This window comes from Streptomyces sp. NPDC043853 (genome assembly GCF_056436025.1).
Map to the genome: position 1 here is coordinate 856212 of NZ_JBWKDJ010000001.1, position 57671 is coordinate 913882.

38 protein-coding genes and 1 tRNA gene (2 of these 39 cut by a window edge) are annotated in these 57671 nt (G+C 74.6%); 22 read left to right on the plus strand and 17 right to left on the minus strand.

The window, feature by feature from the left end; all coding sequences use genetic code 11:
* On the plus strand, window positions 1-72 hold the 3' portion of the coding sequence (locus tag AC067U_RS03665; protein ID WP_478827942.1) for a M48 family metallopeptidase. Its footprint begins 1104 nt before the window's first position; the window shows 72 of its 1176 coding nt (coding positions 1105-1176); its start codon lies beyond the left edge, outside the window; it ends in the stop codon at window positions 70-72.
* Between the two features lie 80 nt (window positions 73-152).
* On the opposite strand, the gene AC067U_RS03670 is transcribed toward AC067U_RS03665, so the two are convergent.
* A complete protein-coding gene (locus AC067U_RS03670) occupies window positions 153-716 on the minus strand; it encodes an FHA domain-containing protein (RefSeq protein ID WP_478827943.1) in 564 nt (187 codons plus the stop codon).
* 113 nt (window positions 717-829) lie between these two features.
* Between AC067U_RS03670 and treZ the strand changes: the two genes are divergently transcribed.
* On the plus strand, window positions 830-2644 hold the full coding sequence (treZ, locus tag AC067U_RS03675; protein ID WP_478828280.1) for a malto-oligosyltrehalose trehalohydrolase: 1815 nt from the start codon (window positions 830-832) through the stop codon (window positions 2642-2644).
* Window positions 2645-3200: 556 nt separating this feature from the next.
* Here treZ and AC067U_RS03680 read toward each other — a convergent pair.
* Complete coding sequence (locus tag AC067U_RS03680) at window positions 3201-3935, minus strand: DUF998 domain-containing protein (RefSeq protein WP_478827944.1); 735 nt, start codon at window positions 3933-3935, stop codon at window positions 3201-3203.
* Between the two features lie 114 nt (window positions 3936-4049).
* Between AC067U_RS03680 and AC067U_RS03685 the strand changes: the two genes are divergently transcribed.
* The 4 genes from AC067U_RS03685 (at window position 4050) to AC067U_RS03700 (ending at window position 7199) form a co-directional block, all read left to right on the plus strand.
* Window positions 4050-4916 (plus strand): LysR family transcriptional regulator, encoded by an 867-nt coding sequence (locus AC067U_RS03685; protein WP_478827945.1) that lies wholly within the window; start codon window positions 4050-4052, stop codon window positions 4914-4916.
* A gap of 68 nt (window positions 4917-4984) precedes the next feature.
* Window positions 4985-5770, plus strand: a complete 786-nt coding sequence (locus AC067U_RS03690) for a CTP synthase C-terminal region-related (seleno)protein (protein WP_478827946.1) — start codon at window positions 4985-4987, stop codon at window positions 5768-5770.
* Between the two features lie 85 nt (window positions 5771-5855).
* Window positions 5856-5928, plus strand: a tRNA-His gene (locus tag AC067U_RS03695).
* A gap of 155 nt (window positions 5929-6083) precedes the next feature.
* Window positions 6084-7199, plus strand: coding sequence for an alpha/beta hydrolase (locus AC067U_RS03700; protein WP_478827947.1), 1116 nt, complete (start codon window positions 6084-6086; stop codon window positions 7197-7199).
* A 44-nt stretch (window positions 7200-7243) separates the two neighbouring features.
* Here the strand turns inward: AC067U_RS03700 and AC067U_RS03705 are convergent, their stop codons facing one another.
* The 8 genes from AC067U_RS03705 to AC067U_RS03740 all read right to left on the minus strand — a co-directional run bounded on the left by AC067U_RS03705 (window position 7244) and on the right by AC067U_RS03740 (window position 15401).
* On the minus strand, window positions 7244-8200 hold the full coding sequence (locus AC067U_RS03705; RefSeq protein ID WP_478827948.1) for a class I SAM-dependent methyltransferase: 957 nt from the start codon (window positions 8198-8200) through the stop codon (window positions 7244-7246).
* A gap of 169 nt (window positions 8201-8369) precedes the next feature.
* A complete protein-coding gene (locus tag AC067U_RS03710) occupies window positions 8370-9125 on the minus strand; it encodes an alpha/beta fold hydrolase (RefSeq protein ID WP_478827949.1) in 756 nt (251 codons plus the stop codon).
* A 200-nt stretch (window positions 9126-9325) separates the two neighbouring features.
* Window positions 9326-11386 (minus strand): phosphocholine-specific phospholipase C, encoded by a 2061-nt coding sequence (locus AC067U_RS03715; RefSeq protein ID WP_478827950.1) that lies wholly within the window; start codon window positions 11384-11386, stop codon window positions 9326-9328.
* Between the two features lie 359 nt (window positions 11387-11745).
* Complete coding sequence (locus tag AC067U_RS03720) at window positions 11746-12543, minus strand: hypothetical protein (RefSeq protein WP_478827951.1); 798 nt, start codon at window positions 12541-12543, stop codon at window positions 11746-11748.
* On the minus strand, window positions 12543-13817 hold the full coding sequence (locus AC067U_RS03725) for a VWA domain-containing protein (protein ID WP_478827952.1): 1275 nt from the start codon (window positions 13815-13817) through the stop codon (window positions 12543-12545). Before AC067U_RS03725 ends, AC067U_RS03720 begins: the two co-directional genes overlap by 1 nt.
* A 115-nt stretch (window positions 13818-13932) precedes the next feature.
* Window positions 13933-14286 (minus strand): hypothetical protein, encoded by a 354-nt coding sequence (locus AC067U_RS03730; protein ID WP_478827953.1) that lies wholly within the window; start codon window positions 14284-14286, stop codon window positions 13933-13935.
* On the minus strand, window positions 14283-14915 hold the full coding sequence (locus AC067U_RS03735) for an RNA polymerase sigma factor (protein ID WP_478828281.1): 633 nt from the start codon (window positions 14913-14915) through the stop codon (window positions 14283-14285). Before AC067U_RS03735 ends, AC067U_RS03730 begins: the two co-directional genes overlap by 4 nt.
* 270 nt (window positions 14916-15185) lie before the next feature.
* Window positions 15186-15401, minus strand: coding sequence for an MbtH family protein (locus AC067U_RS03740; RefSeq protein WP_478827954.1), 216 nt, complete (start codon window positions 15399-15401; stop codon window positions 15186-15188).
* A gap of 178 nt (window positions 15402-15579) precedes the next feature.
* Here AC067U_RS03740 and AC067U_RS03745 point away from each other — a divergent pair, with 178 nt between their 5' ends.
* From AC067U_RS03745 to AC067U_RS03790, 10 genes are all read left to right on the plus strand, one after another.
* A complete protein-coding gene (locus tag AC067U_RS03745; RefSeq protein ID WP_478827955.1) occupies window positions 15580-18024 on the plus strand; it encodes a lantibiotic dehydratase in 2445 nt (814 codons plus the stop codon).
* Window positions 18024-19532: an amino acid adenylation domain-containing protein gene (locus tag AC067U_RS03750; protein ID WP_478827956.1), complete on the plus strand. Its 1509-nt coding sequence runs from the start codon at window positions 18024-18026 to the stop codon at window positions 19530-19532. Before AC067U_RS03745 ends, AC067U_RS03750 begins: the two co-directional genes overlap by 1 nt.
* A gap of 263 nt (window positions 19533-19795) precedes the next feature.
* Window positions 19796-20929: a threonine ammonia-lyase gene (locus tag AC067U_RS03755; protein WP_478827957.1), complete on the plus strand. Its 1134-nt coding sequence runs from the start codon at window positions 19796-19798 to the stop codon at window positions 20927-20929.
* Window positions 20926-21168 (plus strand): acyl carrier protein, encoded by a 243-nt coding sequence (locus AC067U_RS03760; RefSeq protein ID WP_478827958.1) that lies wholly within the window; start codon window positions 20926-20928, stop codon window positions 21166-21168. Before AC067U_RS03755 ends, AC067U_RS03760 begins: the two co-directional genes overlap by 4 nt.
* A gap of 14 nt (window positions 21169-21182) precedes the next feature.
* On the plus strand, window positions 21183-23555 hold the full coding sequence (locus AC067U_RS03765; RefSeq protein WP_478827959.1) for a lantibiotic dehydratase: 2373 nt from the start codon (window positions 21183-21185) through the stop codon (window positions 23553-23555).
* 200 nt (window positions 23556-23755) lie between these two features.
* A complete protein-coding gene (locus tag AC067U_RS03770) occupies window positions 23756-30160 on the plus strand; it encodes an amino acid adenylation domain-containing protein (RefSeq protein WP_478827960.1) in 6405 nt (2134 codons plus the stop codon).
* Between the two features lie 629 nt (window positions 30161-30789).
* Window positions 30790-38361, plus strand: a complete 7572-nt coding sequence (locus AC067U_RS03775; protein ID WP_478827961.1) for an amino acid adenylation domain-containing protein — start codon at window positions 30790-30792, stop codon at window positions 38359-38361.
* Window positions 38358-39683 carry a cytochrome P450 gene (locus AC067U_RS03780; RefSeq protein WP_478827962.1) on the plus strand — a complete coding sequence of 442 codons (1326 nt, stop codon included), beginning with the start codon at window positions 38358-38360 and terminating at the stop codon, window positions 39681-39683. The genes AC067U_RS03775 and AC067U_RS03780 overlap by 4 nt, the downstream gene beginning before the upstream one ends.
* Before the next feature lie 15 nt (window positions 39684-39698).
* On the plus strand, window positions 39699-40955 hold the full coding sequence (locus tag AC067U_RS03785; protein ID WP_478827963.1) for an MFS transporter: 1257 nt from the start codon (window positions 39699-39701) through the stop codon (window positions 40953-40955).
* Between the two features lie 384 nt (window positions 40956-41339).
* The gene (locus AC067U_RS03790; RefSeq protein ID WP_478827964.1) at window positions 41340-42515 is read left to right on the plus strand and encodes a UDP-N-acetylglucosamine--N-acetylmuramyl-(pentapeptide) pyrophosphoryl-undecaprenol N-acetylglucosamine transferase; all 1176 of its coding nucleotides are present in this window, start codon (window positions 41340-41342) and stop codon (window positions 42513-42515) included.
* A gap of 55 nt (window positions 42516-42570) precedes the next feature.
* Here AC067U_RS03790 and AC067U_RS03795 read toward each other — a convergent pair whose 3' ends face one another.
* The 3 genes from AC067U_RS03795 to AC067U_RS03805 all read right to left on the minus strand — a co-directional run bounded on the left by AC067U_RS03795 (window position 42571) and on the right by AC067U_RS03805 (window position 49390).
* Window positions 42571-45474 (minus strand): helix-turn-helix transcriptional regulator, encoded by a 2904-nt coding sequence (locus AC067U_RS03795; RefSeq protein WP_478827965.1) that lies wholly within the window; start codon window positions 45472-45474, stop codon window positions 42571-42573.
* 73 nt (window positions 45475-45547) lie between these two features.
* Window positions 45548-45802, minus strand: a complete 255-nt coding sequence (locus AC067U_RS03800) for a hypothetical protein (RefSeq protein ID WP_478827966.1) — start codon at window positions 45800-45802, stop codon at window positions 45548-45550.
* 165 nt (window positions 45803-45967) lie between these two features.
* Window positions 45968-49390: a type 2 lanthipeptide synthetase LanM family protein gene (locus tag AC067U_RS03805; protein ID WP_478827967.1), complete on the minus strand. Its 3423-nt coding sequence runs from the start codon at window positions 49388-49390 to the stop codon at window positions 45968-45970.
* A 342-nt stretch (window positions 49391-49732) separates the two neighbouring features.
* Here AC067U_RS03805 and AC067U_RS03810 point away from each other — a divergent pair, with 342 nt between their 5' ends.
* Complete coding sequence (locus AC067U_RS03810) at window positions 49733-50365, plus strand: helix-turn-helix transcriptional regulator (protein ID WP_478827968.1); 633 nt, start codon at window positions 49733-49735, stop codon at window positions 50363-50365.
* On the plus strand, window positions 50362-51099 hold the full coding sequence (locus AC067U_RS03815; protein WP_478827969.1) for a helix-turn-helix transcriptional regulator: 738 nt from the start codon (window positions 50362-50364) through the stop codon (window positions 51097-51099). The genes AC067U_RS03810 and AC067U_RS03815 overlap by 4 nt, the downstream gene beginning before the upstream one ends.
* Before the next feature lie 55 nt (window positions 51100-51154).
* Here AC067U_RS03815 and AC067U_RS03820 read toward each other — a convergent pair whose 3' ends face one another.
* Genes AC067U_RS03820 through AC067U_RS03835 form a run of 4 tightly spaced genes read right to left on the minus strand, consistent with a single transcriptional unit; the run spans window position 51155 to window position 55110 of the window.
* On the minus strand, window positions 51155-51775 hold the full coding sequence (locus AC067U_RS03820; protein WP_478827970.1) for a GTP-binding protein: 621 nt from the start codon (window positions 51773-51775) through the stop codon (window positions 51155-51157).
* Window positions 51762-52247 carry a DUF742 domain-containing protein gene (locus AC067U_RS03825; protein WP_478827971.1) on the minus strand — a complete coding sequence of 162 codons (486 nt, stop codon included), beginning with the start codon at window positions 52245-52247 and terminating at the stop codon, window positions 51762-51764. Before AC067U_RS03825 ends, AC067U_RS03820 begins: the two co-directional genes overlap by 14 nt.
* Window positions 52247-52663, minus strand: coding sequence for a roadblock/LC7 domain-containing protein (locus AC067U_RS03830; RefSeq protein WP_478827972.1), 417 nt, complete (start codon window positions 52661-52663; stop codon window positions 52247-52249). Before AC067U_RS03830 ends, AC067U_RS03825 begins: the two co-directional genes overlap by 1 nt.
* The gene (locus tag AC067U_RS03835; protein WP_478827973.1) at window positions 52660-55110 is read right to left on the minus strand and encodes a sensor histidine kinase; all 2451 of its coding nucleotides are present in this window, start codon (window positions 55108-55110) and stop codon (window positions 52660-52662) included. Before AC067U_RS03835 ends, AC067U_RS03830 begins: the two co-directional genes overlap by 4 nt.
* Window positions 55111-55550: 440 nt before the next feature.
* Between AC067U_RS03835 and AC067U_RS03840 the strand changes: the two genes are divergently transcribed.
* The 4 genes from AC067U_RS03840 to AC067U_RS03855 form a co-directional block, all read left to right on the plus strand.
* Complete coding sequence (locus AC067U_RS03840) at window positions 55551-55847, plus strand: hypothetical protein (RefSeq protein WP_478827974.1); 297 nt, start codon at window positions 55551-55553, stop codon at window positions 55845-55847.
* Window positions 55848-55941: 94 nt separating this feature from the next.
* A complete protein-coding gene (locus AC067U_RS03845; protein WP_478827975.1) occupies window positions 55942-56538 on the plus strand; it encodes a hypothetical protein in 597 nt (198 codons plus the stop codon).
* A gap of 7 nt (window positions 56539-56545) precedes the next feature.
* Window positions 56546-57118 carry a TetR/AcrR family transcriptional regulator gene (locus AC067U_RS03850; RefSeq protein WP_478827976.1) on the plus strand — a complete coding sequence of 191 codons (573 nt, stop codon included), beginning with the start codon at window positions 56546-56548 and terminating at the stop codon, window positions 57116-57118.
* 127 nt (window positions 57119-57245) lie between these two features.
* Window positions 57246-57671: the beginning of an alpha/beta fold hydrolase gene (locus AC067U_RS03855; protein WP_478827977.1), read on the plus strand. 1167 nt of this gene lie beyond the right edge of the window; 426 of the gene's 1593 nt are visible here — the first part of the coding sequence; the start codon lies at window positions 57246-57248; its stop codon lies off the right edge, out of view.

Here is a 57671-nt window from a genome sequence, read left to right on the forward strand (position 1 = left end):
GAGGAGGAACTCCGTCCGTCCGCCGATGCGCTGGCGCGCCGCGTGATGCGTGATGGGCTCCCCCTGGCGTAGGAGCCCGCCTCCACCGTCCGGCCCTCGACCGCTCACACCGTTCGGCGTTCGGTGTTCGGCGCGGGCCGGCCGGGAGGCCGTCAGCGTGCGGAGAGGCGGAAGGCCATGCGGCCGAAGCTCACCTGGTCGCCTTCTCGGACGATCGCGGACCCGGTGAGTCGTTGGCCGTTGACCGTGGTGCCGTTGGTGGAGCCGAGGTCCCGCAGGACCCACAGCCCCTCCCTCAGGCTCAGTTCTGCGTGACTCCGCGACACCGTCTCGTGGGTGAGCCGCAGCCCGTTTCCCGGGTCCCGGCCGATCCGCAGGGGCGCCCCGCCCGTCATCGGCAGCAGCAGCTTCGGCAGCCGTTCCGCGTGCCAGGCGCGGCGGATGCCGACGGAGACGGCGGAGACCCGGCCGACCCAGCCGAACAGCCTGCGCGTCCAGGGACTTTCGGCGCCCTCCCGGGTCTGGAGGTCGGCCGTCAGCACCGCCAGGTCCTCAGAACGCCGTGCCACCAGCGCGAGTTCCATCCGGCGCAGGAAGGTGTCGTGCGAGAGCTTCCCCTCGGCTGCGCCCTCCCGCAACAGGCCCAGCGCCCGGTCGCGCTCGGCGTCGGACAGCCGCGGCGCGGGGTAGGCGGGCAATTCGAAACTGGACGTCACAGGGTGATTGTCGGCCCGTCGGGGGCGGAGTGTCCAGAACTCCCCCCTCGGGCCCGGAATGATGGGCCTGAATGCCGGTCATCACCGGCCCCGACACCACGAGGGGACCCTCCGTGCAGTTCGAGGTGTGGGCGCCGTACGCGGCGCGCGTGGACATGCGGCTCGGCGAGGCCACGTACCCGATGGAGCGCGACCCCGGCCGGGACGGCTGGTGGCTGGTCGAGGCCGAGGCCGCCGAGGGGGCCCGGTACGGGTTCCTGCTCGACGGCGGCCCGCAGGTGCTTCCCGACCCGAGGGGGCGGCGGCTCCCGGACGGGCCGGACGGGCTCTCCGCGGTGACGTCACTGCCCGCCACCGCCGGCGGACCCGGGGGCGGCGAGCCCGGTGCCGGGGCGCCCGCGGCCGGCCCTGCGGGCCTGCCGCCCGGCGCGCCCGCGCCGCGGCGGCGCCTGCCGCTGCAGGACGCCGTCCTGTACGAACTGCACATCGGCACCTTCACCCCCGAGGGCACCTTCGACGCGGCCGCCGCCCGCCTCGGGCACCTGGTCTCGCTCGGTGTCACGCACGTCGAGCTGATGCCGGTGTGCCCGTTCCCCGGCCGGCACGGCTGGGGGTACGACGGGGTGGCTCCCTGGGCGGTGCACGAGCCGTACGGGGGGCCTGCCGGGCTCGCCCGCTTCACGGCGGCCGCGCACGGGCACGGGCTGGGGGTCGTCCTGGACGTGGTGCACAACCACCTCGGCCCGTCCGGCAACCATCTCCCGGCCTTCGGGCCGTACTTCACCGACAGCCACCACACCCCGTGGGGTGCCGCGGTCAACCTGGACGCGGCCGGCTCGGACGAGGTCCGGGCGTACTTCATCGGGTCCGCCCTCGCCTGGCTGCGGGACCACGGGATCGACGGGCTCCGGCTGGACGCGGTGCACGCGCTGGCCGACGGGCGGGCGCGGACCTTCCTGGAGGAGCTGGCGGAGGCGGTGGACGCGCTGGCCGCCGAGACGGGCCGGCCGCTGTTCCTGATCGCCGAGTCGGACCGGTGCGATCCGCGCACCACCACGCCGCGGGAGGGCGGCGGGCTCGGTCTGCACGCGCAGTGGAACGACGACTTCCACCATGCGCTGCACTGCGCACTGACGGGCGAGGGCCAGGGCTACTACGCCGATTTCGCGACGGCGCCGCTCGCCGCCCTGGCCAAGACCATGACCAGGGTGTTCTTCCACGACGGCAGCTGGTCCTCGTTCCGGGGCCGCACCCACGGCCGGCCGGTGGACCGGCGGCGGACGCCCGCGCACCGGTTCCTGGGCTACGCCCAGACGCACGACCAGGTCGGCAACCGGGCGCTGGGCGACCGGCTGTCGGCGAGCCTGCCGCCGGGGCTGCTGGCCTGCGCGGCGGCGCTGACGCTGACCGGGCCGTTCGTGCCGATGCTGTTCATGGGCGAGGAGTGGGGGGCGCGGACGCCCTGGCAGTACTTCACCGACCACCCCGATCCGGTGCTGGGCGAGGCGGTACGGGCGGGCCGGAGGCGGGAGTTCGCGGCGCACGGCTGGGCGGAGTCGGACATCCCGGATCCGCAGGACCCCGCGACCCGGGAGCGGTCCTGCCTGGACTGGACGGAGCCGGACCGCGAGCCGCACGAGCGGCTGCTGGCGTGGTACCGGACGCTGGTCGCGCTCCGGCGTACGCAGTCGGACCTGCGGGATCCGGACCTGGGGGCGGTGCGGGTCGCGTACGACGAGGAGCGGCGCTGGCTGACGTTCCGGCGGGGTGACATCCGGATCGCGGTCAACCTTTCGGCGGAGCCGGTGACGATCGCGCTGGGGCGGAACGGGGTGCGGGTGCTGGCCGCGTGGGAGCCGGTGGACCATCCGGGGGCGGACGGGCGTGTCCACGTGCCCGCCGAGTCGGCGGTGATCCTGGGGCCTTGAGCGGGCCGGCCCTCCCGGGCCGGTTCTCCCGGGCCGGTCCTCGGGCCGGAGGAGGCGGCGGCGGGCGGCCCGGGAGTCCCCTGTGCTCCCGGGGCGTCCGCCGCTGCGCCCTCGCATCTCTTTGACCACCGAAGGTGCGTATACGGTTGCCCTGCGGATCGGCGTTATTCGGCCATTTGTTGGCCTGTTCCGCTGTGTGGGCGGGGGCGGGCCGCCGCTGCGCGGGGTTGTTCCCCCACCCCGCCCCTTCCCGAAACCGTGGCTCCGCCCCGGACCCCGCTCTCGGGGCTCCGCCCCTGACCCCTTCGGGGCTCCGCCCCCAACCCGATCTCGGGGCCGCGCCCCAACCCGCGGGCTCCGCCCCGAACCCCCTCCAGACTGCGACCCGGACCCGACCTCGGAGCTCCGCCCCAAACCCCTCCGGAGCTGCGCCCCGAACACCCTCCGGGCCCCAACCCCGCCCCCCTCGGAGCTCGCCCCAGCCCCTCCGGGGTCCGACCCGGACCCCGGCCCCGGGGCCTCGCCCCAAACCCCTCCCGGGCCCCGCTGGGCCGGGCTAATCCCGGGTCGGAGGGTGACCAGGCAGCGGCGGTGTCCCGGTGTGCGACGCCGTCACGGCGTGGGCGGGGGACCTTACGTTCCCGTGGTGGATGGCCGGCCCGGCTTGCTGCACGTGCCGGCCGAGCAGGCCGAGCAGGGCCACCTCGCAGGCGAGCAGCAGGCGTTCCGCCAAGCCGATCAGCTCCCGGTCGCCCGGGCCCGCCGAGTAGGCCATCACCACGCCGCCGGCCAGCGCGGCCCACGACAGTGCGCGCAGCCATCGGGCCGTCCGCCCGGCGTGGTGGTCGGCGTGGTGGTCGGCGTCGAGCCGCCGGGCCAGGAGGAGTCCGGCGGTCGGCAGCGCGACGAACGCGGCGACGGAGGCGTAGCGGTGCACGTACGCCGACCCGCTCAGCTCCGTGACGAGCGGGTCGGTCGGTACCACGGCAGCGACCACGAGCCCGACGGCCCACACCGCCAGCAGGGCGGACGGCAGGCCGCGCACGATGGCCAGCCGGGCACGCGCCACCACCAGCAACGCCAGCGAGACCGCACCCAGTAGGGCCATCGTCGTCTCGATCGGGCCTCCTCGGTCCAGCGCTGCGAAGTCGCTGACGGTCAGGGAGAAGGGGCTGAGGTCGGGGTCGGTGTCCGAGGGAGCCCACAGGCCCGCGCCCATCGCCAGAGCGACAGCGGTCCACACCGCGGGGGCGAGTAAGCGGCCGGAGTTGGGGAATCTCGAAGTCTTCACTGCTTAAGGCTCGGCTCCCGGAGGACGCCGGCGCACCCGGACCGACCCCGAGGCTCCCCTGATCCCGGCCCTGACCGGGATCAGGGGACGACCGGGGGCCGCGAGACTGGGGCCATGGATCCGCACCTGCTTCGTACGTTCGTCGCCGTGGCCCGGCTGGGGTCGTTTTCCGCGGCCGCCCGGGAGCTCGGCTATACGCAGTCCGCCGTGTCGCAGCACATCGCCGCGCTGGAGGGCGACCTGCGGGCCGAGTTGCTGACCCGGCGGCCGGTCGGGCCGACCGCGGCCGGGGCGCGGCTGCTGGAGCACGCCGGGCCGCTGCTGCTCCGGCTGGACGCGGCGCGGGCCGATGTGCTGAGGCTGGCAGGGGCGCCGCCGCAGCGGGTCACCGTCGCCGCCTCTCCGCTCGCCGTGGGGCCCCGGCTGCTCGGCGCGCTGCCCGTGACCGGCGTGACCCTGAAGGTCATGGCTCCGGAGGCGGTGCCCGCCGCCGTGGCCACCGGCGGCTGCGATCTGGGGCTGGTCGACGGCCTGGCCGCGCCCAGCGACCCGCTGCGGCTGCCGGACGTGGCCCCGCTCACCGTGGCCGGTGTCGGGGAGGAGGAGCTCGCCGTGCTTTTCCCCGCGGGCCATCCGTTCGCCGGGCGGGCGTCCGTCCGGCTCGATGATCTCGCCGACGCGCGCTGGCTGGACGCGCCCGATGCCGGGCTGCCGGTCGCCGCGGTGCGTGCCGCGGTCGGATCGGACCGGCCGCGCGCAGCGCTGCTCTGCACCGGTACGGACGTCCGTGCGGTGTGCGCGCTCGCCGCGGCCGGGTACGGGCTGGTGCTGCTCCCGCGCGCGGTGGCCGGGGCCTCGGCCGCGGCCGGTGCCGGGGTGGCCGTACCGCTGTCCGCCCCACGCCTGGTGCACCGTACGGAGCTGATGTCCTCCGGGGTGCCGGCCGGGGCCGCCGCCGCCCTCGCCTCCCTGCTCCATTAGCAGTGCTTATGGAGGATGCAGAGATCATCGTTGGACGTGAAGGGCGGAGGCGGATGACGATCTTCTGCATGGACAACGACACGACCGCCGCCACCGCACCACGCACCACCGCCCGGATCGCCCTCGTCGGCGACCGGTCCCCGCACGTCGCCTCCCACACCCGGATCCCGCTGCTGCTGGAGGCCCTCGCCGACCGCGAGCAGCTGGTCCTCGACGCCTACTGGATCCCCACCGCCGACGCCGAGGCCGAGGCCCGGTCCGGGTCGCTCGCCGGGTTCGACGCCGTGTGGCTGCTGCCGGGCAGCCCGTACGCCAGTGAGGCCGGCGCGCTGGCCGCCGTACGGACCGCCCGGGAGCGGGGCATCCCCTTCCTGGGGACCTGCGGCGGGTTCCAGCACGCGCTGCTGGAGTTCGCCCGTGACGTCTGCGGGCTCGCCGGTGCCGCGCACGCCGAGAACGACCCGTCGGCCGAGGAGCCGCTCATCGCGCCGCTCGCCTGCTCGCTGGTCGGGCACCAGGGCATGGTCCGGGCCGAGCCGGGCTCGCTGGCCGAGGGCGTGCTCGGGGCGGAGCGGTCCATGGAGCGGTACCACTGCAACTACGGGCCGGACCCGCGGCAGCTGGAGGTCCTGGCCGCGCACGGCCTGCGGCTGTCCGGGCGGGACGAGGACGGCCAGGTGCGGATCGCCGAGCTGCCCGGGCACCCCTTCTTCCTGGCCACGCTCTTCCAGCCGGAGCTCTACGGGGACGGCAGCCGGCCGCATCCGGCGGTCCGCGCGCTGGCGGCCGCCGCCGTCGCGCATTCCGTCGCCCGTTCCGCGGCCCACTCCGCCACCCGCGCCGCCGCCGTCTGAGCCGCCGATATCCCCGCGCGGGACGCCCCCGCTGATCCGCTATGCTGTGCGTGCACATCGAACGGGTGGTTCGCCGCCCTTCGTGGTGGGTGTAGCTCAGTTGGTAGAGCACCTGGTTGTGGTCCAGGTGGCCGCGGGTTCGAGTCCCGTCACTCACCCTCCGTTCCGTGGGGCGTACGAGGTTTCCTCGTACGCCCCACGGGCTTTTCCCCACGCCGTCAAGACTTCCGGCCTGGCAGGATCAAGGTCATGAGCACCATGAGCGGCAATGTCCCGGGCGCCGGCGCGGCCGACGGCCCGGTCGGCTGAGCGGATGCCGATCGATGCGCGGGCGACGCTCGTCGCCGCCTCCCTCCTCGCCCTGGCGGTGTTCGCCCTCACGGTCCGGGGCTGGCCGCGGCTGGCGGGCCGCGGCCCGCGCCCGGTGCTCGGCCGGATCGCCTTACAGCTGGCGATCACCCTGACCATGGGCGTGCCGCTGCTGCTGGCGGTGAACTCCTCGTACGGCTTCTACGCCTCCTGGGGCGATCTCGTGGCACTCGCCCGGGACGACCGGGCCGCCGGTCCGGGCCCCGCGACCGCGGACGGCGTCCGCGTGCACGGCACGCACTCCTGGCGGTACGGGGGCTCATCGGATCCCGCGGAGATCGGGCGGATCGACTCGGTGACGGTGCGCGGGGCAGGCAGCGGGATCGCGGCGCGGGCGTACGTCCACCTCCCTCCGAAGTACCTGGCGGCGCCGCCGTCCGCCCGGGCTCGTTTCCCGGTGGTGGTGGCCCTCAGCGGCTACCCCAGCACCACCCGTGTGCTGCTCGACCTGTTCAAGTACCCCCAAGTGGCCCTGGACGGGGTCCGGTCGGGGGCGATGCGGCCGGCGGTGCTGGTGATGCTGACGCCCAACGTGGCGGCGCCCCGGGACACCGAATGCCTGGACGTGCCGGGCGGACCGCAGGTGGAAACGTTTCTTGCGAAGGATCTGCGGGCAGCCGTCGCCGGACATTACGGGCTGAGCCGGGACCCGCGCGCGTGGGGGGTGATGGGCAATTCGGTGGGCGGCTACTGCGCCCTCAAACTCGCCCTGCGGGCGCCGGATTCGTACCGGGCCGCGGCCGGGCTCTCGGCCTCGTACCAGGCGGCACAGGACTCCACGACGGGTGACCTGTTCGGGGGCGACGAGGGGTACCGCCGGGAGAACGACCTGCTGTGGCGGCTGCGGAACCTGCCGCAGCCGCCGGTGTCGCTGCTGGTGGCGAGCAGTCGGCGCGGTGAGCACCAGTACCCCGCGACCCGGGCCTTCGTCGATGCGGTCCGCCCGCCGGCCCGGGTCTCCTCGATCATCCTGCCGAGCGGCGGGCACAACTACGAGACGTGGAACCGCGAGGTGCGGCCGGCCCTGGAGTGGCTGGTGGGCCGGCTGAGCACGGGGTGAGGACCGGCCCGGGGGCGGGCGCGTGCCGCCCCCGGGAGAGGTGCTCAGAGCCGTTCGAGGACGAGACGCAGCAGGGTGAAGCGTCCTTCCTTGAGGAAGCGGAGGGCGGTCCGCTGCTCGCTGATGACGTCGGAGACGGCCCGGGCCCCGATGAGGCCGGAACCGCGCTGCCGGTTGGCCTCGGCCCGCTGCGTCCAGGCCGTGAGGGTGGCCACTCCGTCCTGCGGGTCCCGCCGCGTCGCGACGAGCCGGAACAGGCCGCTGCTGGCCTCGTTCAGCTCGGACAGGGTGGGCAGGCAGGTCTCGGGGTAGACCCTGCGGGACGCCTGCCAGCCCTCCCAGACGTTGCGGGCGCCGTCGTACACGGCGGCCGTTCCGGCGCGGCGGCGCCCGGCGGGCGGCAGTACGAGGGAGGGCAGCCAGCCGCGGTCGTCCCAGGCGTTGGACTGGATGGACATCCGGCCGCCGGGGCGGAGCCAGGAGTGGCTGCGCTCGAAGAACTGGCGGTAGCGGGCCACCCGCCTGGAGCGCCACAGGGTGTTGCCCGCGAAGTGCTCCACCGCCTCGATCGCGATGATCGCGTCGTAGGGGGCGTCGGGCTTGTGGTCGAACCAGTTCTCGACCCGGACCTCGCAGCCCGGCCAGTTCTGGTCGCGGGCCCAGGCGGTCTGGGTCGGGCTCATGTTCAGGCCCACGGCGTGCTTGACGCCGTGGTCCTCCACCAGCCGCTGGAGCAGGCTGCCGTAGCCGCAGCCCACGTCCAGGACCCGGTCGGCACCGGTCGCGCCGGCCGCCTCGGCGTGGTGGTCCAGCTTGCGCAGCTGGGCCTTCTCCAGGGTGTCGCCGTCCTCCCACATTCCGTAGGAGTAGACCAGCCGCTCGCCGAGGAGCAGCTGGTAGAAGTCACCCAGATAGTCGTACTGGTGCACGATCGCCTGGGCGGAGGTGCCCTTGTAGGCCGCCCTCGTGCTCCTGTAGGCCGTCTTCGTTCCACTCGCCACGCAAACCCACCAGCCCTTCCCCTCCCCGTCGGTCACATCCGCACCACGTAAGCACCCGGGGCGGCGGTCCCCGGTCTCCCACACCGGGCCGGTCCCCCGACCCGCCTGATCGGGGGCGGCCCGTCCGGGCACCGCGGGGCCGTGGAGGGGCGGGCGGGTGGTCAGGTGGTCAGGTGCGGAGGAAGGACTCGACCTCCGTCACGAAGGCGACCGGGGTCTCCTGCGGCGGGTAGTGGCCGGCGCCGGGGAGGGTGTGGACGCGGGCGTTGGGGTACCAGGCGGACCAGGTGGCGTGCATGACCTCGGCGGTCAGTGCGGCGTCGTACTCGCCGACGAGGACGAGCACCGGGACCGGGTTGCCCTTGATCTCGTCGGTGAGGTCGAGGGTGCGCCAGCTCTCCAGGTAGCTCGCGAAGGCGTCCTCGTCGGAGATTCCGACCGAGTGGGCGACCATCCGGTCGAGCCAGTGGCCGCTCGCCCGGTTGCCGGTGACCATGTCGATGAGGATGCGACGGTTGCCGGGGGATCCGGCCGCGCCCTGGAAGAGCGCGAGCGTCGCCGGGTCCATCTCGTACGGGGCGGCCGGGACCGGGGTGAGGCCGATCAGTTTCTCGACCCGCTCCGGGGCGCGGACGAGGACCTGCTGGACGGCCTTGCCTCCCATGGAGTGACCGATCAGCGAGAACGTGTCCCAGCCGAGCTCGTCGGCGAGCGTGAGGACGTCGTCGGCGATCTCGGGGACGTCGTGGCGGCCGGGGACCTCGCGGCGGTCGCCGTAGCCCCGGTAGTCGAGGAAGGCGTAGCTGAACGCGTCCGTGTCGAAGTAGTCGAGTGCGGAACCCCAGTTGGCGGAGGTCCCGAACCAGTCGTGGAGCACGATGACGCGGACGGGGCCGGAGCCGATCCGGCGGTGGGCGATGGGCATGCGTTCTCCTCGCGGGGCGCGTGCGGTGGAACCGACGCCGTACGTCCTGCCCAACGGAACCCGCCTCACACCACCGATGGCCCCCACCCGCACAGACGGGCCGCGCTTGCCGGTCAGGCCCGGAGCCACGCCCGCGGGGCTGACGCAAGCGTTGGCCCCGCGGGCGTGAGAGCGGGTGGGTTCACCCGGAAGAGGCCGGGTCAGACGGTCCTGATGGCCGGGTCGGAGACACTCGGGGCACCCGTTTCCACGTGGCCGGCGAAGCGGCGGAGGAAGGTGGTGTCGAGGTCGGATACGACCTTGACGTCGTACCAGCGGGCGGTGGTGCGGAGGTCCACCGTGTGGGTGGTGGTGGCACCGGCCGCGACCCGGATGGTCTGGGAGGCGCCGCCGTAGGCGTTGGTGACGGTCAGGTTCACCGCGGCGGTGCCGCCGTTCCGCAGGGTGAGGTCGAGGTTGCCGGTGGTGCCGTTGTGGCGGGCGGTGACCTCCGGGCCGGCCTTCTTCGCCGGGCCGCGGAAGGTGCGCAGGAAGCCGTTGGGACCCCAGACCGTGAGGTTGATCTGGTTGCCGGTGGAGCTGTAGGTGCTCCAGGTGTCCGACAGGGTCTTGCCCTTCTCGACCGTGTAGGGCCAGGGGCCGTCGGTCCGGTTGCCCGAGGTGATGTGGAAGTGGGCGCCGAGGGTGGGCCCGGAGGAGAAGGTGAGGGTGAACTTGCCCGTGGAGGTGGTGCGGGCGCCGTCCACGTACGGGGCGTAGCCGAGGGCGCGGGACGGCTTGGAGCCGGCTTCCTGGGCGGGCAGGGTGCCGGTGGCCGGCGGGGTGGGGACGTAGTCGGGGTGGCGGTTGTGGTCCGGCGGCAGGTAGGCGTCGGTGGAGGGCAGCGGGGCCGGGGCGGCGTCGCTGGTGGTGAAGTCGAAGGCGGAGGTCAGGTCGCCGCAGATGGCGCGGCGCCAGGGCGAGATGTTGGGCTCTGCGACGCCGAAGCGCTTCTCCATGAACCGGATGACCGACGTGTGGTCGAAGGTCTCCGAGCAGACGTAGCCGCCCTTGCTCCAGGGGGAGACGACGATCATCGGGACGCGCGGGCCGAGGCCGTAGGGGCCGGCCGCGTACCCGCCGCCGCCCTTGTACAGCTCGGTGGTGACGTCGGCGGTGGACAGGCCCCAGGCGGCCGAGGCCGGCGGGTACGGCGGGACGACGTGGTCGAAGAAGCCGTCGTTCTCGTCGTAGGTGATGAAGAAGGCGGTCTTCGCCCATACGGCCGGGTTGGCAGTGAGGGCGTCGAGGACCTGGGAGATGTACCAGGCGCCGAAGTTCACAGGCCAGTTGGAGTGCTCGCTGAACGCCTCGGGCGCGGCGATCCAGGAGATCTGCGGCAGGGTGCCGGCCGTGACGTCGGCGCGGAGCTTGTCGAACAGGCCCTCGCCGGCCTTGGCGTTGGTCCCCGTGCGGGCCTTCTCGTACAGCGGGCTGCCGGGCTGGGCGTTGCGGAAGGAGTTGAAGTAGAGCAGGGAGTTGTCGCCGTAGTTGCCGCGGAAGGCGTCGTTGATCCAGCCCCAGTGGCCGGCCGCGTCCAGGCCGTCGCCGATGTCCTGGTAGATCTTCCAGGAGACCCCGGCGGCCTCGAGCCGCTCGGGGTACGTCTTCCAGCCGTAGCCGAGCTCCTGGTTGCCGAGGACCGGGCCGCCGCCGACGCCGTCGTTGCCGGTGTAGCCGGTCCACATGTAGTAGCGGTTGGGGTCGGTGGCCCCGATGAAGCTGCAGTGGTACGCGTCGCACACGGTGAAGGCGTCGGCGAGGGCGAAGTGGAACGGCATGTCGTTCCGGGTCATGTACGCCATGGTGTTCGCGGTCTTCGCGGGCACCCACTTGTCGTACTTGCCGTTGTTGTACGCGGAGTGGCCGCCCGCCCAGTCGTGGTTCAGGCCCTCGAGGAACTGCATGCCGAGGTCCTCGGCGTCCGGGTGGAAGGGCAGGACGTCCTTGGTCCCGTTGGACTGGTGGAAGACGGACTTCCCGTTGTCGAGGAGCACCGGGCGCGGGTCGCCGAAGCCCCGGACCCCCTTCATGGTGCCGAAGTAGTGATCGAAGGAACGGTTCTCCTGCATCAGGACGACGATGTGCTCGATGTCCTGGATGGTCCCGGTGGTGCCCTGTGCCGGGATGGCGGCGGCCCGGGCGATGCTCTCCGAGAGCATCGCGAAGGCGGCGGTACCGCCTGCCATCTGCAGGAACCGGCGGCGATTGACTTCAGCCATGGGTGACGAACCTCTGGGGTGAGGGGGCGGCGTACGAGGGGCGCGTACAGAACAGCGCCCCATCGGGACGGCCCGGCGGCACGTGCATGACGGCCCGTCGTACAACCGGCGAACGACCGGCATGGCGGGCCCGAAGAGCTGTCAACCGAGGCGGGCGTGGAGCTCCGGGCGGGCGTTCCACCAGCTCCGGTGGAACGGGTTGTTGTCGAGGTTGGCCAGGTAGGCGCGGCCGGCGGCGTGGCCGGCCGTTCCGACGCACGCGCGCCGGGGGGCGTGCGTGCGCCGGACGGTCCGAACGGACCGGGGCCGCCCGGGGGCTCCTTCCCCCGGGCGGCCCCGGCCGTGACGACCCGGCCGGGTCAGGCGCGGCGGCCCGATCCCCGGGTGAGGGAGTAGCCGAAGACGCCGGCGGCCGCGGCCAGTACGCCGCCCGCCGCCGTCCAGAGCCAGCGGTCCGACCACCAGCCGCCCGACCAGCCGTCCTCGGGCTCACGGAGCGAGCCCGAGGACGGTGCCGTGCCCAGGACCAGCGGCGCCCCGAGGGCGCCGTCCACGGCGTACGCGCCGCCCATGTCCCGAACGGAAGCCTCGACGGCCGCCTGCACGGGCAGGCCCAGGTCCTCCTGCGGGCCGCCGGTGACCGTCAGCCGCACGTAGTAGCTGCCCGGGAGCGGGTCGTTCGACCAGGCCTCGGCTCCCGTCCGTACGGTGCGCAGGGTGCAGGACACCTCCACCGAGGCGGCCTCCCTGGCGGCCGCCGCGGTCTGCGCACCGTACGTGCAGGGCTGGCGGCGGCGCAGTCCGTCGTACACGTCGAGCCGCCAGGTCGAGGAGCCGTGCCGGGAGGCCGCCTCGGGCAGGGTGACGGTGGCCTTGACGGTGGCCCGCTGGCCGGCGTCCAGCGGGACCACCCAGTACAGGTAGTCGCCGGTGGAGGCCGAGGCGGTGGCCCGCTGGCCGGGCCGGAACGCGGCCGCCGTCCGGAAGCCGGTGCCCGCCTCGGTCGGGGCGGCGGCGGCGGAGGAGTCCTTCGACCCGTCCTTGCCGCCGTCCTTCGGCCCGCCGGGCGACGGGGTCGCGGCCAGGCCCGTGCCCGCGCCGGCGAGCAGCGCGGTCCCGGCCAGCAGGCCGGCGGTCAGTGTGCGTACGGCCCGCATCAGTTGGTCCTCCAGACGGAAACGCGCCAGCGCGACAGCCAGCCCCACACGAGGCCGACGAGCAGCCCGGTCAGCACCAGGACGCCGAGCAGCCACCAGCCGCGGCCCAGCCCGAAGGAGGCCGCGTCGGACGCGTCGCCGGGACCGTCGACCAGGTCGAGGGTCAGCTCCAGCGGCATGCCCGGGTCGGTCTTGACCCCGGCGGGCGCCGAGAAGGAGTTGCTGACCTGGAGGCACACGGTCTCCGTGGCGGAGCCGGCGGCCTCGTCATCGTCGTCCACCTCGCCCTTGGGGTAGCGCAGGCCCGAGGAGATCACGTCGGTGCGCCCGTCGCCGGCCTCCGAGCCGCGGACGATCTCCCGTCCGTGCGCGGTGGTCGCGCGGATCAGCACGCCGTAGTCGTTGTTGACGGCCCGGTCGGCCGCGACGCTGACGGAGGCGCGCAGTTCCTGGCCGGGCTTGACGTCCACCCGGTACCAGCGGTGCTCGCCGAAGGTCTCCCGGTCGCTGTAGAGGCCGGGCTTCAGCTGCGGGGCGCCCTGGCACTGGCGTCCGCCCTGGGTGGCGACGGGGGTGACGACGGGGTCGGCGGCGCGGTCGACGAGTTGTCTGACCCGGCCGGAGAGTTCGTCGGTGTGCCGTACGGAGGTGTACGTGCCGCCGGTCGCCTCGGCGATGCAGACCAGCTGCCGGCGGGTCTTCTCGTCCGGGACCAGGCCGAGGGTGTCGATGACCAGGTGTATGCCCTTGGCCGCGATCTCGCGGGCCACCACGCACGGGTCGAGCGGGGCACAGGTGTCCTCGCCGTCGGTGATGAGCACGATCCGGCGGGTCGCGTCGCCGCCTTCCAGGTCCTGGGCCGCGCCGAGCAGGGCCGGACCGATCGGCGTCCAGCCGGTGGGGGCGAGGGTGGCCACCGCCGTCTTGGCCTCGGTGCGGTTCAGGGTGCCGACGGGGTAGAGCTGCCGGGTGTCCTTGCAGCCCTGCTGCCGGTCCGGGCCCGGATAGTCGGCGCCCAGGGTGCGGATGCCGAGCCGGACCTCGTCCGGGACGGCGTCGATGACCTCGTTGAAAGCCTGCTTCGCGGCCGCCATGCGGGACTTGCCGTCGATGTCGGTGGCGCGCATCGAGCCGCTGACGTCGAGGACCAGTTCGACCTTGGGGGGTTCCTTCGCCGCCGGGGCGTCGGCCGCGGCGGGGGTGGGGGGAAGTCCGACGGCCAGTGCGGCGAGCAGTCCGCACACTCCTGCCGCCAGCCGTTGTCTTGTGATCATCGCCGGATCGTATTGAGGATCGTCCCACCGGTCCAAAAACTGCCCGAGGGGTGAGCGGAGGGCGAGCCGGGGGCGAGCGGGGCGTGTGGCGGGCCCGCGCCCGCCACCGCTCCGGCTACGGTGCGGCCTTCGCCTCCGGGTGTGCACGGGTGAGGGTGCAGACGCCGTCCGCGCACTGGCGTTCCAGGCGGCCGCGGGAGATCGTCTGGGCCAGGCCGACCATCCAGCAGGTGGGGCAGCCGCGGAAGGCGATCAGGGCCAGCGGGGCGGCCAGCAGGGTGGCCGGGCCGACCACCGGCACCATCGCGACCGCGCCGATGACCAGCCCGAAGCCGATGGCACCGCGCGCCAGATGGCGCGGGACGGACGTGCTGGCGAAGTCCGGCGCGGGCGCCGCGGACCGTGCGGCGGCCCGGTCCGCCACGCCCTGCGCGGGCTTGACGGTGTCCAGGGTGCTGAGGGGGTTCACGGTCGCGGGTCTCCTCCCACTGGCGGGTCGATGGATTGACCGGGTTGACCAGCCGCACGGCCGGCGGCTCGATCGGGCGCCCGGCCGGTCGCGGCCAGGGAGTGACGCAGTGCCGCGCGCGCCCGGTGCAGCCGCGATTTCATCGCGGCGGTGCTCAGGCCGAGCGAACGGGCGACGGTCCCGCCGGGCAGGCCCTGGATGTCCCGCATGATCAGGACCTGCCGCTGGTCACGGGGAAGGGCGCCGACCGCGGCCGCGATCCGCTCCACCTCCAGCCTGTGCAGCACCGCTTCCTCGGCGGACGGTTCCGCGGACGTCTCCGGCCCGGCCGGCTGCCCGTCCCCCCGCGCGACGAGCAGACGTACCTGCCGGAGGCATTCGTTGCGCACGATCCTGAACATCCACGAGGCGAGCGCGCCGCTCGCCCGCAGGGTGCCGATCTTCCGGTAGAGGATGATCAGCGCCTCCTGCGCGGCGTCCTCCGCGTCCTGCGGCGAAGCGCACAGCGACAGGGCGAACTTGCGCACATGCGGCTGGGATTCCATGACGACGGTGGTGAGAGAACCGAGGTCGCCGTCCTGAGCAGCTCTGATCAGCCGCTCTTCGGGCCAGTGAAGGCGTGGGGTCATGGTGATCAGCTTCGGGCCTTGTAGCGGCGCAGCAGGTGCCAACTGCACGCGCACACGGCCAGTACTCCGATCACGACGAGGGCGACCGTCATGGGTGTTCTCCTCCCGGTTCGTACCGGCCCCAGCGGCCGGTACACACATAAGAGACGGGGAGGCACCCGGAGGATTCACCTGCGGCCGGAGTTCTTTCGAAAAAACGGCGCAGGGGTGGGCGGGGTCCCGATCGACCCCGCCCACCCCGTGCGTCCGTGCGGCGCGTGCCGCGGCCGGTCAGACCGCCGAGTCCGCCATCCGCCGGCGCAGCCCGAGCGGCCGCATGTCCGTCCACACCCGGCCGATGTGGTCCAGGCACTCCTGGCGGGTGCCGGCCGTGCCCTCGGCGTGCCAGCCGGCCGGCAGCTCCCGGTCCGCCCGCCAGATCGAGTACTGCTCCTCGTCGTTGCGCACGACCCGGTAACCGGCCTCGTCGCCGTCGCCGTGAGTCATCTGTCCGTCCTCCCGCACTCGCCCGCTGTCGTGGTCGGGGCCAGCGTGCCCCGCCGGGACCGGCCGGCCACAGAGACAAACGCGCAGCAGGACCGGCGGAGGATGCTGCCGCTCCTTCCCTGTCCGGCCCGTGCCCGCCCCGGCAGGGTTCTGGGCAGCCAGCCTGGAAGGAGGCGTCATGCCGGAGAACCCGGACAGCCCGGACCGCCCCGAGAACGTGCATCTGCCCACCGGGGGGTGGCGCCTGTGGGAGCACTTCGCCCTGCGCGGACCCGGATTCCCGGCCGGCGGAGTGCTGCGCACGGCCCCGCCGGGGCTGGCCCTCGCCGCCGACAAGTTCGGCCCCGGGGACACCCTCGCCGGACCGGAATGGGAGGACTTCGCGCGGTCCTTCGACTCCGGTGCCGTGGACACGGCACGCCTCCTCCAGGAGATCGCCGCCTCGCCCCGCTTCCGCGCGGCCGTGGCCTGGCAGAACCCGGCCGTACTGCGCACCGGCATCGCACCGTTCCTCAACTGGACGCCGACCGCCGATTCCCGCACCAGCATGCCGCGGCAGCGCGAGGAGCTCGTCGCCCACTACTGGCAGCGGTTCTGCGTCAAGAACGACACCATCGGGTTCTTCGGCCCGGTCGGCTGGGGCCGCTGGGACCTCGGCACCCGGGACGTCGCCGTGCACCCGGGTTCCGGTTTTCTCGCCGACTCCCGCGTGTACTTCGCCAGTTGGGCGATCGACGCGCTGGCCAGGACACTGGGCGCGGATCCGGCGGTGCGTGCCTGGATACCGCCCCGCCGGGTGTCCTTCGTACGCATCGATGCCGACGGCGGTGCCGCCGGCGGGGAGGGCGGCGCCCGGGTGACCATGCCGGGACGGCCGCCGCAGGACATCGACCCGCTGCTCAGGTCCGTGCTCGAACGGTGCGACGGCAAGCGGACGGTGGCCGGGATCGCCGCCGCCACCGGCCTCACGGCGGATGCGGCCACCGCGGCCGTGGAGGCCCTGGTGGCCAGGCGGTGGGCGTACTGGCGGCTGGACGTGCCCTCGGGCACCCACCCGGACCGGGAGCTGCGCGCCATCCTGGGCCGGATCGGCGACCCGGAGGTCCGGGAGCCGGCGCTGGCGAAACTCGCCGTCCTGGAGCGCGGGCGGGACGCGGTGCAGGACGCCGGGCTCGACGCCGAGGCCCTCACCGCCGCGATAGGCGCGCTGGAGGCCGACTTCGCCGCACTGACCTCGACCGACGCCCAGCGTTCCAAGGGATCCCGGACCGCCCCGTGCCGCGGTCTGGTCTACTCCGACGCCCGGCGGGCCGCGACCGCGACCCTCGGCACCGGCCTGCTCGACGAGCTGACCCCGCTCGCCCTGTGCCTGACGGCGGCACGCTGGATGACCAACCGGGTCGCCGAGGCCATCGGCGCCCTCATCGGCGAGGCCCACGAGCGGCTGCGCGCGGCGGCCGGCCCGGGCGGCCGGGTCGATCTGGGGCAGCTGTGGATGGCGACGCTGCCGTCCCCGCACCCGCAGGCCGGCCGGATCATCGACGAGGCCCACGCCGGACTCCGCGCGAAGTGGGCCCGGATCCTGGAGGTGCCCGAGGGTGCCCGCAGTGTCCGGCTGTCCTCCGCGGACATCGCGGAGCGGGTCCGCGAGGAGTTCGACGAGCCGGGCGCCGGCTGGTCGCTGGCCCGCTACTTCAGCCCGGACGTGCTGGTGGTCGCCGAGGACGAGGCCGCCGTGGCCCGCGGGGAGTTCGAGCTGGTCCTCGGCGAGATGCACTGCGCGCTCAACACGATGGGCGCCTCCCTCTTCGTCCACCAGCACCCCGACCGCGAGGAGCTGCTCGCCGAGACCGGCCGCGACTTCCCCGGCCCCCGGCTGTTCCCGCAGCTGCCGAAGGAGCTGCCGCTGCGCTGGTCCACGCGGAGCAGGCCGTCGCTGGACCGGCCCGAGGACTACTACGTCGCCGTCATCGACGACACCGGCGACCCGCACCGGCCGCGCACGGTGCTCGGCGCGGACGTGGCGGTGGAGGACCGGGACGGGAGGCTGGTCGCGGTGCTGCCCGACGGTGCCGTCTTCGACGTGCTCGACGTGTACGCCAACACCCTCACCCAGCGGGTCATGGACAAGTTCTCGCTCCGGCCCGAGGGCGAGCACACCCCGCGGATCAGCATCGACAAGATGGTGGTGGCCCGGGAGACCTGGTCCCTGCCGGTGTCCGAACTCGCCTTCGCGGAGGAGAAGTCGGAGGCGAAGCGCTTCGTCCGGGCCCGCCAGTGGCAGCGCGAACGCGACCTGCCTCGGTTCGTGTTCGTGGTCTCGCCGACCGAACCACGGCCCTTCTACGTGGACTTCGACAGCCCGGTGTACGTGACCATCCTCGCCAAGGCGGCCCGCCGGCTGGCCCGCAAGGACCCCGGGGCCCGGCTGAAGGTCAGCGAGATGCTGCCGACCCCGGAGCAGGCCTGGCTGACCGACGACGAGGGCCGGACGTACACCTCCGAGCTGCGCTTCGTGGCCGTGGACCAGACGGCGGTCGAACGGCCCGGGACGGATTCCGGTGCCGCCGGACAGCCGCAGCCGCTGCCGCAGCCGCCCGCAGAGCCGCCGCGGGAGGCGTGATGCGCACCTTCGTCGACGACATCGCCGGGCACGCCCGGCTCAGCCCCGACCGCATCGCGGTCACCACCCCGGACGGCGAGGTCGGCTACGGCGCCCTGGCCGCCCGGATCGAGTCCCTCGCCCGGCTGCTGCACGCCCGCGGCGCCCGCCCCGAGACGGTGTGCGCGGTGGCGGTGGAACGCGGCGTGGACGCCGTGGTCGCCATGGCCGCCGTGGTGCGCTGCGGCGCCGCCTTCCTGGGCCTGGACGTGGAGCAGCCGCCGGCCCGGCTCGCGGCGCTGGTCCGCAGCGGCGGCGCGGACCTGCTGCTGACCACCTCGGCCGGCGCCGCACGCTTCGGCCCGCTGGTGCCCGGGGAGCCGGTCCTGCTGGACCGGCCCGGCGCGGTACCGCCGGGCCCGGGTCCGGACGGCCCGCCGGACGGTCGGGCGCTGGCGTACGTCAGCCACACCTCGGGCAGCACGGGAGAACCCGGCGCCGTCCTGGTGGAGCACCGCGGCCTGGACAACTACCTGCGGTTCGTGGCCCGCGCGTACGGGCTGGGGCCCGGCACGGTGACCCTGCAGCTCGCCCCGGCCGGCTACGACGCCTCCGTCCGGGACACCTTCGCCCCGCTGCTCGCGGGCGGCCGGCTGGTGCTCGTACCGCGCTCGGCGCTGCTGCGGGCCGAGGAGTTCGGGGCGACCGTGCGGAAGCACGGGGTGAACGCGCTGCTCAGCGTGACCCCGTCCTTCCTGTCCTTCCTGGCCGGGCAGCCCGGCGCGGCCGGCCTGCTGGCCGGGTTACGTCTGGTGGTGTCCAGCGGGGAGTCGCTGCGGCCGTTCCTGGCGGCCGGAGGGAGGTCTGTGCTCAGGGGCGATCTGGTGAACCAGTACGGGCCGACCGAGTGCACGATGACCTCCACCCGGTACGCCGTCCCGGCCGACCCCGACACCCGCGCCGACCTGGTCGGCACGCCGATCGACGGGGTCGCCGTACGGCTGCTGGACGCGGCCCTCGCCCCGGTGCCGGAAGGTGAGACCGGGGAGGTGTACATCGGCGGGGCCGGCGTGGCCCGCGGCTACCGGGGGCGGCCGGCCCGGACCGCGGAGTGCTTCGTGCCGGACCCGTGGGGACCGCCGGGGGCACGCATGTACCGGACCGGGGACCTGGCCCGCCGGGTCCCGGGCGACGGCGGCCTGGAGTACCTGGGCCGCGGCGACCGGCAGGTGAAGATCCGCGGCCACCGGGTGGACCCGGCGGAGGTCGAGGGCGCGCTGCTGGCGCACCCCGGGGTGACGGGGGCGGTGGTCACGCCCGGCACGGACGGACAGGGCCGGGTGTTCCTGGTCGCCCATGTGACCGGTGACCTGGCGGACACCCCGGACGCGGCCCTCCGCGCCCACCTGGGCGCCACCTTGCCCCCGCACCTGATGCCCCGCCGGTTCGAGCGGCTGGACCGGCTGCCCACCACCCGCAGCGGCAAGGCGGACCGCCGTGCCCTGAGCGAAAGCGGAGGCCGCCGATGAACCGCACCGGCTCAGTCCTGCCCTTGCCGCGGTCCGCGCCGACGGCCACGCCGGCCCCCGCGCCGGCTCCCGCCCCGGCCCCGGTGCCGCCCCCGGTGTCGTCCCCCATGGCGTCCCCGGTGTCGGCGCCCGGGCGGCGGCCCGCACCGGCGTCCGCGGCGGCCCCGTACGCGCCCGCCCCCGGGCGCGCGCAGCCTCCGGCACAGAGGGCTCCGCGGGTGCCCGCGCCGCGGTCCGGCCCGGACACCCCGCGGGTGTCCGCGGTGCCGCCGGGACCCCCGGGGCCGCCGTCCCTCGCCGTGCCGGCCGAGGCCGTGGCCGAGGCCGCGGCGCGGATCGCCGGGCACGTGCGGCGCACCCCGCTGCTGCCGGGGCTGCCCGCACCCGGCCGGCGCCGGTCCGGCTGGGGCCTGTTGCTGAAGGCCGAACACCTCCAGTACGGGGGCTCGTTCAAGCTGCGCGGCGCCGCGAACGCGGTGCTCGCGCTCGGCGCCGACGCGATCGTCGCCGGCTCTTCCGGGAACCACGGGCTCGCCCTGGCCCGGCTGGCCCGGCCCCTCGGAGTCGAGGTGACGGTGGTGCTGGCGGCCGGGGCCAGCCCGGTCAAGGCCGCGGCGATCCGCGCCCTGGGCGCCCGTACGGTGACCGTGCCCGGCGGGGTCGCCGACCGGGACGCCCGTGCGGCGGAACTGGCCAAGGAGACCGGGGCGCTGCTGGTGCCGTCCTCCGACCACGAGCTGGTGGTCGCGGGGCAGGGCACCGTCGGCCGCGAGATCCTCGCCGAAGTGCCCGACGTACGGACCCTGTACGTACCGGTCGGCGGCGGCGGCCTGCTGGCCGGGGTGTGCCTGGCCGCCCGGGAGCACCCCGTGCGGGTGGTGGGCGTGGAGCCCGCGGCGACTCCCCGGTACGCGCGTTCGCTGGCCGCCGGCCGGCCGGTGCGGCTGGCGCCGAGCGACACCGTCGCCGACGGGCTGCGGGCGCAGTCCCCGGGCGTGGTGACCTATCCGATCGTCCGCGACCGGGTCGACGACCTGCTCGCGGTGTCCGACGCCGAGATCCTGGCGGCGGCCGCGCTGTTGCGCCGCCGCGGGGTGGCCGCCGAGCCCAGCGGGGCCGTGGCCCTGGCCGGGGCGCTGCGCGCGGGCCGGGACGCCGGGCGGGCCGTCGCCGTCGTCTCCGGCGGCAACACCGCCGCGGCCCTGGCCGCCGCGGCCGGCGGACAAGACGGGCACGACCCGTACGACCCGCACGGCGAGCACGGCAATCACGGCGCGCACGACGAGCGCGGAGTCCACGGCGAGCACCGCAAGCGCGGCGACCGCGGCCACATCCGCATCGCGCACGACGACCGCACCACCGACAACCACCCGACCGCACAGGAGGACCTCTCATGACCACGACCCAGGACCTGACCGCGCTGGTGACCGACGCCTACCGGGAGACCTTCGGGGAGCCCGGCCTGGACGAGAGCAGCGATTTCTACGAGTGGGGCGGCGACTCGCTGACCGCGTTCCGGATCACCGCCCGGCTGGAGGAGGCCCTCGGCACGGAGGTCCCGGTCGCGCTGGTCTTCGCATACCCCACGCCGGCCGACCTGGCAGCGGTCGTCGAGTCCGATCTCGTCCGGGTGTGAGGGGCGGGCAGGCCATGACCGACGTGTACCTTCCCGGCGGACGCTGGCGGCTCTGGGAGCAGTTCGCGCTGCGCGGCCCCGGTTTCCCGGCCCGCGGAGTACTGCGGCTGGCCCCGGACGGACTGGCTCCGGCCGCCGACAAGTTCGGGGCGCAGGAGCCGCTCGACGGGGACGGCTGGCGGGACTTCGCCGGCCTGTTCGCCGAGGCCTCGGTGGAGACCGCGCACGTCCTCCAGGACATCGCCCGGACGCCCGCCTTCCGGGAGGCGGTGGCCTGGCAGAACCGCCCGGTGCTGGCCTCCGGGATCACTCCGTTCCTCAACTGGACGCCGAGCGCCGCCGGCCGCACCAGCATGCCGCGACAGCGCGAGGAGCTCGTCGCCCACTACTGGCAGCGGTTCTGCGTCAAGAACGACACCATCGGGTTCTTCGGCCCGGTCGGCTGGGGCCGCTGGGACCTCGGCGCCCGGGACGGCGCCGCGGACGGGGTGGCGGTGGAGCCCGGCACCGGCCTGACCGCCGCCACCGAGGTGTACTTCGCCAGCTGGGCGGTGGACGCGCTGGCCGCGCTGGTCGACGCCGACCCGGCGGCCCGCGACTGGATCGCCCCGCGCCGGGTGCCCTTCGTACGGGCCGACGGGCGCCGGGTGTCCGTGCCGGGCCGCCCGCCCGTCGAGGCGACGGCCGGGGAGGCCGCCGTACTGGCGCTGTGCGACGGGGTGCGGCCGGTCCGGGAGATCCGGGCCGCGCTGCCGGACGTGGACGTGGAATCCGCGCTGGAGGCCCTGGTGGCCCGCCGCTGGGTCGTGCGGAGGCTGGAGGTCCCCGCGGACGCCCGGCCCGAGCGCCACCTGCGGGCCTGGCTTGAGCGGGTGGGCGATCCGGAGCCGCGTCGGCGCGGGCTGGCCGCGCTGGACGTGCTGGAGGCCGGCCGGGACCGGGTCCGGGCCGCTTCACAGGCCGCGGACGCGGACCGGCTGGTCGAGGAACTAGGCGCACTGGAGCGGCAGTTCACCGAACTGACGGAGACGGCCGCGGTCCGCGAGAAGTCGGCCGGCACCGCGCCGTGCCGGGCCCTGGTGTACTCCGACTGCCGCCGTGCGGCAACCGCCACCCTGGGCCCTGCGGTGCGGGAGGCGCTCGCCCCGCTCGCTCCCCTGCTGGACAGCGCGGGCTGGCTGACGGCCCGGCTCGCCGGGTCGGTGATGGCCCGGGCGAAGGAGGTGTACGCGGGGCTGGCGGAGCAGGGCCCGGTGGACCTGGCGGCGTTCTGGTTCGCGTGCATGCCGATCCTGCACGGGGCGGCCCGGACGGACGCGGCGGCGCTCCAGCGTGAGTTCCGGGCCCGGTGGGACGGGATCGTGTCCCCGGCGCCCGGCGAACGGCGGGTCCGGCTGTCGCTCCGGGACATCGCGGGGCCGGTGGCCGAGGCGTTCGGCGGCCCGGCGGGGCCGGAGGGAGCGGAGCGCGCGGAAGGAGCGGTGAGGGCCGGCTGGACGGCGGCGCGCTACCTCAGCCCCGACATCATGATCGCCGCGTCCGGTGCGGACGCGGTGGCCCGCGGGGACTTCGAACTGGTCCTGGGCGAACTCCACGTGGCGGCCAACACCCTCGGCGCCTCCCTGTTCGTCAACCAGCACCCGGACCCCGCCGAACTGCACCGGCTCACCGACCGGGACCACCCCGGCCCCCGGCTGCTGCCGCTGCTGCCCAAGGAGCACCGCTCCCGGCTCTCCGCCCGGATCAGGCACACCCTGGTGCGGCCCGAGGACCACTACGTGGCCCTGGTCGACTTCACCGCCGACCCGGCCCGGCCGCGCACCCACCTCAGCGCCGACGTGACCGTCACCGAACGGGACGGCGAGCTGCGCGTCGTACTGCCCGACGGCACCGGGTTCGCCGCCGTGGACGTGTTCTCGCACGTGCTCACCACGCTCGCGATGGACCTCTTCCAGCTGCTGCCCGACGACGCCGGCCACTCCCCCCGGGTCACCGTGGACCGCCTGGTCGTGGCCCGGGAGACCTGGCGGCTCCCCGTCGCCGGCGCCTCCGGTGGCACCGGTGCCACCGATGCCGGCTTCGCCGAGGAGAAGGACGAGGCGAGGCGGTTCGTACGGGCCCGGCGGTGGCGCGAGCGGCACGGCCTGCCCCGCTTCGTGTTCGTCGTCCTGCCCACCGAGACCCGCCCGTTCTACGTGGACTTCGACAGCCCGGTCTACGTCAACATCCTCGCCAAGGCGCTGCGCCGGCTGGCCCGCAAGGACCCGGACGGACGGGCCGTGATCACCGAGATGCTGCCCTCCCCGGAGGAGGTCTGGCTGACCGACGACCAGGGCGAGGGCTACACCTCCGAGCTGCGGTTCGTGGCGGTGGACGACGCGCGGTAGGAGGTCTGCGCGAGGACGGCGTCGGGGGCACCCGACGCGCCACGGCGGCACACCCGGAGGGGCCGGACCCCACCGGGCGGGCCGCCGTTGCGCGTTCTTCCGCGTGCGCCGCTGCGTCTTCTTCCCTACTGAGCGGGCCGCCCCGCCAGCAGGGTTGGGGAAAACACCGCGTGGAGGGGCAGGCACAGATGGTTGACCGGGTGGCATCGTTCGCGCAGCGCAGGCTGTGGTTCCTTGACCAGCTGGCCGGGGGGTCCGAGGACTCGCTGCTGCCGCTGGCGCTCCGGATCCGTGGCGCACTTGACGTCCCGGCCCTCGAACGGGCCCTGACCGGGATCGCGGACCGGCACGAGGTGCTCCGCACCCGGTTCGTCGCCGCCGACGGCGAGCCGGTGCCGACGGTGGACGCGCCGGGCGCGGTCACGGTCGAGCGGGCCGAGGCGGGCAGTGCCGAGGAGCTGTTCGAGCGGGAACTGTCCCGGCCGCTGGACCTGGCCACGGAGCACCCCATGCGGGTCACCCTGGCCCGGCTGGGTCCCGAGGAGCACCTGCTGCTCGTCGTCGTCCACCACATCGCCGTGGACGGCTGGTCCTGGGACGTCCTGCTGCGCGAACTCGCCGCCGGCTACCGGGGGGAGGAGGTGCCACCGCCCGGCACGCAGTACGCCGAGGTGGCGCGCGCCGAGGCCGAGCGGCTGGGCGGCCCCCGGATGGAGCGGCTGCTCGGGTACTGGCGGGACCGGCTGGCCGGGGTGTCCCCGCTGGCCCTGCCCGCGGACCGGCCGCGCCCGGCCTTCTGGGACGGCTCCGGGGACGTCGTACGGTTCCACCTGCCGGCCGAGCTGGTCGGCGAGGTCGACCGGGTGGCCCGCGCGCACCGCGCCACCCGCTACATGCTGCTGCTGTCCGTCTACCAGGCCCTGCTGGGCCGCTACTCCGGCCGTACCGACATCGCGGTGTGCACCACGCTGGCGGACCGCGGCTCCGCCGGGGTCGCCGACGTGATCGGCCCGTTCGTGAACACCATCGTGCTGCGCACCGATCTGGCCGGCGGGCCGACCTTCGGCGAACTGCTGGGCCGGGTGCGCGGGCGGGCGCTCCAGGACTTCTCGCACTTCGAGGCGCCGTTCGACCGGGTGGCCGCCGTGGTGGGTGCCGAGCGGGACCTGTCCCGGCACCCCCTCGCGCAGGCCTCGTTCACCCTGCTCAACACCGTCCCCGAGCCGGCCCGCCTGGACGGGCTGGACGTCTCGCTCGTCCGGACGCCGCTGCGCGGCACCCCGCTGGACGTGTTCCTCGACCTGGGCCTGGCGGCGGACGGCGGTATCGCGGCCCGCCTCCAGTACGCGACCGCGCTGTTCGACGCGGAGACGATGCGGCAGTTCACCGACGGCTACGTGTCGCTGCTGCGCGCGGTGGTCGCCGAGCCGGACCGGCCCCTGGCCGAACTGACCGACCGGGTGGCACCCCTGCCCGCCCGCGAGCGCAGCCGCCTGCTGGCCCTGGCCGGCCCCGTCGAGCCCCCGGCCGGGCCCGCCCCCCGCTTCACGGTCTCGGGGAACCCCGGGGACACGGCCCTGGTGTGCGGCGAGGAGTCGATCACCTACGCCGAACTGGAGGCCGTGGCGGACGACTGGGCGGAGGAGCTCACGGCGGCCGGCGTCACCCCCGGCACCCCGGTCGGCGTCTGCATGCGCCGCGGCATCCCGGCCATCGCCGCCATGACCGCCGTCTGGCGGGCCGGAGCCGTCTTCGTCCCCCTGGACCGTCAACTCCCCGCAGACCGCCTCCGCTTCATGACCGAGGAGGCGGAACTCGGCCTGATCCTCACCGACGACGACACCGCCGCCCTGGCGGAAGGTCTGGGCGCCGCCGTCGTCACCCCGTGTGGGCAGGCCTCCCGCAGGGCGATGGGGGTCCCCCCTGCTCGAGCGAAGTCGAGAGCTTGGGGGAGGGTGGGCACACGGGACCCCCGCCCGAGCAGGGCCGCTCCCTACGCCCCCGCTCCCGACGACCTCGCCTACGTGATCTTCACCTCGGGCTCCACCGGCCGTCCCAAGGCCGTCGGGGTCGAGCACGGCGCCCTCGACGCCCACATCGCCGCCGCCCGCGCAGAGTTCGGCATCACCCGCGCCGACCGGGTCCTCGCCTTCTCCTCCTTCTGCTTCGACGCCTCCTTCGACCAGCTGCTCACCTCCCTGAGCTGCGGCGCCACCGTGGTGATCCGCCCCGACGAGCACTGGCTCCCCGCCAAGGTCGCCGAGGTGTCGGACGAACACGGGATCACCGTGCTCAACCTGCCGCCCACGTACTGGTCCGAGCTGGCCTTCGCCCTCGAAAACCGCCCCGCCCCCGCCCTGACCACCCTCCGCCTCCTCGTCCTCGGCGGCGAAGCCGTCCCCGCCGGCGCCCTCGCCGCCTGGCTGGCCGCCGTTCCCCACGCCCGCGTGGTGAACGCGTACGGCCCGACCGAGACCACCGTGACCGCCACCACCCAGGACCTCGACGGCACCGGCGGGCCCATCGCCATCGGCCGGCCCCTCGGGTCCCGCCGCACCTACGTCGTGGACGCGTACGGCGAACCGGTCCCCGAGGGAGTCCCGGGCGAACTGCTGATCGGCGGACCGGAGCTGGCCCGCGGCTATCTGGGCCGGCCCGCGCTGACCGCCGAACGCTTCGTGCCCGACCCGTTCGGGCCGCCCGGCGGGCGGCTCTACCGCACCGGCGACCTGGTCCGCCGGCTCCCCTCCGGCTCCCTGGAGTTCCTCGGCCGGACCGACGACCAGGTCAAGATCCGTGGCTTCCGGATCGAGCTCGGCGAGGTCGAGACGGTGCTCCGCGAGTGCCCCGGGGTGGCCTCGGCGGCCGTCACCGCCGTCCCCGACGCCGCGGGCGGCACCACCCTCGCCGCGTACGTGGTCGCAGCACCCGACAGCGCCCCCGGCGGCGCCCCCGGCGGCGCCCCCGGCGGCGCCCCCGGCGGCGCGCCCGTCGACCCCGCCGCCCTGCGCGCCTGGTGCGCGGACCGGCTGCCGCACTACGCCGTCCCCGCCGACTTCGTCGCCCTCGACGCGCTGCCGCTGAACATCTCCGGAAAGCTCGACCGGGCCTCGCTGCCCGCCCCGTCCGCGGACCGGGACCGCGCGTCCGCCCTCGGCGGCACCGCGTTCGTCGCGCCGCGTGACGCCACCGAGCAGGTCGTCGCCGAGATCTGGGCCGAGGTGCTGGGCGTGGACCGGGTCGGCATCGACGACGGCTTCTTCGACCTCGGCGGGCACTCGCTGCTCGCCACCATGGCGGTGTCCCGGATCGCCGAGCGCCTCGGCCGCGAGGTCGAGCTGCGCACCCTCTTCGAGAACCCGCGGATCCGCACGTTCGGGCCGGTGGTGGCCGCTGCCCGGGAGTCCGGCACCGACACCGTCGTCCCGGTGGACCGCTCCGGCCCGCTGCCGCTGTCGTTCGCACAGGAACGCATGTGGTTCCTGGACCGGATGTCCGACGTCGGCGACGAGTACGTGCTCTGGTACTCCTGGCGGGTGCGCGGTGGACTGGACCGGGACGCCTGGCAGGGCGCCCTCGACGAGGTGGTGGCCCGGCACGAGGTGCTGCGCACGGCCCTGGTCGAGGTGGACGGCCGGCCCGCGCAACGGGTCCTTCCCGGGATCGGTCTTCCCGTGGAATGGCAGCGGGCCCCGGCGGGCACCGACGGTGAGGAAGCGGAGGGGGAGCGGCTGGACCGGGTCCGGGACCTGGCCGTCGCCTTCGCCACCCGCCGGTTCGACCTGTCCGAACCCCCGCTGCTGCGGGCCGGCGTGTGGGAACTCGGCGAACGGGACCACATCGCCGTGATCGCCTTCCACCACGCCGCCACCGACGGCTGGTCCAAGGACATCGTGATCGGCGAGTTGTCCACGGCGTACGAGGCCCGCACCGCCGGCCGCCCGTCCTCCGGCCTGCCACCCGTCCCGGTGCAGTACGGGGACTACGCGGTCTGGCAGCGCGACCGGCTGGCCGGCGGGGTCCTGGAGGAGGAACTGGCGTACTGGGAGCGGACCCTGGCCGGGGTACCGGTGCTGGAGCTGCCCACCGACCGGCCCCGCCCCGCGGGCTGGTCGGGCCGGGGCGGCGCGGTCGAGGTGGACCTGGCGCCGGAGCTCGCCGAGGGGCTGGACGGGCTGGCCCGCCGGTACGGGGTGAGCCGCTTCATGGTGCTGCTGGCCGTGACCCAGGTGGTGCTCGGCCGCTGGTCAGGGCAGCGGGACGTGGCCGTGGGCACCCCGGTCGCCGGACGCGGCCGCCTCGAACTGGAACGGCTCGTCGGGCTGCTGGTCAACACGGTGGTGCTGCGCGGCGATCTGACCGGCGAGCCCTCCTTCGAGGAGTTCCTCGGGCGGGTCCGGGAGTCGGTGCTCGGCGCGTTCGACCACCAGGAGGTGCCCTTCGAACGGCTGGTGGAGCAGCTGCGGCCGGAGCGCGACCCCGCCCGCAACCCGCTCTTCCAGGTCATGTTCGACGTACAGGAGAGCGCCACGGGCGGGCCCCGGGTGCCGGGCCTGGACGTGGAGTACTTCCCGCTGCCGTGGGGGTCCGCCAAGTTCGACCTGACGGCGACCTTCCTGCTCTACCCGGACCGGTTCGCGCTGAACGTCGAGTACGCGAGCGACCTGTTCGACCCCGCCACGGTCACCCGGTTCGCCGGGCACGTGGGCCGCGTCCTGGAGTCCGTACTCGCGGACCCGACCGCGCCGGTCGGACGGCTGGAGCTGCTGTCCGGGGCCGAGTACGAGGCACTGACCGCGCTCCCGCCGGGGGTGCAGAGGGACTGCACGGTCGCGCAGGTGCCGCCGTACGCGATCACCGGTGAGCCGGACGCGGTGGCACTGGTCTGCGGGGAGGAGTCCCTGCGGTACGGCGAACTGGACGCGCTGACCGGCGGGCTGTCCCTCGCCCTCACCGGGGCCGGGGCCGGACCGGAGGTCCCCGTCGGGGTGTGCCTGCGCCGCGGGGTGCGTTCGGTGGCGGCGATGGCCGCGGTCTGGCGGGCCGGCGGGGTGTACGTGCCGCTGGACCCGCAACTGCCCGAGGACCGGCTGCGGTACATGGTCGAGCGGGCCGGGGTGCGGTGCCTGGTCACCGAGGCGGCCACGGCCGGCCTGGCGGCCGGGCTGGGCGTGCCGGCGGTCTCCTTCGACGGGGTCGGTCCGGCACCGGGCGCGCCCCGTCACACGCCCGATCCGCAGGCCCTGGCGTGCGTCATCTTCACCTCGGGCTCCACCGGCCGCCCCAAGGCCGTCGGGGTCGAGCACCACGCGGTCGCCGCGCACGCGCTGGCCGCCCGGGAACGGTTCGGCATCACCGCCGAGGACCGGGTGATGAACCTGGCCTCGTTCTCCTTCGACGCCTCCCTGGAACAGGTCCTGCCGGCGCTGGCCGCCGGGGCGACGGTGGTCATCCGGCCGGACGAGGTGTGGTCGGTGGAGGAACTCGCCGCCCGGGTGCGGGCGGAGGGCGTCACCGTCATGGAGGCCACCCCCTCCTACTGGGAGGAGATCATCTCCCGGGTGGACCGGGTCGCCGGGGATCTGAAGAGCCTGCGGCTGGCCGTCACCGGCGGCGAGACCCTGCCGTCGGCACCGCTCGCCCGCTGGTTCGCGCACCTGCCCGACGCCCCGTTCCAGAACACGTACGGGCCGACCGAGTCGGTCATCTCCTGCAGCTCCCACCTGGTCACCGGGCCGGTGGAGGGGCGGGTGCCGATCGGCACGGCCTGGGGCGCGCGACGGCTGTACGTGGTGGACGCGCACGACCGGCTGGTGCCGGTGGGCGTACCGGGCGAACTCCTGGTCGGCGGACCGGAACTGGCCCGGGGCTACCTGGGTCAGCCGGCCCTGACCGCCGAGCGCTTCGTCCCCGACCCCTTCGACCCGTCCGGTGGCGGCGGCCGGCTGTACCGCACGGGGGACATCGTCCGCCGGCTGCCGTCGGGCGAGCTGGACTTCCTCGGGCGCACCGACCACCAGGTCAAGATCCGAGGGTTCCGGATCGAGCTCGGCGAGATCGAGGCCGTGCTGGAACGCCGACCGGGCGTGCACGCGGCGGCCGTGCTGGTCCGCGAGCTGCGCGGGGACCGCACGCTGGTGGCCTACGCGGCGGGCGACGGCCTGGACACGGAATCCCTGGCCGCGTGGTGCCGGGCCGAACTCCCCGGCTACATGGTCCCGTCGTTCTTCGTCCTCATGGACGCGCTCCCGCGGACCGTGCAGGGCAAGCTCGACGCGGCCGCGCTGCCCGATCCGGAACTGCCTGCGGCGGTGGCTTCGGTGCCGCCGCGGACGCCCACGGAGGTGGTGACCGCGCAGATCTGGGCCGAGGTGCTCGGCATCCCGGAAGTCGGCGTCCACGACGACTTCTTCGCCCTCGGCGGGCACTCGCTGCGCGCGGTGGCGGCGGCGTCCCGGCTGCGCGCGGCGTTCGACTGCCCGGTCCAGGTGCGTGACCTGTTCGACCATCCGACGGTCGAAGCGCTGGCTTCGGAGGTGGAACGCCGCTTGATCGACGAAATCGCCGGCATGAGCGACGACGAAATCGACCTGGCCCTGTACTGACCCGCTCCGGCGGAGCGACGGCCTGCTCCGCAGCCAGCCGGGGCTCCTCCCCGGCTCCGCCGAGGGTATGGGCGGCCCCCGCCGAGGTGTGGGCGGGCCTCCGCCGAGGTGTGGGCGGGCCTCCGCCGAGGTGTGGGCAGGCGTTCCGCAGGGCGGAACGGGTGGGCACACCGGAACGCCGCCCAGCGGGCTGCGCTCCCGCCCCACCGAAGCCATGGCGCGCTTGGCCGCAGCGCCGCCCGGCCAGGGCGGTGGCTTCGCCGGCCCCGGCACCGCCAGGAGCGGAGCTCCGCCCGGACGGGGTCCGGACCGCAGCCGGACCGGGGCGGGGGAAGGCTGCGCGAACCCTCGCGGGACCGGGGTGCCGTGTGCCCACCCGTGCCGCCCCAGCGGCACGACTGCCCACACGGCCGGCCGGACGGGGGCCGGCGCGCCCGCCCCGCACGGCGACGGTGAGGGGCCGGCGCGCCCGCCCGCGGCCGTGGCAACGGCCGGCACCCACACGGCCGGCGGCGAGGCGCCGCCACCCGCAGGCCCGCAGGCCCGCAGGGCCCGTACCGCCCGCGCCACCGGCCAGACATGGCCGACACGACGACTTGATCGACTCTTCCGACGGGACACGAACTGCCATGACCACTTCGCACGTCGAGCCCACGACCACCGCCCCCGCCACCGCTCGGACCGCCACCGCGGCTCCGGCTCCGGCTCCGGCTCCGGCCGGACAGGCGGCGGCGACCGCCAAGGCCGCCCACGAAGCACCGGCGCCCGCACCCGCAGCCGCAGCCGCAGCCGCAGCCACCGCACCCGCGGCCAAGCCCACCCGGCCCGCCCCGGCGCGCACGCTGTCGCCCGCCGCACAGGCCCTGCTGGAGCGCAGGCTCCGCGGCAGGGCCGGCGCCGCCGCCCCCGCCGGTATCCCCCGGCAGGAACCCCGCCCCGCGCACGCCCCGCTCTCCGCCGCCCAGCAGCGGCTGTATTTCCTCGACCGCGTCAACCCCGGCACCGCCGAGTACCTGATGCCCTCCGCCTGGCGGTTCGCCGGCCCGCTCGACGTACCCGCACTGGCCGCCGCCGTCGGCGACCTCGTCGCCCGCCACGAGCAGCTCCGCGTGGTCTTCCCCGAGCAGGACGGCGTCCCCGCGCAGCAGGTGCTCCCCGCCGACGCCGGAGCCGTCCCCGCCCTGGCCCTCGTGGACCTCCCCGCCGCGGACCGCGACCGCGGCGAGGCCGCCCTCGCCGCCGCCGTGCGCGAGATCGCCGTACGCCCCTTCGACCTCGCCACCGAGCCCGCGTTCCGCGCCACCCTGCTGCGGGTCGCCGAGGACGACCACGTGCTGGTGCTGGCCATGCACCACATCGTGTCGGACGGCTGGTCCCTGGACATCCTGCTGCGCGACCTGCGCGAGTTCCACCGCGCCCGCAGCGAGGGCGGCACCCCCGCCGTCACCCCGCCCGCCATCGAGTACACCGACTACGCCGTCTGGCAGCGCGCCCAGGACGAATCCGCCGACCTCGACCACTGGCGGACCGCCCTCGCCGGCCTGACTCCGCTGGAGCTCCCCGCCGACCACCCCCGCCCGGCCGTCCGCTCGTACGAGGGCGCGGTCCACCGCGTGGAGCTGCCCGCCCCCCTGACCTCCGCCCTGGCCGAGCTCGGCGGGCGCTGCGACACCACCCCGTACATGACCGTGATGTCCGCCTTCCAGGCCGCGCTCGCCTTCCACAGCGGCCAGGACGACATCGCGATCGGCACGGTGGTGGCCAACCGCGAGCGGCCGGAGACCGAGCGGCTCGTCGGCTTCTTCGTGAACACCCTGGTCATCCGCACCTCCCTGGCCGGCGACCCGACCCCGGCCGAGCTCCTCGCCCGCACCCGCGACAGCGTGCTGGGCGCCCTGTCGCACCAGACGGTCCCCTTCGAGCGGGTGGTGGACGAGCTGAGCCCGGAGCGGGACCTGTCCCGCAACCCCCTGTTCCAGGTGCTGTTCCAGCACACTCCGGCCGACCGGCCCGCCGCCGGGTACGCGCTCGGCGCCGCGACCGGCACCCCCTTCCGCGTCGACCTGACCACCGCCAAGTTCGACCTGACCCTGGACCTCTGCGAGAGCGGCTCCGGCGACCTCGCGCTCCAGTTCGTCTACCGGACCGACCTGTTCGCCGAGGAGTCCGTGGCCCGCCTGGCCGCGCACACCGTCAACGCGCTGCGCGCCTTCGTGCAAGTCCCGCAGGTGCCGCTCGGCGAGATGGCGCTGCTGACGGACCCGGAGATCGCCGAGCTGCTCGGCCCGGAGGGACCGGCCAACCGCCCCGCCGGGACGGACCGGTCCGAGCCCGAGCCGCAGCCGGCGCCCCGCCCGGCGCTGGACCGGGTGGAGGAGTGGATCCGCCGCACCCCGGACGCGGTGGCCGTCTCCGGCGGCGGTCGCAGCCTGACCTACGGCGCGCTCGACGCCGCGTCCCGGACGCTGGCCCGTCGGCTGCGCGCGGCCGGCATCGGCCCGGAATCCCTGGTCGGCGTGTGCCTCGGCCGGTCGGTGGACCTGGCCGTGGCCCTGCTGGGCGTATGGCGTGCGGGTGCGGCATACCTGCCGCTGGACCCGTCCCACCCGCGGGCCCGCCGGGAGTTCACCATCGCCGACGCCGGGGTGGAGTGGGTGGTCGCCGACGCCGTCGGGCAGGCGGCCGTGGACGGCCTCCCGGTGGGCGTGATCCCCCTCGACGGCGCCCCGGACGCCCACCCGGACCTCACCGCCGCCGACGGCACCGGCCCGGACGCCGTCCGCCCCGGCCCCGACGCCCTCGCCTACGTCATCTACACCTCGGGCTCCACCGGCCGCCCCAAGGGCGTGGAGATCACCCACGCCAACACGGCCTGGCTGTTCGACGCCGCCGACCGGCACTTCGGATTCGGGCCCGCGGACGTGTGGACCCTGGTCCACTCCCCCGCCTTCGACTTCTCCGTCTGGGAGCTGTGGGGTCCGCTGACCTCCGGCGGCCGCGTGGTCGTGCTGACCGAGGACGAGGTCCGGGACCCCGCGGCGGTGCACCGCGTGCTGCGCGACGAGCGGGTCACCGTCCTGAACCAGACCCCGGCCGCGTTCAAGGGCCTCCGCGCGCATCTCGCCGCGCAGGGCGCGGACTTCGGCGGTCTGGCGCTCCGTACGGTCGTCTTCGGCGGGGACGCCTTCGACACCCGTGACTACCGCGACTGGTTCGCCGTACCGGCCGGGCGCCGGCCCGCACTGGTCAACATGTACGGCATCACCGAGACCACCGTGCACGTCACGTACCGGCTGATCACCGAGGAGGACCCCGGCTCGCCCGTCTACTCCCCGATCGGCCGCCCGCTGGCCGGGCAGCACGGCTACGTGCTGGACCGGGCGGGCCGGCTGGTGCCCAAGGGCACGGTCGGCGAGCTGTACGTGGCCGGTGGCGGTGTCGCCCGCGGCTACCGGAACCGGGCCGAGCTGACCGCCGAGCGGTTCCCGCTGGACCCGTTCGGACCGCAGGGCTCCCGCATGTACCGCACCGGCGACCTGGTACGGGTGCTGCCGGACGGGCAGCTGGCGTACTGCGGCCGCGCCGACCACCAGGTCAAGATCCGCGGCTTCCGGATCGAGCCCGGCGAGATCGAGACCGCGCTGCGCGGCCTGCCCGGGGTGCGGGACGCGGCGGTGGTGGCGCGCCCGGACGGGCACGGCGGGGCCCGGCTGGTCGCCCACGTGGTGCTGACCGAGGGCCGGCCGCTGGACGCGGCGGACCTGCGGGACCGGCTGCGGCTGAACCTGCCGGAGTACATGGTTCCGGCGCTGTTCGTCCGGCACCCGAAGCTGCCGGTCACCGCCAACGGCAAGGTGGACCGCAAGGCCCTCGTCGCGGTCGCCGCCGAAGGAACCTCGGCCCCCGAGGGCCACACCGCCCCGGCCGGCCAGGCCGAGGAGGCGCTCGCCGCGATCTGGGCGGAGGTCCTCGGTGCCGAACGGGTCAGCAGCACCGCGAACTTCTTCGACCTCGGCGGGGACTCCATCCTCTGCCTGCGGGTCATCGGCAAGGCCCGCGCCGCCGGCCTCGCCCTGACCGTGCCGGACCTGTTCCGTGCCCGTACCCTGGCCGACCTGGCCCGGGCCGCGACGGCGACGGCGGCCGGGGACGAAGGGCCCGCGCCCGTGGCGCCGTTCTCCCAGCTGGACCCGGCCGACGCGGCACGCCTGCCGGAAGGGCTCCAGGACGCGTACCCGCTCACCACGCTGCAGACGGGCATGCTGCACGAGATGCTGGCCGATCCGCGGCGCGGGGCCTACCACAACGTCACCGACCTGAAGATCACCGTGCCGGAGGGCTTCGACCTCGCCGCCTTCCGGGCGGCCGTCGACACGGTCGTCCGGGGCCAGGACATCCTGCGCTCCTCCATCGACCTGGTCTCCTACGGCGAGCCGCTCCAGCTCGTCCACCGCACCGCCGAACTCCCCGTCGGCTACCGCGATCTGCGCGGCCTGGGCCGCGAGGAGCAGCGCGCCGTGGTCCGGAAGCACGTCGACGAACAGTTCGCGCAGCGGTTCGACCTCGCCGCCGCACCGCTGGTGCGGATCCAGCTGCACCAGCTCACCGACCACGAGCTGCGGTTCACGATCACGGACTGCCATGTGGTGCTGGACGGCTGGAGCCTCACCTCCCTGATCGCCGATCTGCTGGACCTGCACCGGCAGGCGGTCGCCCAGGGCCGGCGGCCGAGCCTGCCCGCCTCCCCCCGGTTCGCCGAGTACGTGGCTCTGGAGCGGGCCGCGGCCGAGTCCCCGGAAGGGCTGGAGTTCTGGCGCGGGCAGGTCGCCGCTCTGCGGCCGGTGCGGTTCGCCCGGCGAGCCGGCGACACCGGCGACTCCGGTGCCACCGGTGACGGGGGTGGCTCCGCGTGGTCGGACATCGTCGAGATCCGCCGCTCGTACGCGGCACTCGCCGAACCGATCGGCCGGCTCGCCCGGCTCGCGGGAGTGCCCCGCCGGACCGTGCTGCTGACCGCGTTCCACCACGCCATGGGCATGTTCGCCGAGCCCGACCCGGACGGGGAGTTCCTCGGCCACTCCATCGGGCTGGTCACCAACGGCCGCCCGGAGCTGGCGGGCGCCGACCGGATGCGCGGCCTCTTCCTCAACTCCGTCCCGTTCGGCATCCGCCGGCCCGGGCCCGGGCAGAGCTGGCTCGACCTGGTGCGCACCGTCTTCGCCGCCGAACAGGACCTGATGCCGCACCGGCGCGTCCCGCTGGCCCGGATCGGGCAGCTGAGGCCCGACGAGCCCGGTCTGGTCGACGTGCTCTTCAACTACGTCAACTTCCACCGCCTGTCCGGGGACACCTGGGAGGAGTCCCAGGAGATCGCTCAGACCATGTTCCCGCTCAACATCAACGTGAGCGTCCAGGGGTTCAGCGTCGACGTCGACACCACCCGCGTCGATCCGGCGGCCGCCGAACAGCTCTCCGACACGGTGTGCGACCTGCTGCGGGCCATGACCGGCGCCCCCGACGCCCCGGTCGCGCCGCCCGAGCTCTCCGGGGACGCCCGCGAGCGCGCACTGGTGGACTGGGCCCGCGGCCCGGTGGTGGAGAACCCGGACATGCTGTTCCACGAGTGGATCCGCGAGCACGCGCGGCGGACCCCGGGTGCAGTGGCCCTCGCCCATGGCGCGCACGAGGTGACGTACGCCGAACTCGACGCCGGGGCGGGCCGGCTGGCCGCTCGGCTCCGGGAGCTGGGCGTGGGCCCCGAGGTCATCGTCGGGATCTGCGCGGACCGCGGCCCGGACATGATCCGCGCGATCGTGGCCGTGCTGAAGGCGGGCGGCGCGTTCCTGCCCCTCGATCCGCAGCACCCCGCCGAGCGCCTGGCGTTCGTGTCCGGGGACAGCGGGATGCGGGTCCTGATCACACAGTCCGCGCTGGCGGGCACCGTCCCCTTCGACGGACCCACGGTGGTGATCGACGCGCCGCTGCCGGCGGCCCACGAGCCCGCTTCCGAGCCTGCTTCCGAGCCCGTCCCCGGAACCGGACCGGACAACACCGCGTACGTGCTCTACACCTCCGGCTCGACCGGCCGGCCCAAGGGCGCGGCCGTACCCCACCGCGGTCTGACCAACCTGATCCACGGCCAGCGGGACGTGTGCCGGCCCACGTCCGCCGACCGGGTGCTGCAGTTCGCCGCGTTCAGCTTCGACGTCTTCGTCAGCGAGCTGACCTGGGCGCTGGCCAACGGGGCCCGGCTGTGCACCGCGCCCAAGGCCGCGCTGCTGCCCGGCCCCGACCTGGTGGCCACCGTGAACTCGTACGGGATCACCGCCGCCGCGCTGCCGCCGAGCTCCCTGGCGGTGCTCGCGGAGGAGCAGGACGACCTGCCGACGCTGCGCACCATCGTGACCGGAGGCGAGGCCCCGACGGCGGAGATGGCCGACGTGTGGTCGCGGGGCCGGCTGTTCGTCAACTCGTACGGCCTGACCGAGACCTCGGTGTGGTCCTGCGGGGAGATCTGCCGGGTGGGCGCCGGACTGCCGCCGATCGGCCCGCCGATCCGCAACACGCAGGTGTACGTCCTCGACGACGCGCTGCGGCCCACCCCGGTCGGGGTGCCGGGGGAGATCTGCCTGGGCGGCGACGCCGTCGGCCTGTACTACCTGAACCGGCCGGAACTGACGGCGGCCACCTTCGTGCCCGACCCTTACGGCACGCCCGGCACCCGGTTGTTCCGCACCGGTGACATGGGCCGCTACCACGCCGACGGCAGCATCGAGTGCCTGGGCCGCCGCGACAACCAGGTCAAGCTCCGCGGGTTCCGCATCGAACTCGGCGAGCTCGAACACGCCCTGCGGGACCTGCCGGGTGTGGCGAAGGCCGTGGTCCTGCTCCGCCGCGACCTGCCGGGCGACCCCGCGCTCGTCGCCTACGTGGTCCCCGAGGCGGGCGCCGCGCCGGACGCGGAGGCGCTGCGGCAGGGGCTGCGGTCCCGGCTGCCCCAGTACATGGTGCCGGCGCGCTTCGTGTTCATGGACGAGTTCCCGCTCAACACCAGCCGGAAGGTGGACCGCCGGGCGCTCCCCCGGCCCGCGGACCGTTCCGACCTCACCTCCTCCTACGTCGCCCCGCGCACGGCCACCGAGCGGACGCTCGCCGAGGTGTGGCAGTCGGTCCTCGGGCTGGAGCGGGTGGGGGTCCACGACGACTTCTTCCGGATCGGCGGCAGCTCCCTCTCCACGGTCCGGGTGGCCGCCCGGGCCGCGGCCCGCGGCCTGGCCGTCTCCGTCCGCGACCTGATCGAACGGCCCACGCTGGCCCAGCTCGCCGCCCGCGCGGACGAGTCGGCGGCCGCACCCGCTTCCGCTCCCGGCGCGCGGGAGGTGCGGTCCGAGGTCCGGCTGCGGGAGGGCGACGGCGATCCGATGTGGTGCGTGCACCCCACGGGCGGCAGCGCCGCCTGGTACGTGGGGCTGGCCCGGGCCCTGCCCACCGGGTTCCCGGTGCGCGCCTTCCAGGCCCGCGGCCTGCTCGGCGGGGTGGACCCGACCACGATGTCCGGCATCGCCGCCAACTACGTCGCCGAGATCACCGCGCACGGCGGTCACGGCCCGCACGACCTGTTCGGCTGGTCCATGGGCGCCAACCTGGCCCTGGAGATGGCCCACCAGCTCCTCGACGCCGGCCACGAGGTGGCCCCGCTGACGCTGATCGAGCCGTACCTGCCCAGCCCGGTGGCCCGGGAGCGCCTGGCCGCCGTCGGCCGGGACATGGAGGAGGGGCTGCGGATGCGGGAGCGGGTCCGGGCACTGCCGCCGTCGGCGGAGCGGGACCGGGCGGTGGCCGAACTGACCGCGCTGCTGCTGGGCGCGGGCATGAGCCCGAGCGAGGCGGCGCTGGTGGAGAACGCCCCGATCGAGGTGTGGCACTCGCTGCTCACCGCCCTGGCGGGCTGCGCACTGCGGCCGTACCCGGGCCACGTCCACCTGGTGGTGGGCTCGCAGGCGGCCGGGCTGCCCGAGGGGGAGAACATGACCGACCTCGACGTGGGCTTCCGGGAGTACGTCGAACGCTGGCGGGAGGTGGCCCTGGGCGGGCTGACCGTCCATGTCACCGAAGGAGACCACATGTCCCTGATGTCCGAGCCGCTGATCGGCTCGACGGCCGCCCTGCTGCACTCGATCCGGACGGAGGCCCGGCGATGACCACGATGACCACGGCTGCGGCAACGGCAACGGCACAGGTACCGGCTGGGGCACAGGTACCGGCTACGGCGGGGGCGACCGCGGGGACAACGGCAGGGACGACGACGGGGGGCGGCTTCACCGAGCGGTACCTGCTCGACCCCGCCGTCAACGCCGACCCTTACGACTACCTCAACTCCCTCCGCGACCACGACCCCGTGCACTGGAGCGCCATGCACCGGGCCTGGCTGGTCACCGGGCACGCACAGCTGATGCACTGCCTGCGCGACCCGGCCGTCTCCGCCGAGCGGGTGCGCCCGCTGATGGACGCCGTACCGGAGGGCGCCCGGGAGGACACCGAACGGGCCTTCTCGATCCTCTCCCGCTGGATGGTCTTCAACGACCCGCCCCAGCACCGCCGGTTGCGGCAGGCGTTCCAGGAGCAGTTCGCCGCCCGCGCCATCGGCCGCTACAAGACCTTCGTGGAACGCGCCACCCGGGCCATGCTGGCCCGGCGGGCCGTGCCCGGCACGGCCGGCGACCTGCTCGCGGACATCGCCCGGCCGCTGCCCGCCCTGGTCTTCGCCCGCTGGCTGGGCGTCCCCCAGGCGCACGGACCGTCCTTCTGGTACTGGAACGCCCGGGTGGGTGACCTGGTGCTGGGCGCCGCCCAGGAGGAGCGCGAGTACCGCACCTCCCTCCAGTCCCTGGTCAGGCTGGAGGACTACCTCGCCGGCCTGGTGCGCGAGCGCCGGGCCGACCCCAAGGACGACCTGATCAGCTCCGTGCTCGCGGGCGGACACGTCGGGAAGACGGTCAGCGAGGAGGAGTTCGTCGGGATGCTGACCCAGATGGCGTTCGCCGGCGGGGAGACCACCAGCAACCTCATCGCCAACGCGGTGCTCGCCCTGTTCCGGCACCCCGACCAGCTGGCCGCCGTACGCGAGGATCCCCGGCTGGTGCCGATGGTGGTGGAGGAAGCCATGCGGTTCGACGGCCCCTCCAAGATGTCCATCCGCACCGCCGCCCGGGACTTCGACCTGGACGGGCGGGCGGTCCGCTCCGGGGACCGCATGTTCCTGGTGACCGCCGCCGCCAACCGCGACCCGGACCGCTTCGCCGACCCGGACGCCTTCGACGTCCGGCGCGGCAGCGCCTCCCACCTCGGCTTCGGCTTCGGCGCGCACTTCTGCATCGGCGCGGCCCTGGCCCGGCTGGTGGCGGGCGCCGTGATCGACGTCCTGATCCGCGAGTACCCGGACCTGGAACTGGCGGACCAATCCCTCACCTGGCAGCTCTCACTGCTCAACCGCGCCCTGACGGCCCTGCCGGTCCACTACTGACAAGGAAAGAAGACCATGGCTAGCAGCACGCTCACGAGCGCGGGCGCCCGACTCTGGACACCCGCCCGGCAGGGGTCGTTCCGCCTGCTGTGGCTGGGCCAGTCCCTGTCGCTGCTCGGCGACGGCTTCAGCTACATCGCCTTCTCGTGGATCACCCTCGGGCTGACCGGATCCACCCTGGCACTCGGGTACGTCCTGGCCTTCCAGGCCGTACCCCGGGCCCTGCTGACCCTGGTCGGCGGCTCGCTGAGCGACAAGTGGTCCAGCCGGACCCTGATGCAGTTCTCCAGCTGGGCCCGGGCCGGGCTGATGGCGGCGGTGGGTGTGGCCGGCATGACGGGCGCCCTGACGCTGTGGCTGCTGTGCGCCGCGGCCGCGGCCTTCGGCGCGGTCGACGCGTTCTTCCAGCCGGCCCGGGCCTCGATCCTGCCGTCGGTGGTCGACAAGGAGCTCCTGGCCCCGGCCAACGCCCTGTTGGGCGTCGGCACGAAGATCTCGGCGATCCTCGGCCCGGCCATCGGCGGCATGGTGGTGGCCTTCTCCGACGCCCACGTCGCCTTCCTCGTGGACGCGGCCTGCTTCGCCCTGTGCGGCCTGTTCGTCTCCCGCATCCGCACCCTGCCGCGCAAGACCGGCCCGAAGACCGCCACGACCGCGCCTCCAGCCGAAGACTCCCTCGGGTCACGCATCAAGGAAGGCATCCGTTACACGCTCCAGGACCCCCGCCTCCGCACGATCCTGGCCATCGACGTGGCAGTCACCTTCTGCCAGTCCGGCCCGTTCACGGTCGGTTTCGCCACCCTGGCGAAGATCGACCTCCAGGGCGGCTCGACCACCCTGGGCCTGCTGAACGGCGCCCTGGCGGGCGGCGCGATGCTCGGCACCCTGACCGGCGGCGCACTCTCCGCCCGCCCCCGCGTCGGCCTCCTGATCAGCGCCCTGGCCGGCTGGCTCGCCATCGGCACGGCCCTGCTGGGCATGGTCGACCACACGGCCTCCGCCCTCGCCACCGTCTTCGCGATGGGCTTCGGCATGGGCTTCCAGGGCGTCTTCGGCATGAGCTGGATCCAGCGCAACATCGACAGCTCGGTCCTGAGCCGCGTGATCTCGGTCGACATGGTCCTGGGCTACGCAGTCGCCCCGCTCTCCCTGGTCATCTGCGGCGCGATGGCCCAGCAGGGCACCACCCCCATGTTCACCCTGGCGGCAATCATCCTGGCCATCACCTCAGCCGCAGTCCTCACCTCCCGCCACGTCCGCGAAATGCGCTGACGCCACCGCCACTACGTCCCCGACCAACCCCACGCGACCACGAACCTGCTCCTGCTCCTGCCCACGGCCTGTGGGGGCAGGAGCAGGAGCGCGTGCGGGAGCTACTCAGGGCGGTGAGGCGGGGGGCTTCGCTGGGGCGGGAGCGAGGAGGCCGCGGCAACACTGGCACCGCTCCCATCCCGTACGACAGTGCCCTCAGGGAAGGATCCACCCACAGTGGGACAGCCGCCGCCGAGGCGCAATCACCCACCAATGGCTCAGCATCCGTGACGTCCTGTACGGGTGGGCGGGTGGGCAACCGCCCACACGAAGCACACCAAACCCCACAAAACCGCCGTACTCACCCCCGCCAGCGCCTCACCGCCCGCCCAGTAGGGTGACCACGTGGACATTCATTCGCTCTCGCGTCCCTTCCGGCTGCTCGTGACGGGAGGAGGCACCGGCGGGCACACGTATCCCGCGCTGACGGCGATCCGTACGCTGCAGCAGCGGCTCGCGAGCGCCGGTACCGCCCTCGACGTGCTCTGGATCGGCACCGCCGACGGGCTTGAGGCACGGATCGCGCCGGCCGAGGGCATTCCGTTCAAGACGGTGGCCACCGGAAAGATCCGCCGGTCGGCGAACCCGCTCAAGATGCTGTCCGCCGCGAACATGAAGGACATGGCCCGGGTCCCGCTCGGGGTCGCGCAGGCCCGGACGATCGTGTCCGAGTTCGAGCCGGACGTCGTTCTCGCCACCGGCGGGTACGTCGCCGTCCCGGCCGGTCTCGCCGCCCGTCTGTGCCGTCGCCCGCTCGTGCTGCACGAGCAGACGGTCCGGCTGGGCCTGGCCAACCGCAAGCTGGCGAGCTCCGCGACCCGCATCGCCGTCTCCTCGGAGTCGTCCCTCCCGCTGCTGCCCGCGGAGGTCCGCGACCGCGCGGTCGTGACCGGCAACCCGGTCCGCCCGGAGGTCCTGTCCGGCCACCCCGACAAGGCGATCCAGACCCTGGGCCTCTCCTGGTTCGACCGGCGCCTGCCCACCGTCTACGTGACGGGTGGCGCGCAGGGCGCGCAGCAGATCAACGGCGTCGTCCGGGACGTGCTGCCCTGGCTCCTGAGCCACGCGAACGTGATCCACCAGTGCGGACCGGCGAACGTGGAGGAGCTCCGCGCCGCCGCCGCGGGCCTGGACCCGGTCCTCGCGGGCCGGTACCACCTGACCGGCTTCGTCGGCCCGGAGCTGCCCGACGTCCTCGCCCTGGCCGACATCGTGATCTCCCGCAGCGGCGCCGGTACGCTCGCCGAGCTGACCGCCCTGGGCAAGCCGGCCGTCTTCGTCCCCCTGGCCACCTCGGCCGGCAACGAGCAGGCCCACAACGCCCAGCACCTGGCCGACGCGGGCGCAGCCCTCGCCCTCCTCGGCGAGGTCACCGCGCAGAGCCTCCAGCAGGCCGTCGGCCCCCTCCTCACCGACCCGGCCCGCCGGTCCGCCATGGCCGACCGCGCGCGGGCCTACGGCCGCCCGGACGCCGCCGAGCGCCTGGTCGACGTGCTCCTCTCGGCCGCAGGCGCTGCCTGATCCGTCTCCGCAGGGTGGATCCCGGTGCCGTGGAGCGGGGCCGGGATCCGCGGCCTCAGGCCAGTACCGAAGCCGCGTATTCGCACAGTGCCGCCCGGTTCTGGTGGCCCGTTTTCGTGCCCAGGGCGGCCACGTGTTTCTCCACCGTCCTCGGGGAGATGTACAGGCGGTCCGCGATGTCCTTGTTGCCCAGGCGTTCCGGGAGGAGCTGGAAGACCTCGTACTCGCGGACGGTGATGCCCAGGGTGCGCAGTTCCTCCGGGATCGCGGCCGAGCCCGTGCGGCGCTGGTGGACCGGGGCGCCCAGCCGTCGCAGGGCGGCCCGGCAGGCGTTGGCCACGATCGCCACGCCGCCCTCGTGGAAGTGGTGTTCGGCCCGGCGGAGCCAGCTGACCGGATCGCCCCAGCCGTCCTCGTGTGCGGGTTCCGCGATCAGGCGGAGGCCGAGGTGCAGGGCGGTCGGGTACGACTCCGCCAGGCGCAGGGCCTCCGCGACCATCGTCTCCGCCTCCTGGCGGCGGCCCTCCCGCCCCAGCAGCACCGCGCCCGCGAACAGCACGAACTGCCTGTTCCACCGCATGCGCCCGGGCGCCGTCGCGGCCACCTCCTCGTACGGGCCGCGCCCCACCTCCCCGGACAGGACGTCGAGCAGCAGCCCGATCCCGTAGCGGCCGCTCAGGTAGTACGTGCTCGGGTTCGCGTCCTCCAGGTCCCGGACGGCACGGAGCTGGGCGACCGCCGCCGGCCGGTTCTCCTCCATGAGTGCGCAGAACGCCCGGGCGAGCCCGAGCGTCAGCGGTTCCTCCTGTGAGCCGGCGCCGTCCCAGTCCGCGAAGGCGGACAGCGCGCGGTCCATCGCCGGGCGGTCGCCGCGGTGTGCGGCGAGGGCCGCCTGTGCCATGAGGACGTAGCGGGTGGCGGGCGCGAGCCGGAGCCGCTGGACCACGACGAGGCATTCCTCGGCGTTGCGCCCGGCCTCCGCGAACCGGCCGCGCAGCACGCCGTCCAGGATCATGATGCCGTCGATGGTGTAGACGATGGTGGCCGAGCCGAGTCTCAGTGCCTCGCCGCGGGCGGCGAGCAGCGGGCCGGTGTCGCCTTCGGTGAGCCAGTTGTTGCCGCCGATCCGGGTGAGCGCGTACATCCGCTGGACCGGCAGGCGGTGCTTCTCGGCCGTGGAGAGCGCCGATTCGAGGAGGGCGGTGGCCTCGTCGAAGTCGCGTTCGCGGGCGAGCGTGGCGAGGAGTTCCCAGGCCTGGCAGACGACCGTCGGCAGACCGTGCCGTTCGGCTGCCTGGAGGGCGTTCCGCGCGAGTTTCTCGGCGAGCTGGGTGCGGTCCTGGCCGGGGGTGTCCAGCGCCAGGTAGGCGGCGGTGACGTCGACGGTCGCGCTGCTGCGCTCGTCGGGTTCGGCCCGCATGAGGGCTCTGGCCTGGGCGATCTGGCGGTTTCCGTCCTCCCACCGGCCGGCGGTGTGCGCCACCTTGGCGAGCCGGGTGTGCAGGGCGGCGAGGCGTACGGCGTTCAGGCTGCCGAGTGCGTGGAGGTTCTCGGCGAAGCCGAACGCCTCGTTGAAACGGCCGGCCTCGGCCAGTGCGGGCAGCAGCGCTTCGAGCACCTCGGCCCGGCGCGCCGGGTCGGTGCTGCCCGCCAGCATCCGTTCGGCCCGGCCGAGCAGGGTGATCGCGGAGCCGATGGCTCCGGCGCCGAGCGCCCGCAGGCCGGCGTCGGCGAACAGCCGGCCGGCTTCGTCCACGTCGCCCGCCTGCGAACGGAGTTCGGCGGCGAGCGGGCACCAGTCGCCGGAGAGGTCCGGGTACAGGGCCTGGACGGCGTCCGCGGCGAGCCCGGCCATGGCGGCCCGCCGGGCGGGGGTGAGCTGGGTGAGCAGGGCTTCGGCGGTGAGCGAGTGGCGGAAGGCGTACCAGTCGGGCGCGGGTTCGTCGGGGACGACGAGCTGGGCGGCGACCCCGGCGTGGAGGTGGCCGAGGAGGGCGCGGTCGTCGACGCCGGTCATCCGCTGGAGCACGGTCAGCGGGAACCGGCGGCCGATGACGGCGGCCGCGGAGAGCAGGGTCAGGCCCTGCGGGCCGAGCCGGTCGATACGCCGCAGGATGCCGCGGGCCAGTGCGGTGGAGACGTCGCTGCGCAGGTCGCCGACGACCCGCCAGCCGTCGTCGCCCCGCACCAGCGCGCCGCCGCTGATCATGCTCTGCAGGAGTTCCTCGACGAGGAAGGGGCTGCCGGCGCTGTCGTCCCAGAGCCGGTCCAGGGCCGCGGCCGGCACCCCTTCGGGTTCGGTGCCGAGCTGTGCTGCGATCACGGCCCGTACTTCGGGGCGGGTGAGCGGGGCCAGTTCGAGGACGGCTCCGGTGCCGCGCCGCCGGGCCGCGTCGGCCATGTCGAGGGCGTCGCAGGGTTCGGAGCGGATGGTGGCCAGGAGGACGACGGGGGTGTACTCCAGGTTGTCCACCAGGTATTCGAGGACGGCGAGGGTCTCGGGGTCGGCGTCGTGCAGGTCTTCCAGGAGGAGGAGCTGCCCCTCCGGCGGGGCGGTGGCGATCAGCAGCCGCAGCACCGCCTCCCCCAGGATGATCATCGAGCTGCTGTCCTGGGCCTCGCTGCTCCAGTCCGGTATGAGCCGGCCGAGGGCCGGCCGGTAGGGGCCGAGCGGCAGGTCGTCCATCGGCCGACCGCTTCGGAACAGCGACATCAGCGCCTCGGTGAGCGGCCGGAAGGGCACGGTCGGCCCGGTGGTGCTGCTGCGGCCGCGCAGGACGCCCATGCCGGAGTCGAGGGCGAGTCCCACGGCCTCGGCGGCGAGCCGGGACTTCCCGATGCCGGCTTCGCCGACGAGGAAGACCACGCCCCCATGCCCTTCGTGCGCCTCGCCCAACACCTGTCTGATCTCTGCGACTTGGGGGTCGCGACCCACGAGGTACCGCGCACGGGAACGCATGGCGCGATGCTAGTTCATACGAACTGTTCGATGTCCCGCCGAAGTTGGCCTTTTCGCCGAGGTCGGAAATGCGTCACGCGCCGGCTTTGATGAAGGAGACCGAGGTGTCGAGCTGACCGAGGCTGATGACGATTCCGCTGGCCAGGACCATGCCGGAGAGGGCGCGGGCCCGGGCGCACATCTTGTTCCGGCCGGAGAGCGCGATCCGGCCCGCGGCCATGCCGTCGTCGGCGGAGGGAACGGAGCCGTCGGCCACGGGGGCCGGGGCGGGGGTGGCGGCGACGGCGGAGAAGGCGGCGGACTCGGCGGAGACGGTGTGCTTCTGCATGGCGGTGGACCTTCCGTTGAGTGGTGCCGGGGAGGATGTGGCGCGGTGCGGTTCGTTCTGTGCTTTCGTTCCGGGCTCGTTGGGTGGTTCGTTCTGTCCTTCGTTCTGTGCTTCGTTGAGCGGTTCGTTCTGTGCTTCGTGCCGTGCTTTCCTTGGGCGGTTCGTTCAGCGGGCCGGGTGGCCGAGGAGCAGCACCGACGGGACCGCCTCCGGGAAGCCGAGGCGGAGCAGCCCGTATCCGATGCCGGAGAGGCCGGTGAGCAGTCCGGGGGACGGCACGCGGTCGGGGGTGCCGCACCGGTGGTCGTGTTCGAGGAGCCGGCCCAGGACCTGCGCGGTGCGCCGGGTGAGGGCGCCGCGCGCCCCGTCGTGGCCCTGCGCGGCGAGTACCAGGAGGGGTTCCAGGCCGCCGAGGACGCCGCTGTGCAGGCCGAGGTCCGGTGCGTCCGGGGCTTCGCCCAGCAGCCGGGCGCAGCGGTCGAGTTCGGCTGCGGCGCCGGGCAGGGCGTCCGCCGCGGCCAGTACGGTGCCGGAGAGGCCGGCGTACCAACCGTGGTCGCCGTCGCCGGGCCGGATCAGGGTGGTCTCCAGTGCGGACCGCAGCAGGGCCGCGCCGGTCTCGGCGTAGGGCCGGGCGCCCGCTTCGGGAAGGGTGCGGGCGTACCGGAGCAGCGCCCAGCCGATGCCGGCGTCGCCGTGGGCGAAGCCGGGCGCCGGAGTGTGGCCGCCGAGCCGGGCGAGCAGCCGGTCGGCGATGCGGGCCGCGAGGGCGGCGGCGCCGTCCCCGGTCTCGCCGGGGGTTCCGGACACCGCGACGGCGGCGGCGAGCGCGCCGGCCAGGCCGTCGGCCAGGTCGCACGGGACCTCGGAGTCCGCGCCGGAGCCCTCTTCGGTGAGCGCCGCCCGGCCGAGCGCGGTCAGTGCGTGCGGCAGGCAGGCGCCGATACGGGCCTCGCGGCTCCCGCTCCCGCCCTCACCGTTGCCGCCGCTCCCGCCTTCTCCGTCCAGCAGGGCGGACAGCCGGGCCACCGCGTAGACGATCCCGCCGATGCCGTGCAGGGCGCCCGGCCCGACGGCCGCGCTCAGCTCCGGGTCGGCGGCGAGGGCGGAGAGCAGCGCGGGCAGCGGACGTACCGCCTCCCGGGCCAGGGCGGTGTACCGTTCGGCGCCGGCCAGGGCGCCGATCTGGGCCAGGAACAGGGCGACCCCGGAGTACCCCTGCGCGAGTCCGCCGCCCATCGGCAGTACGGCCCAGTGCTCGCCGGCCACCTGCTCCAGGCCGAGCCAGTTGGCGCGACCGCCGCCGCGTACGGCGTGGGCGGCGATCTCGTCGGCGATCCCGCAGGCGGCGGTCAGCAGCCGGGACGGTTCGGGCACCACGGCCGGGGCGTACTGCCCGGCGAGCACCGAACGCGGGCCGTCCGAGCCGCGGTTGGCGCCGGTGACGGCCAGCGTCGCGGAGATCACCCACTCCTGGTCGTACCGGTCCACCTCGCTCATCGCGGCGATCTTGTCGCGGGCGGCGCGGAGTCCGGCGACGGGGAGCACCCCGTCGAGGCGGCCGCCGCGGGCGGTCAGCACGGCGGTCCCGGCGGGCAGGTGGAAGAACAGGGGTACGTCCCCGCGCCACAGGTCGGCGATCTCGTCCTCGATCAGCCGCTGCCGGGCCGGGTCGTGCGCGGATTCCGACCACAGCAGCGCGAACACCGATTCCCGGGCCAGGGCGTCGCCCAGCACGTCCGGGTGTGCGGATTCGTCCAGCAGCGTCGCGTAGAGCCGGGTGGACCGTGCGATCAGCCGGCCGGCACCGGTCTCCGCCCAGCGGTCGAGCAGTCCGCCGCGAGTACCGCCGCGAGCACGGCTGCGAGTACCGCCGTGGGTACCGCCGCGCGTGACGCCGCGCGTGCCGAGGAGCTCGTCGCGGTGGAGGGAGATCGCCTCGTACCCGGCGCGGAAGCCTTCGAGGAGCGCCGCCCGGTGGTCGGTGTGACCGGTGGCCCGGCCGGACGCGCCCGGAGCGCCCGGTGCAGCCTGAACATCCGGTGCACCCGGAGTGCCCGAAACAGCCTGGACGTCCCGCTGCTCGGGGCCTTCCGGCCGGTTCTTGCCCGCCTTGCAGGTGACGGGCGCCCGGCGCACGCGCATCTCGTCGGTGCCGGCGCCCTCCCAGCAGACCTCGTCGCTGGGGTAGGCGCCGCCGTCGCCGCCGCCGAGGGAGGAGATGTCCAGGGCGCCGTTCTCCCCGATGAGCAGGCTGGGCAGCAGGCAGGTGCGGTGCACGGACGCGGCCAGGGCCTCGGCGGCCGGGTCGGGGCCGGCGGTCATGGCGGGCGGCAGCCCGGAGTGCAGCAGGGTCTCGGCATCCACGAGGACCGGCTGGTCCCGGCAGGCGATGACGTTCTCGTAGTGCATGTCCACCCCGTCGACCGCGTAGAGCAGGGCGAGCAGGGCGCCCTGGCGGCGGTAGAAGCGGTCGAGTTCGGTGACCGTGCCGCAGCCGCGGTGCTCGATGAACTCCAGCCAGCCGTAGCCGGCCCCGTGCACCGAGCGCGGGGTCCGCAGGCCCAGTCCGGGCACCTTCGCGTTCAGCCAGCCCACCGCCCCGTCGAGCAGGGCGTGCTGCGCGAGCGGGCGCGGCTTGTAGACCACGGCGGTGCCGTCGGCGAAGTGCAGCACGGCCACGGATCGGTTGCCCTGGTGGGCGTCGCCCCGGCCGAGGTCCACGCGGACCAGCGGTCCGGGGTCGGTGCCGCGGAGCAGCTCCTTGACGATCTCGGGGCGGTCGGCGGTGTACCGGTCGACCAGCTCCGCGGCGGCCTCGGCGGCGTACGCGCAGGCCTGGCCGAGCATCCGGGCCAGCACCGGGTAGCGGGTGAACAGGCCGGCCAGTCCCGCCGCGCTGCGCAGGCCCTCCAGGAAGGCCGCGAACCGCTCCTGCGGGGTCGATCCCGCCAGCTCCCCGGCCGCGCGGGCCAGGTTGAGCTCCCGGACCAGGGTGCGGGCCGCCTGCCGGGTCAGTTGCTCGCCGAGCCGCTGCTCGAACCCCGCCCGTACGGCGGCCAGTTCGGCATCGGCCGTACCGGCTGCGCCGGGCGCCGCGGCGGTTTCGGCCCAGGCGAGGGCGATGAGCGGGCGCAGCACGGGGAGGAACAGCGCGGCCCCGTCGGCGTCCTCGGCGAGCCCGGCTCCGGCGGCAGTCGGCTCACCCGGCCTCGGGAACTCCGCCACCTGTCCGGGCGTCCCGGAGGCCCGGGCGACCGCCGTGTCCGTCCCGACCGCCCCGACCGCCCGCTCGATGTACGCCGCCCAGTGCGGCTCCGCGGCGCGTGCTCCGAGCCGGGCCGGCGGCTCGTCCGCGAGTGCGTACGCCATCTGCTCGTCGATCCCCAGGCTCGCGAGCCTGGCCGCGAACCCGGCCGGGTCCCCGCAGTCCCACGGCGCCGGCCGGCCCGCGGCGGAGACGGCGGCACCCGGCGCGGCGGGCGCGTCCGGGGCGTCGAGCCTCTCCCGCAGGGTCAGGCCCCGGGCCCACCACCAGCGGGGGAGGGCGCCGACCTGGATCTCTCGGTCAGTGGCGGTATCAGTCACGTGGAAAAAGCTCGCAGAGCCCGGAGTCCCCCACATGGGGGGAACGCCCCCATATTCTGCGGGCCCTCCCCCACCTGCCCGGGTGTACGTACGCACCCGGAAGCGCAGGCTCCTCCCGCACCCCGCACGCCCCTCCCGGGCCGCCCCCGCCCGGCGTGCCCCACCGCCGGGCGGCCCCGCCGCGTACGGGCCGTGAGCTCAGCGGACCGCCGTACACGCGATCTGCGGGGCTCGCTCACGCACCTTTCACAAATGTGGGGGCCGGGGCCCGATGCAGCGGCCTGCTGTCCGCGGCCAATCTGCTCTTCGTCACCCCTCACCCATGACCACACGGAGGACCCGGTGGGAAACGGAAACCCCGTCCCTGTCGACGTCGTCGCCTTCGACCCGGTGCTGGAGGCAGGCACCAAGTCGACTCTGTTCAGCTGCCCCGAGGTGTCCCTGGTACCGCCCGGCGGTGAACCGCGGGTCGTGGTCATGACGGTGGACCAGGTCGGCCACGCCGAGCTCGACGTCCTGCGCTCCGTCCGCGAGGCCGCGCACCGCCCCGACGTGGTCCTGGTCGCTGCCGAACTGGCCCCCGGCGGCGCGCTGCACGCGATAGCGGCCGGCGCCCGCGGGCTGCTGCGCCGCCGCGAGGCGGACCCCGCCCGGCTGTCCCGTGCGGTGCTGGCAGCGGCCCGCGGTGACTGCACCCTCCCCCCGGACCTGCTGGACCTGCTGCTGAGACACTCCGGGGCGGGGGGCCGGGACGACGATCCGTCCGGCGCGCCGTGGGCGGACGCGGGGCTCACCGACCGCGAGCGATCGGTGCTGCGGATGGTCGCCGACGGCCACGAGACCAGCGAGATCGCCCAGCGGCTGTGCTACTCACCGCGCACCGTGACCACCGTGGTGCACGACATCACCCAGCGGTTCCGGCTGCGCAACCGCGCCCACGCCGTGGCCTACGCGCTCCGGACGGGCCTGCTGTGAGCGCCCCGGTCACGGAACCGGCCGCCGCCGTACCGGCCGCCGGTTCCTCGTCCTCCGCACGGGCCACCGGTCCCACCGCCACCCTCGCCCCCGTCGCTTCCGCCGCCCCCGCCTCCTCGTACACCGACCGCGTACGCGTCCACGTCGTCGCGGGCGGTCCCGGCGGGACCCCGCCCGAACCGCTCGCCCGGATCCTCGCCGCGCCCGGGACCGGTCTGGCCCCGGCGGCCGAACCGGAACCGGACACCGTGGTGGTGGCGGTGGCCGCCACCGTCGAGGACGCCCTCGCGGCCTGCCCGGCCGGCCGCGGGCACCGGCTGCTGGCCATCTGCGACACGGTCACCCCGGCCGGGCTGCGCCGCGCCATCGAGGCCGGTGTCCTGGCGATCCTGCGCACCGACGACCTCAGCCCGGCGCAACTGGTCGCCGCGGTGCACTGCGCGCACCAGGGCGACGGCCGGATGCCGTACGCGGCGCTGGTCCGCCTCCTCGGCTCCGGCCCGGCTCCGGCCGTCCCGCGCGCCTCGGCGCTGCCGGACACCCCGCTGCTCACGGCCCGGCAGACGGCGGTGCTCACGCTGATGGCCGAGGGCCACCCCAACGCGGTGATCGCCCGCACCCTGTCCTGTTCCGAGCACACCGTCAAGAACGTCATCTACGAACTGATGGGCCGCCTCCAGGCCCGCAACCGAGCCCACGCGGTGGCCCGCGCGGTCCGCCACAGCCTGATCTAGCCCATCCGGCGCGTCCGGATCATCCCGTGCGTCCGGATCATCCGGCTCGTCCGGCTCATCCGACTCGTGCACCGGCGGCGGCACCGAGCCCGACCCCGGTGTCGGCCGCGGCGATGAGCATGTCCAGCAGGGCGAGCAGCACGGTGCGGACGTCACCGCGGTCGCGGGCGTCCAGCATCAGGACGGGGGTGTCCGGGTTCCGCAGGTGGAGGGCGGCGGCGATCTCCTGCGCGGTGTAGGGCTGTTCGCCGTGGAAGCAGTTGGCGCCGACCACGAACGGCAGGCCGCGGCTCTCGAAGAAGTCGACGGCCGCGAAACTGCGGTCCAGGCGGCGGGTGTCGACCAGCACGATCGCGCCGAGCGCGCCGTTCAGCAGGTCGTCCCACATGAACCAGAAGCGCTCCTGGCCGGGCGTGCCGAACAGGTAGAGCACCACTCCGGCCTCGGTGAGGGTGATCCGGCCGAAGTCCATCGCGACGGTGGTGACCGTCTTGGACTCGATGCCGTCGAGGTCGTCGACGCCGACTCCGGCCGCCGTCAGGCTCTCCTCCGTACGCAGCGGCTCGATCTCGGAGATGGTCTCGACGAGGGTGGTCTTGCCGACTCCGAACCCGCCGGCGACGAGGATCTTGACGGGGGCCGCCTGGGTGGAGGCGGAGCTGTCATATCCGGGCAAGGTTGTCCCTGATTCTCATGAGCAGGTGGACATTGGTGGTCGCGGCCCCGTCCAGGGGCGGCCGGTGGTGGATCAGGCCGCGGTCCGCGAGTTCGCCGAGCAGCAGCGTCATCGGCGTGAGGCGGATGTGCATCCGTGCCGCGATCTCGGCGACGGCCCGCCCGTCGGGGGACGGGCACATGGCGAGGATGGCCCGCCATTCGGAGGGCAGCCCGCTCCACCCGTCCTCGGGGACCGCCGCCGTGATCGTGGTGTCCATGGTGAGGACGGTGCAGGGCGCGGCGGTACGGCCGTCGGTGAGGGCGTAGAGCCGCGTCCGACGGCGGCGCCGGGGGCGCGGCTCGTCCGGCTGCCGGAACTCGACGGTGTCCTCCGGGTCCACGTCGTCCGCCGCGTCCACGTCGTACGCGGCGTCCGGTTCCGCGGCCGGGGCGGCGTCCGCGACGCCGCCCATCACGTCCTCGTCCGGCATTAGGCGGTGGACGCGGGAGGCTGGGTCTGCGTCCGCTCCGGGGTGCCCAGCCACTCGCCGAGCGCCTGCGCGGTCCGTACGGCCTCCCCGCCCAGCTCGCCCAGGCGCGCCTTGCGGGAGGTCACCACGATGAGCGTGCTGCCCTCCCCGCACCCCACGATGCAGAGGTAGCGGTCGTCCATCTCGACCAGTTGCCGGATCACTCGGCCGCCGTCGACCTCCCTGGATATCGCCTTCATGGTGGAGGCGACGCCGGAGCAGGCCGCGGCGATGCGCTCCGCCTGGTCCCGGTCGAGGAGGTAGGCGCTGAGCCCGATCCCGTCGTTGGACAGGAGCACGGCGCCCTGGATGCCGGCGATCCTGCTCAGGTTGTTGTCCAGGACGCTGTAGATCATGTCGTTGGGTGTCGTCGTCATCCCTGATCCTGTCGGAGCTCTTCTTCCACTGTCTGGGTTCCGTGTTCGTAGTCTGCCCAGGCGTCGGCCACCTCTTCGGGGGTGGCCGGGTCCGGGGCGGTGACCGTCTCCGGCGCCCTCGGTCCGCGCAGTCGTTCCGTCATGTGGGTCTGCGGGACGCGTTCGGGGAGGGCGGGCCGTGCGCCGCGCTCGGGGAGGGCCGGTCGCGGACCGAGCCCGGCGGGCGCGGGCTGCCCGTCGCCGCCGTCCCGGGCGGCCGGCGGCTCGGCGGACCTGCGCCGGCTCGGCAACCCGGCGGCGGTGGGCAGCGGCGCCGGCTCGACCGCCTGCGGACCGGTCGTGGACGCCGGGACGGGCAGGGGGGCCGGCTGGGCCTCCGGTACCGGCTTCGGCCCGGGCACCACCGCGGATTCCGGGGCTGATGCGGGTACGAGCACGGGCACGGACGCAGGCACGGGCACGGACGCAGCCTCGGCCGCGGCCTGGTTCTCGGCCTGGTTCTCGACCTGGTTCTCGACCTCGTTCTCGGCCTCCGTCACGGGAACGGACCGGCGCCCGGGAGCGGGCTCCGCCGCGGAGGCCCCCGCCGCGGCCAGCAGGCCGCCCGGCAGCACCACCACGGCCGACGTCCCGCCGAACACCGAGCGCCGCAGCGTGACCGTGGCGCCGAGCTGTTCGGCGAGGTGGCCGACCACGAAGAGGCCGAGCCGGTGCGCGTTCTCGGCGAGGAGGGCGTACGGCGGGGCGGAGTGCAGGCGCCGGTTCATCTCCGCGTAGCTGGCTCCGCTCACCCGCGGACCGCGGTCCTCGATCTCCACCGACATCCCGTCCGCGACGAGTTCCGCGCGGATGACCACGCGCGAACGCGGCGGGGAGAACCGGGTGGCGTTGTCCAGCAGCTCCGCCAGCAGGTGGCTGATCTGGCTGACGAACTGCGGTTCCACGCTCGCCTCGTCCAGCGCCTGGCGCTCGATCCGCCGGAAGTCCTCCACCTCCGAGGCGGCTTCGCGCAGCAGGTCGGCGATGCTCATGGGCTCGGTGTGCGGGTCCGGGATCTCACCGCCCGCGAGGATGAGCAGGTTCTCGATCTGGCGCCGCATGCCCACCGTCAGCTGGTCGGACCGCATCAGCTGGGCGAGCAGCGCCTCGTTGTGTCCGAAGGCGTCCTGGATGTCCTCGGTGAGGGCGAGCTGCCGGCTGACCAGGTTCCCGGTGCGTGCGGCGATGCCGGAGGCGAACATGCCGAAGCCGTGGCGTTCGGCTGCGAGCTGCCGGTGCCCGTCCACGGACACGGCGACGACCCGGGCGAACGCGTCGTTGATCCGCCCGACCTCGTCCTGGTGTCCGCGGACCGTCGGCAGCGCGGACTCGTCCACCGGACGGCCGCTGTCGAGCCGGGCCACGACGTCGGGGAGGATCCGCTCGGCGACGGCCACCGTACGCCGGTGCAGGCCGTCCAGGCGGCGCAGGACGGAGCGGGTGGAGAACACGACGACGGCCACCACGAAGAGGAGTCCGGCGCCGTTGAGGCCGATCAGCCAGGCGACATCGGTCTGCAGCCGGTCCGCCTTGGCATCGCCGCGGGCGAGGACGTCGCGCGCCCGGTCGATGTTGAGGGTGGCCAACTGCACCGAGACGTTGGCGTGCGCCGCACGCCAGCCGGCCACCTCGGCGGGCAGTTTGATGCCGGTTTCGGTGTCCTTGTTCTCGTAGATGATCGCGTTCTCGATGCGCGCCTTCGTCTGCCAGTCCGGGGAGGCGGTCACGCGTTCGTAGAACGCCCGGTCACCCTCGGGCAGATAGGGCACGACCCACGTCTCGTACAGGTAACGCTGGGCACCGACGGCGCTGGCGAACTCGTCGAAGCCGGCCGAGGTCAGCTCCCGGGAGGGACCGGCCAGAGCGAGGACCGCGTCCTCCCGCGCCACCATTTCGGAGGCCGAGAGCATGGACACCACGGGTCGGCTGGCCTGGGTGAGTTCGGCGTCCTGCGCGTGGCTGAACTGCTGCTGGTACACGCGGATGATCTCGCTGACGGCCCCGGTGTAGTAGCCGAGCGTGCTCTCCGCGGTGCCGATGCGGGCGTCCGTGCGCTGGCGGGGACCGCCGATCGTCTGCATGCGCCGCGCCACGTCCGCGAGGGGCCCGTCCGAACCCGCCACCGCACGGGCGAAGTCGGCCGCCGCACGGTCCGTGGCCTGCCGCCGCTGCCGCAGTTCACCGTCGGCACCAGGGGTCCCCGCCCACCGGGCCGCGGTCGCCGTCCGCTCGGACTGCAGATCGACCATCAGCGTGTACAGCGGCGCGCCGATCCGCTCGCTGACCGCGACGTCGGAGCGCAGGTGCGCCGACTGCTCCAGCAGCCGGTCGGCGTTCAGCAGGGTCTGGGCGCCCATGGCCACGGTGGGGACGACCGCCAGCCAGATCAGCAGGGTGCGCAGCCGCACGCTCCGCTGCCCCCGTGGCCGCCGCTGCCGGGTCGTCAGGGGCACTGCCGGGTCTTCGGGTTCTGCTGGGCCTTCGGGTTCTGTGGAAGACATCGTTCCTCGGGTGCGGCTGGGCAGCGGGCGGGGAGCGGGGGACAGCCAGTCTGAAGGCGCTGATCATAACCAGCCGAACGGCTGAATCGGATACGTTGATTCCGATATCGGCAGATGCTATGAGTGGCGCACCCGTCGCCGACTGTCGGGTGCGCCGGTCCGGTCGGGCGGCGCGGGCCCCGTCGGGGCGGCTCCCGTCGGGGCGGGTCCGGTCGGGGCGGGTCCGGTCGGGGCGGGTCCGGTCGGGGCGGGTCTTGTCGGGGCGGCTCCCGTCGGGGCGGGTCCTGTCGGGCGAGCCGCCCGCGCGCCCGGCGTCTCCGTACGGCACCACACCCTACGGTCTCCCCATGAGCGAGATTGTTGTGCTGTACGAGCTCGACCCCACGGCCGCGGGACACGGCCCCGGGCACACCGCCGGGCAGGCGCCCCAGCAGCCGCCCGAACCGCCCGTCGCCCAGGTGCACGCGGCGCCCACCGCCCCGGACCACCCCGAGCTCCCGGGCCCCCGCACCTTCTGCGGCCGGGACACCTTCGCCATGGTCCGTTCCCGGTGGGTCCCGTCCGCTCACCCCGGTTCCGCCTGGTACCCGCCGGAGTACGCCGACCTGGCCTGCCCGGCGTGCGAGGACGCGGCCGGGAGCTGAGCGTCCTGCTTCCCGGGTGCCGTTCACCATGGAGCCCCCGGAGGCCCTCCCCCACCCATGGACCACCAGTGTGTACCATCAGTACACTCCCTCCATGCGCACCCATCGTGCCCGCCGCACCCGACGTGCCCGACGCGCCTCGCGCGCCCCTCGGCTCCCGTACACCCTCCTCACCAAGACGGCCGGCACCGCGCTCGTCACCGCGCTGCTGGCCCTCCCCCTGTGGGCCCCGCGAGCCGGCGACGGCCTCCTGGGCGAGATCGCGGCCCAGGGCCCCGTCGGCTCCCTGCTCACCGCGGCCGTCTTCTTCGCGCTCGTGGCGCTGTTCTGCAGCGCCCTGCAGCGCACCCTGACCCTGGTACCCGAAGGCGCCAGGGCCGCGTCCCCGGCCTCGGTGTGGTGGATGTTCGCGATCCCGTACAACTTCACCGAGGACTTCTTCATCGTCCGCAACGTGGCCGCGTCCCTGGCCGCGGACGGGCGCCTGCCCGCCCGGTCGGTGCGGCGCTGGGCCCTGTTCGGGCACGGCTGGTGCGCGCTGCAGATCCTTTCCCTCTTCCCCGGCGCCGCGGAATGGGCGGGCGGCGGCCTCGCCCTCTTGCCGTGGGCGGCACACTGGGTCATGACGGTCCGGGTCAACCGCGCCCTGACCACCCGTCCGACCACCGCCCGGCTCGCCCACAGCACGTGAGGACCCCATGCCGCTGCCCCGCTACCACCGGCTGCCGGCCGACGCGCAGGCCGCCATCCTCGCCGTCGCCCGCACCCACTTCGCGCGCGACGGCAAGGACGCCGCCTCCTTCAACCGGATCATCGCGGAGGCGGGCATCTCAAAGACCTCGGCCTACCACTACTTCGACGGCAAGGACGACCTGTTCGCCGCCGTCCACGAGGACGTCGCCGCCCGCACCCTCGCCGCGCTCGGCCCGTGGACGGCCGTGGACACCCCCGCCGCGCTCTGGGACCAGGTCACCGCCGGAACCCGCCGCCTCCTCGCCCACCTCCGCGAACACCCGGACGACCGCGCCCTGCTGGCCGGCGGCCGGAACCGGGAACGGGACCCCGGCCCCTGGATCCGCGACCTGGTCGCCGACGGCATCCGGATCGGAGCCATCGACCCGCACCCGGACCCCGAACTGACCACGGCCGCCACCCAGGGCGTCCTCGACGCAATCGACGCCTGGGCCCTCACCCACCCCGGCCGGTCCGAGGACGCCCTCGCCGACGCCCTCGTCGTCCTCCTGTCCCGTCTCTGGAACAGCTCCCGCTGACCCCTGCACCGCCCGTCCGTGTGCGCGTCCCCGGACCGCCCGGTACCGTCGATTACGTGCTTTCCGCCCACCCCGCCGCGGCGTCGCCCGGCCGGGCAGCCGTCGACCGGCAGAGGAACGGGATCACATGGCAGAGCACGATTTTCGAACCGGGGCGGCGGCCGCCGGAGCCGCTCTGGCCCTCCTGACGGCACTCGGCCCGGCACCGGCGGGCGCCGCACCCGTACCGGACACCGGTACCGGCGGCATCACCGGTACCGGCGGCATCACCGGCGGGGGGCCCGGAACGGCCACCGGTTCCCGCTTCGTACCGGGCCCCTGCCCCAAGACGCCCGAGCCGATCGAAGCGCTGGCCACCGCACGGTGCGGTGTCCTGGAGGTCCCGGAGAACCGGGCGCGTCCCGGGGGCCGGACGATCCGGCTGGCCGTCGCCGTCATCCCGGCCGCCTCGGCGAAGCCCGCCCGGGATCCCGTGGTGTTCATGTCGGGCGGCCCCGGCGGCGAGACCTTCGACGACATCCCGTTCCTGGTCTCCTCCGGCCTGAACAAGGAC

Bases quoted from the DNA above. Each gene is read 5' to 3' on its own strand.
- AC067U_RS03700 (WP_478827947.1), top strand. From the start codon at position 6,084: ATGCCGATCGATGCGCGGGCGACGCTCGTCGCCGCCTCCCTCCTCGCC.
- AC067U_RS03795 (WP_478827965.1), bottom strand. From the start codon at position 45,474: ATGCGTTCCCGTGCGCGGTACCTCGTGGGTCGCGACCCCCAAGTCGCA.
- AC067U_RS03710 (WP_478827949.1), bottom strand. From the start codon at position 9,125: ATGCCCATCGCCCACCGCCGGATCGGCTCCGGCCCCGTCCGCGTCATC.
- AC067U_RS03785 (WP_478827963.1), top strand. From the start codon at position 39,699: ATGGCTAGCAGCACGCTCACGAGCGCGGGCGCCCGACTCTGGACACCC.
- AC067U_RS03685 (WP_478827945.1), top strand. From the start codon at position 4,050: ATGGATCCGCACCTGCTTCGTACGTTCGTCGCCGTGGCCCGGCTGGGG.
- AC067U_RS03775 (WP_478827961.1), top strand. From the start codon at position 30,790: ATGACCACTTCGCACGTCGAGCCCACGACCACCGCCCCCGCCACCGCT.
- AC067U_RS03745 (WP_478827955.1), top strand. From the start codon at position 15,580: ATGCCGGAGAACCCGGACAGCCCGGACCGCCCCGAGAACGTGCATCTG.
- AC067U_RS03780 (WP_478827962.1), top strand. From the start codon at position 38,358: ATGACCACGATGACCACGGCTGCGGCAACGGCAACGGCACAGGTACCG.
- AC067U_RS03740 (WP_478827954.1), bottom strand. From the start codon at position 15,401: ATGACTCACGGCGACGGCGACGAGGCCGGTTACCGGGTCGTGCGCAAC.
- AC067U_RS03840 (WP_478827974.1), top strand. From the start codon at position 55,551: ATGAGCGAGATTGTTGTGCTGTACGAGCTCGACCCCACGGCCGCGGGA.
- AC067U_RS03735 (WP_478828281.1), bottom strand. From the start codon at position 14,915: ATGACCCCACGCCTTCACTGGCCCGAAGAGCGGCTGATCAGAGCTGCT.
- AC067U_RS03830 (WP_478827972.1), bottom strand. From the start codon at position 52,663: ATGACGACGACACCCAACGACATGATCTACAGCGTCCTGGACAACAAC.
- AC067U_RS03720 (WP_478827951.1), bottom strand. From the start codon at position 12,543: ATGCGGGCCGTACGCACACTGACCGCCGGCCTGCTGGCCGGGACCGCG.
- AC067U_RS03690 (WP_478827946.1), top strand. From the start codon at position 4,985: ATGGACAACGACACGACCGCCGCCACCGCACCACGCACCACCGCCCGG.
- AC067U_RS03825 (WP_478827971.1), bottom strand. From the start codon at position 52,247: ATGCCGGACGAGGACGTGATGGGCGGCGTCGCGGACGCCGCCCCGGCC.
- AC067U_RS03850 (WP_478827976.1), top strand. From the start codon at position 56,546: ATGCCGCTGCCCCGCTACCACCGGCTGCCGGCCGACGCGCAGGCCGCC.
- AC067U_RS03715 (WP_478827950.1), bottom strand. From the start codon at position 11,386: ATGGCTGAAGTCAATCGCCGCCGGTTCCTGCAGATGGCAGGCGGTACC.
- AC067U_RS03765 (WP_478827959.1), top strand. From the start codon at position 21,183: ATGACCGACGTGTACCTTCCCGGCGGACGCTGGCGGCTCTGGGAGCAG.
- AC067U_RS03750 (WP_478827956.1), top strand. From the start codon at position 18,024: ATGCGCACCTTCGTCGACGACATCGCCGGGCACGCCCGGCTCAGCCCC.
- AC067U_RS03845 (WP_478827975.1), top strand. From the start codon at position 55,942: ATGCGCACCCATCGTGCCCGCCGCACCCGACGTGCCCGACGCGCCTCG.
- AC067U_RS03760 (WP_478827958.1), top strand. From the start codon at position 20,926: ATGACCACGACCCAGGACCTGACCGCGCTGGTGACCGACGCCTACCGG.
- AC067U_RS03800 (WP_478827966.1), bottom strand. From the start codon at position 45,802: ATGCAGAAGCACACCGTCTCCGCCGAGTCCGCCGCCTTCTCCGCCGTC.
- AC067U_RS03725 (WP_478827952.1), bottom strand. From the start codon at position 13,817: ATGATCACAAGACAACGGCTGGCGGCAGGAGTGTGCGGACTGCTCGCC.